57 protein-coding genes, 1 riboswitch and 1 other annotated feature (2 of these 59 cut by a window edge) are annotated in these 57,671 nt (G+C 48.4%); of the genes, 51 read left to right on the top strand and 6 right to left on the bottom strand.

Annotated elements, in window-relative coordinates; genetic code table 11:
- From K6T22_RS11120 to K6T22_RS11010, 23 genes are all read left to right on the top strand, one after another.
- On the top strand, positions 1–416 hold the 3' portion of the coding sequence (locus K6T22_RS11120; RefSeq protein ID WP_238237204.1) for a cell division protein FtsQ/DivIB. Its footprint begins 364 nt before the window's first position; only the last 416 of its 780 coding nucleotides appear in the window; its start codon lies off the left edge, out of view; its stop codon occupies positions 414–416.
- Between the two features lie 229 nt (positions 417–645).
- A complete protein-coding gene (ftsA, locus tag K6T22_RS11115; RefSeq protein WP_238237202.1) occupies positions 646–1,950 on the top strand; it encodes a cell division protein FtsA in 1,305 nt (434 codons plus the stop codon).
- Positions 1,951–1,998: 48 nt separating this feature from the next.
- Positions 1,999–3,153 carry a cell division protein FtsZ gene (gene ftsZ, locus K6T22_RS11110; RefSeq protein ID WP_238237197.1) on the top strand — a complete coding sequence of 385 codons (1,155 nt, stop codon included), beginning with the start codon at positions 1,999–2,001 and terminating at the stop codon, positions 3,151–3,153.
- Between the two features lie 84 nt (positions 3,154–3,237).
- Positions 3,238–4,014 carry a peptidoglycan editing factor PgeF gene (gene pgeF, locus K6T22_RS11105; RefSeq protein WP_238237192.1) on the top strand — a complete coding sequence of 259 codons (777 nt, stop codon included), beginning with the start codon at positions 3,238–3,240 and terminating at the stop codon, positions 4,012–4,014.
- A complete protein-coding gene (locus tag K6T22_RS11100) occupies positions 4,001–4,672 on the top strand; it encodes a YggS family pyridoxal phosphate-dependent enzyme (RefSeq protein WP_238237191.1) in 672 nt (223 codons plus the stop codon). Before pgeF ends, K6T22_RS11100 begins: the two co-directional genes overlap by 14 nt.
- Before the next feature lie 193 nt (positions 4,673–4,865).
- Positions 4,866–5,192: a cell division protein SepF gene (locus tag K6T22_RS11095; RefSeq protein WP_231496839.1), complete on the top strand. Its 327-nt coding sequence runs from the start codon at positions 4,866–4,868 to the stop codon at positions 5,190–5,192.
- A 2-nt stretch (positions 5,193–5,194) separates the two neighbouring features.
- Entirely contained in the window at positions 5,195–5,470 is a 276-nt protein-coding gene (locus K6T22_RS11090) for a YggT family protein (RefSeq protein ID WP_023468796.1), read from the top strand.
- Positions 5,467–6,237, top strand: coding sequence for a YlmH family RNA-binding protein (locus K6T22_RS11085; RefSeq protein ID WP_238237186.1), 771 nt, complete (start codon positions 5,467–5,469; stop codon positions 6,235–6,237). The genes K6T22_RS11090 and K6T22_RS11085 overlap by 4 nt, the downstream gene beginning before the upstream one ends.
- Before the next feature lie 25 nt (positions 6,238–6,262).
- Positions 6,263–6,784, top strand: coding sequence for a DivIVA domain-containing protein (locus tag K6T22_RS11080; RefSeq protein ID WP_023468794.1), 522 nt, complete (start codon positions 6,263–6,265; stop codon positions 6,782–6,784).
- Positions 6,785–7,025: a binding site (T-box leader), on the top strand.
- 57 nt (positions 7,026–7,082) lie between these two features.
- Complete coding sequence (gene ileS, locus K6T22_RS11075; protein WP_238237184.1) at positions 7,083–9,818, top strand: isoleucine--tRNA ligase; 2,736 nt, start codon at positions 7,083–7,085, stop codon at positions 9,816–9,818.
- Positions 9,819–9,890: 72 nt separating this feature from the next.
- On the top strand, positions 9,891–10,367 hold the full coding sequence (lspA, locus tag K6T22_RS11070) for a signal peptidase II (protein ID WP_053453842.1): 477 nt from the start codon (positions 9,891–9,893) through the stop codon (positions 10,365–10,367).
- Positions 10,364–11,287: an RluA family pseudouridine synthase gene (locus tag K6T22_RS11065; protein ID WP_238237180.1), complete on the top strand. Its 924-nt coding sequence runs from the start codon at positions 10,364–10,366 to the stop codon at positions 11,285–11,287. The genes lspA and K6T22_RS11065 overlap by 4 nt, the downstream gene beginning before the upstream one ends.
- 248 nt (positions 11,288–11,535) lie before the next feature.
- Positions 11,536–12,066 (top strand): bifunctional pyr operon transcriptional regulator/uracil phosphoribosyltransferase PyrR, encoded by a 531-nt coding sequence (gene pyrR / locus K6T22_RS11060; RefSeq protein ID WP_238240103.1) that lies wholly within the window; start codon positions 11,536–11,538, stop codon positions 12,064–12,066.
- Between the two features lie 51 nt (positions 12,067–12,117).
- Positions 12,118–13,440 (top strand): uracil-xanthine permease family protein, encoded by a 1,323-nt coding sequence (locus tag K6T22_RS11055; protein ID WP_238237179.1) that lies wholly within the window; start codon positions 12,118–12,120, stop codon positions 13,438–13,440.
- 120 nt (positions 13,441–13,560) lie between these two features.
- Positions 13,561–14,496 (top strand): aspartate carbamoyltransferase catalytic subunit, encoded by a 936-nt coding sequence (locus K6T22_RS11050; protein ID WP_238237178.1) that lies wholly within the window; start codon positions 13,561–13,563, stop codon positions 14,494–14,496.
- Positions 14,480–15,751, top strand: a complete 1,272-nt coding sequence (locus tag K6T22_RS11045) for a dihydroorotase (RefSeq protein ID WP_238237177.1) — start codon at positions 14,480–14,482, stop codon at positions 15,749–15,751. Before K6T22_RS11050 ends, K6T22_RS11045 begins: the two co-directional genes overlap by 17 nt.
- Positions 15,744–16,832 (top strand): carbamoyl phosphate synthase small subunit, encoded by a 1,089-nt coding sequence (locus K6T22_RS11040; RefSeq protein ID WP_238237176.1) that lies wholly within the window; start codon positions 15,744–15,746, stop codon positions 16,830–16,832. Before K6T22_RS11045 ends, K6T22_RS11040 begins: the two co-directional genes overlap by 8 nt.
- On the top strand, positions 16,825–20,034 hold the full coding sequence (gene carB / locus K6T22_RS11035; protein ID WP_238237175.1) for a carbamoyl-phosphate synthase large subunit: 3,210 nt from the start codon (positions 16,825–16,827) through the stop codon (positions 20,032–20,034). The genes K6T22_RS11040 and carB overlap by 8 nt, the downstream gene beginning before the upstream one ends.
- Positions 20,031–20,762, top strand: coding sequence for an iron-sulfur cluster-binding protein (locus K6T22_RS11030; RefSeq protein WP_238237173.1), 732 nt, complete (start codon positions 20,031–20,033; stop codon positions 20,760–20,762). Before carB ends, K6T22_RS11030 begins: the two co-directional genes overlap by 4 nt.
- Positions 20,759–21,691, top strand: coding sequence for a dihydroorotate dehydrogenase (locus K6T22_RS11025; protein WP_238237168.1), 933 nt, complete (start codon positions 20,759–20,761; stop codon positions 21,689–21,691). The genes K6T22_RS11030 and K6T22_RS11025 overlap by 4 nt, the downstream gene beginning before the upstream one ends.
- Entirely contained in the window at positions 21,666–22,367 is a 702-nt protein-coding gene (gene pyrF, locus K6T22_RS11020) for an orotidine-5'-phosphate decarboxylase (protein ID WP_238237163.1), read from the top strand. The genes K6T22_RS11025 and pyrF overlap by 26 nt, the downstream gene beginning before the upstream one ends.
- Positions 22,355–22,996 (top strand): orotate phosphoribosyltransferase, encoded by a 642-nt coding sequence (gene pyrE, locus K6T22_RS11015; RefSeq protein ID WP_425293157.1) that lies wholly within the window; start codon positions 22,355–22,357, stop codon positions 22,994–22,996. The genes pyrF and pyrE overlap by 13 nt, the downstream gene beginning before the upstream one ends.
- An 80-nt stretch (positions 22,997–23,076) precedes the next feature.
- Positions 23,077–23,886, top strand: a complete 810-nt coding sequence (locus K6T22_RS11010; protein WP_238237159.1) for a GNAT family N-acetyltransferase — start codon at positions 23,077–23,079, stop codon at positions 23,884–23,886.
- A gap of 112 nt (positions 23,887–23,998) precedes the next feature.
- Here K6T22_RS11010 and K6T22_RS11005 read toward each other — a convergent pair whose 3' ends face one another.
- Together K6T22_RS11005 and K6T22_RS11000 are read right to left on the bottom strand one after the other, a co-directional pair.
- Positions 23,999–24,970 (bottom strand): zinc-binding dehydrogenase, encoded by a 972-nt coding sequence (locus K6T22_RS11005; protein WP_238237157.1) that lies wholly within the window; start codon positions 24,968–24,970, stop codon positions 23,999–24,001.
- Positions 24,971–24,972: 2 nt separating this feature from the next.
- Complete coding sequence (locus tag K6T22_RS11000; protein ID WP_023468778.1) at positions 24,973–25,464, bottom strand: lactoylglutathione lyase family protein; 492 nt, start codon at positions 25,462–25,464, stop codon at positions 24,973–24,975.
- A 104-nt stretch (positions 25,465–25,568) separates the two neighbouring features.
- Between K6T22_RS11000 and K6T22_RS10995 the strand changes: the two genes are divergently transcribed.
- The 4 genes from K6T22_RS10995 to K6T22_RS10980 all read left to right on the top strand — a co-directional run bounded on the left by K6T22_RS10995 (position 25,569) and on the right by K6T22_RS10980 (position 28,586).
- Positions 25,569–25,883 (top strand): winged helix-turn-helix transcriptional regulator, encoded by a 315-nt coding sequence (locus tag K6T22_RS10995; protein ID WP_238237155.1) that lies wholly within the window; start codon positions 25,569–25,571, stop codon positions 25,881–25,883.
- Positions 25,884–25,902: 19 nt separating this feature from the next.
- Complete coding sequence (locus K6T22_RS10990; RefSeq protein ID WP_238237154.1) at positions 25,903–26,592, top strand: metal-dependent hydrolase; 690 nt, start codon at positions 25,903–25,905, stop codon at positions 26,590–26,592.
- Between the two features lie 183 nt (positions 26,593–26,775).
- Positions 26,776–27,678 carry a hypothetical protein gene (locus K6T22_RS10985; RefSeq protein WP_238237152.1) on the top strand — a complete coding sequence of 301 codons (903 nt, stop codon included), beginning with the start codon at positions 26,776–26,778 and terminating at the stop codon, positions 27,676–27,678.
- Positions 27,675–28,586 carry an FUSC family protein gene (locus tag K6T22_RS10980; RefSeq protein ID WP_238237146.1) on the top strand — a complete coding sequence of 304 codons (912 nt, stop codon included), beginning with the start codon at positions 27,675–27,677 and terminating at the stop codon, positions 28,584–28,586. The genes K6T22_RS10985 and K6T22_RS10980 overlap by 4 nt, the downstream gene beginning before the upstream one ends.
- Before the next feature lie 60 nt (positions 28,587–28,646).
- Here K6T22_RS10980 and K6T22_RS10975 read toward each other — a convergent pair whose 3' ends face one another.
- The gene (locus tag K6T22_RS10975; protein ID WP_238237144.1) at positions 28,647–30,338 is read right to left on the bottom strand and encodes an Rqc2 family fibronectin-binding protein; all 1,692 of its coding nucleotides are present in this window, start codon (positions 30,336–30,338) and stop codon (positions 28,647–28,649) included.
- Between the two features lie 169 nt (positions 30,339–30,507).
- On the opposite strand from K6T22_RS10975, the gene gmk reads away from it, so the two are divergent.
- The 12 genes from gmk (at position 30,508) to K6T22_RS10915 (ending at position 43,257) form a co-directional block, all read left to right on the top strand.
- Positions 30,508–31,125 carry a guanylate kinase gene (gene gmk, locus K6T22_RS10970; RefSeq protein ID WP_174316772.1) on the top strand — a complete coding sequence of 206 codons (618 nt, stop codon included), beginning with the start codon at positions 30,508–30,510 and terminating at the stop codon, positions 31,123–31,125.
- Position 31,126: 1 nt separating this feature from the next.
- Complete coding sequence (rpoZ, locus tag K6T22_RS10965) at positions 31,127–31,330, top strand: DNA-directed RNA polymerase subunit omega (protein WP_149427612.1); 204 nt, start codon at positions 31,127–31,129, stop codon at positions 31,328–31,330.
- 56 nt (positions 31,331–31,386) lie between these two features.
- Positions 31,387–32,577 (top strand): bifunctional phosphopantothenoylcysteine decarboxylase/phosphopantothenate--cysteine ligase CoaBC, encoded by a 1,191-nt coding sequence (coaBC, locus tag K6T22_RS10960; protein ID WP_238237142.1) that lies wholly within the window; start codon positions 31,387–31,389, stop codon positions 32,575–32,577.
- Entirely contained in the window at positions 32,574–34,898 is a 2,325-nt protein-coding gene (gene priA, locus K6T22_RS10955) for a primosomal protein N' (RefSeq protein ID WP_238237136.1), read from the top strand. Before coaBC ends, priA begins: the two co-directional genes overlap by 4 nt.
- Before the next feature lie 9 nt (positions 34,899–34,907).
- Complete coding sequence (gene fmt, locus K6T22_RS10950) at positions 34,908–36,290, top strand: methionyl-tRNA formyltransferase (RefSeq protein ID WP_238237135.1); 1,383 nt, start codon at positions 34,908–34,910, stop codon at positions 36,288–36,290.
- Positions 36,287–37,618: a 16S rRNA (cytosine(967)-C(5))-methyltransferase RsmB gene (gene rsmB / locus K6T22_RS10945; RefSeq protein ID WP_238237134.1), complete on the top strand. Its 1,332-nt coding sequence runs from the start codon at positions 36,287–36,289 to the stop codon at positions 37,616–37,618. The genes fmt and rsmB overlap by 4 nt, the downstream gene beginning before the upstream one ends.
- Before the next feature lie 18 nt (positions 37,619–37,636).
- The gene (locus K6T22_RS10940) at positions 37,637–38,371 is read left to right on the top strand and encodes a Stp1/IreP family PP2C-type Ser/Thr phosphatase (RefSeq protein ID WP_238237132.1); all 735 of its coding nucleotides are present in this window, start codon (positions 37,637–37,639) and stop codon (positions 38,369–38,371) included.
- Positions 38,372–38,373: 2 nt separating this feature from the next.
- Positions 38,374–40,308: a Stk1 family PASTA domain-containing Ser/Thr kinase gene (pknB, locus tag K6T22_RS10935; protein ID WP_238237130.1), complete on the top strand. Its 1,935-nt coding sequence runs from the start codon at positions 38,374–38,376 to the stop codon at positions 40,306–40,308.
- 25 nt (positions 40,309–40,333) lie between these two features.
- Positions 40,334–41,239 carry a ribosome small subunit-dependent GTPase A gene (rsgA, locus tag K6T22_RS10930; protein WP_238237129.1) on the top strand — a complete coding sequence of 302 codons (906 nt, stop codon included), beginning with the start codon at positions 40,334–40,336 and terminating at the stop codon, positions 41,237–41,239.
- A 2-nt stretch (positions 41,240–41,241) separates the two neighbouring features.
- Complete coding sequence (gene rpe / locus K6T22_RS10925) at positions 41,242–41,898, top strand: ribulose-phosphate 3-epimerase (protein ID WP_238237123.1); 657 nt, start codon at positions 41,242–41,244, stop codon at positions 41,896–41,898.
- A 22-nt stretch (positions 41,899–41,920) separates the two neighbouring features.
- A riboswitch (TPP riboswitch) is annotated at positions 41,921–42,030 on the top strand.
- A 62-nt stretch (positions 42,031–42,092) separates the two neighbouring features.
- Entirely contained in the window at positions 42,093–42,653 is a 561-nt protein-coding gene (gene thiT / locus K6T22_RS10920) for an energy-coupled thiamine transporter ThiT (RefSeq protein ID WP_238237120.1), read from the top strand.
- Between the two features lies 1 nt (position 42,654).
- Entirely contained in the window at positions 42,655–43,257 is a 603-nt protein-coding gene (locus tag K6T22_RS10915) for a thiamine diphosphokinase (RefSeq protein WP_238237112.1), read from the top strand.
- Between the two features lie 54 nt (positions 43,258–43,311).
- On the opposite strand, the gene K6T22_RS10910 is transcribed toward K6T22_RS10915, so the two are convergent.
- Both K6T22_RS10910 and rpmB read right to left on the bottom strand, forming a co-directional pair.
- Entirely contained in the window at positions 43,312–44,715 is a 1,404-nt protein-coding gene (locus K6T22_RS10910) for an amino acid permease (protein WP_238237110.1), read from the bottom strand.
- A 140-nt stretch (positions 44,716–44,855) separates the two neighbouring features.
- Positions 44,856–45,044, bottom strand: coding sequence for a 50S ribosomal protein L28 (rpmB, locus tag K6T22_RS10905; protein WP_023468758.1), 189 nt, complete (start codon positions 45,042–45,044; stop codon positions 44,856–44,858).
- A 283-nt stretch (positions 45,045–45,327) separates the two neighbouring features.
- Between rpmB and K6T22_RS10900 the strand changes: the two genes are divergently transcribed.
- The 11 genes from K6T22_RS10900 to rnc all read left to right on the top strand — a co-directional run bounded on the left by K6T22_RS10900 (position 45,328) and on the right by rnc (position 55,516).
- A complete protein-coding gene (locus K6T22_RS10900) occupies positions 45,328–45,690 on the top strand; it encodes an Asp23/Gls24 family envelope stress response protein (protein ID WP_023468757.1) in 363 nt (120 codons plus the stop codon).
- A gap of 25 nt (positions 45,691–45,715) precedes the next feature.
- Positions 45,716–47,389, top strand: coding sequence for a DAK2 domain-containing protein (locus K6T22_RS10895; protein ID WP_238237109.1), 1,674 nt, complete (start codon positions 45,716–45,718; stop codon positions 47,387–47,389).
- Between the two features lie 100 nt (positions 47,390–47,489).
- A complete protein-coding gene (gene sdaAB, locus K6T22_RS10890) occupies positions 47,490–48,152 on the top strand; it encodes an L-serine ammonia-lyase, iron-sulfur-dependent subunit beta (RefSeq protein WP_023468755.1) in 663 nt (220 codons plus the stop codon).
- 4 nt (positions 48,153–48,156) lie between these two features.
- Positions 48,157–49,053, top strand: coding sequence for an L-serine ammonia-lyase, iron-sulfur-dependent, subunit alpha (sdaAA, locus tag K6T22_RS10885; protein WP_053453810.1), 897 nt, complete (start codon positions 48,157–48,159; stop codon positions 49,051–49,053).
- The gene (gene recG, locus K6T22_RS10880; protein WP_238237108.1) at positions 49,037–51,067 is read left to right on the top strand and encodes an ATP-dependent DNA helicase RecG; all 2,031 of its coding nucleotides are present in this window, start codon (positions 49,037–49,039) and stop codon (positions 51,065–51,067) included. The genes sdaAA and recG overlap by 17 nt, the downstream gene beginning before the upstream one ends.
- Before the next feature lie 85 nt (positions 51,068–51,152).
- Positions 51,153–51,722, top strand: a complete 570-nt coding sequence (gene fapR, locus K6T22_RS10875) for a transcription factor FapR (RefSeq protein WP_023468752.1) — start codon at positions 51,153–51,155, stop codon at positions 51,720–51,722.
- On the top strand, positions 51,719–52,714 hold the full coding sequence (plsX, locus tag K6T22_RS10870; RefSeq protein ID WP_238237107.1) for a phosphate acyltransferase PlsX: 996 nt from the start codon (positions 51,719–51,721) through the stop codon (positions 52,712–52,714). Before fapR ends, plsX begins: the two co-directional genes overlap by 4 nt.
- 16 nt (positions 52,715–52,730) lie before the next feature.
- The gene (gene fabD, locus K6T22_RS10865; RefSeq protein ID WP_238237103.1) at positions 52,731–53,651 is read left to right on the top strand and encodes an ACP S-malonyltransferase; all 921 of its coding nucleotides are present in this window, start codon (positions 52,731–52,733) and stop codon (positions 53,649–53,651) included.
- Positions 53,648–54,379: a 3-oxoacyl-[acyl-carrier-protein] reductase gene (gene fabG, locus K6T22_RS10860; protein ID WP_238237102.1), complete on the top strand. Its 732-nt coding sequence runs from the start codon at positions 53,648–53,650 to the stop codon at positions 54,377–54,379. Before fabD ends, fabG begins: the two co-directional genes overlap by 4 nt.
- A 70-nt stretch (positions 54,380–54,449) precedes the next feature.
- Complete coding sequence (acpP, locus tag K6T22_RS10855) at positions 54,450–54,689, top strand: acyl carrier protein (RefSeq protein WP_053453806.1); 240 nt, start codon at positions 54,450–54,452, stop codon at positions 54,687–54,689.
- 56 nt (positions 54,690–54,745) lie between these two features.
- The gene (gene rnc, locus K6T22_RS10850; RefSeq protein ID WP_023468747.1) at positions 54,746–55,516 is read left to right on the top strand and encodes a ribonuclease III; all 771 of its coding nucleotides are present in this window, start codon (positions 54,746–54,748) and stop codon (positions 55,514–55,516) included.
- Between the two features lie 70 nt (positions 55,517–55,586).
- Here the strand turns inward: rnc and K6T22_RS10845 are convergent, their stop codons facing one another.
- On the bottom strand, positions 55,587–55,787 hold the full coding sequence (locus K6T22_RS10845; RefSeq protein ID WP_029342093.1) for a DUF1128 family protein: 201 nt from the start codon (positions 55,785–55,787) through the stop codon (positions 55,587–55,589).
- 126 nt (positions 55,788–55,913) lie between these two features.
- On the opposite strand from K6T22_RS10845, the gene smc reads away from it, so the two are divergent.
- Positions 55,914–57,671: the 5' end (the start) of a chromosome segregation protein SMC gene (smc, locus tag K6T22_RS10840; protein WP_238237100.1), read on the top strand. It continues 1,806 nt past the right edge of the window; 1,758 of the gene's 3,564 nt are visible here — the first part of the coding sequence; the start codon lies at positions 55,914–55,916; its stop codon lies beyond the right edge, outside the window.

Genomic DNA, 57,671 nt, shown 5'->3' with positions numbered 1-57,671 from the left:
ATCGCGTGACGGTGACGGAAGAAAAAGAGATTGCCTACGCGAAGGATAAGCCAGGAGACCGAATCGTGCTTGCGGATGGAACGATCATTCCGGGAAAGTCAAAGGAAGAATTGTTCGATGCTCCGATCCTGACGGGGTTCACGGATCAGTCTTTGAATCGATTGACGAAGGAACTCGTTAAGATCGAGCCGAAAGTACGTAGCCGGATCTCAGAAATCGTCGCAAATGATAAGACGGACAAGGGTGGTCTGAAATTATTCATGACGGACGGGAATACGGTATTACTTAGTACGTCTGCTTTTTCAAATTCCTTGAATGAATACGTGAAGGTCATTTCTGCCTTACCGAAAGGAAAGACAGGGACGATTACAATTGATGGTGGCATCTATTTCAAACCATATAAAGGGAAAAAATAGAAGATTCGTAAAAGGCTGATGAACAAAAAAACAAACATGTGTTTTCATTCGTCGACCTTTGTTCGAATCGTCATCAAATCGTAATCTATTCGAACGCTAAGACGGGCAATAACTTCTTTTCGTAAGTATTTATATAGTGTAGACTTAAACGAGAAGAAGCCTGTCCCTTTCCTAGAATATAATTAGGAATAAAAAGGATTAGTATTATGAAAGTGGAGGTGTCACTCCCATGGAAACGAAAGGTACGATTGCCGCGCTCGACATTGGGACATCGGAGGTGAAACTCATCGTCGGTGAACTACTTGGTGGAACGCTGAACGTTCTTGCTGAAGGTTCTGCACCATCCGCGGGTGTTAAACGAGGTGTCATCGTTGACATCGATCAAACGGTACATGCCATTAAACAAGCGGTCACAGAAGTGGAACGCACACTTGGTGAACCAATTGGTGAAGTATATGTCGCTATTTCTGGCGAACACATTCAAGTGAAGGATTGCCAGGGCATGACGTCCATCAAAGGTGAGGATAATGAAATCACAGATGATGATGTGAAGGATGTGCTACATTCTGCGATGGTCATGCGAATTCCAAACGAACTCAGTGTCGTGGATGTTCTGCCGAAGACGTTTACGGTCGATCAGCAGACAGAAATCACTGATCCGAGAGGAATGATCGGTTATCGTCTCGAAGTAACAGGAAAGCTCATCATCGGAGCAAAGACGATCCTACATAGCATTAAACGTTCCATTGAACGGGCTGGTTTAGAGCTTGCTGGATATGTGCTGGAGAGTTTAGCGGTATCTAGAATCGCAGCATCGATTGATGAACTCGAACTCGGTGTCGGGATCATCGACATCGGACACGAGACGACGACACTTTCAATCTATGAAAAGAACGATCTCGTCTACTCGACGACATTGCCATACGGTGGTGATCATCTGACACGTGATTTGACGTACAAGATGAATTGTAAATACCAAGATGCGAAACTGGCAAAAGAAGAATATGGTGTTGCGCTTGAAGCACTCGGGGATCCGGAAGAGAAAGTCTCTTACGTCACGATCAACGGCGAACATCGCTTCGAACCACAATCAGAAATCGGGTTCGTCCTCGAAGCACGACTTGAAGAAATCTTCGAAATGATTCAAAAACGAATGACTCAAGCCGGGTACGCCCACATGAACAGCGGTTTGATCTTATGTGGCGGAAGTTCTTCTCTGCCTGGCATCGACCAGCTTGGAAAACGAATCTTCAAGCAAAGCGTCAACGTCTATCAACCTGCTAGTCTTGGTATTCGTCATCCGAAATATGCGGTTGCAGCGGGTATGTTACGCTACGTCCTCTCGAGAAGCGCCGTATCGAAATCAGGTTTTGATCGGGCGGAAGAGAAGGAAGTCGTAGCACAAGGACATGAACAGGATGCACTGCTCGTGAACGAACAGCCGTCTCCTGCACGAAACGAACGGTCAACACGTGAACAGCCTCCAAAAGAGAAAAAGTCATTCAGCAGTTTCTTTGAGAAATTCTTTGGTTAATGCCTACAAAAAAATCCAATGAGTAAAAAATATTAGGGGGCCCTTTTTATGTTGCATTTTGATGAAATGATGGACCAAGTAGCAAAAATCAAGGTCATCGGTGTAGGTGGTGGCGGTTCGAACGCCGTCAACCGAATGATTGAACACGGTGTCCAAGGTGTAGAATTCATCGCAGTAAACACGGACGCGCAGGCATTGAACATGTCACAAGCTGATGTGAAGTTACAACTTGGCGCAAAATTAACACGCGGTCTCGGTGCAGGTGCCAATCCGGAAATCGGTAAAAAAGCAGCAGAAGAAAGCCGCGAGCAATTAACAGAAATTCTTTCAGGCGCTGATATGGTCTTCGTCACAGCAGGAATGGGTGGCGGAACAGGAACAGGAGCTGCTCCTGTCATCGCTGAGATTTCTAAAGAAATCGGTGCCTTAACAGTCGGTGTCGTGACAAAACCATTCATGTTCGAAGGGCGCAAACGGATGCAACATGCCGTCTCAGGTGTCCAGAACTTCAAAGAAAAAGTCGATACGTTGATCGTCATCCCGAACGATAAGTTGCTTGAAATCGTCGATCGGAACACACCGATGCTTGAAGCGTTCAAAGAAGCGGATAACGTTTTGCGTCAAGGTGTACAAGGGATTACAGACTTGATCGCCGTACCTGGTCTCATCAACCTCGACTTCGCTGACGTGAAGACGATCATGACCGAAAAAGGTTCTGCATTGATGGGTGTAGGTGTCGCAACAGGTGAACACCGTGCGACAGAAGCAGCGAAAAAAGCAATTTCAAGTCCATTGCTTGAAACATCGATCGAAGGAGCTAAAGGTGTTCTGATGAACATCACTGGTAGTGCGAACCTCAGCTTGTACGAAGTGACGGAAGCAGCACAAATCGTCCAGAGTGCAGCAGATGAGGAAGTCAACTTGATCTTCGGTTCTGTCATCAACGATAACCTGGAAGATGAAATCATCGTTACAGTCATCGCGACAGAGTTCGAAAACGAACCACTTGATTTCGAAATTCCGTCGGCACAAGAAATGATGAAGAATCTCTTGAAGAAAAAACAAGCGACTCCACCACCAATAGAGGAGTCAAAACCACAAGTCGAAGAGACACCTGTCAGCTCGAATCCTGAACCGGCTAAAGCGCCAGATGTCGAAGAAACGATGGACATCCCATCTTTCCTTCGCCGGAATAATCGTTAATCGATTTTCCAGTGACACGACTGCTAAACCAAGAGGTGTCGCGAAAGCGGCGCCTCTTTTTTTAAAATCGAAGGAGGCATGAACATGTTTGGACAATGGATCAAATGGGATACACCAACTGGTACCGTACGTGCCGCCTTTACGACGAAATTCGCTGCACCACATGAGAATGGCAATCTAGGACTGCATGTCAACGATGACCGGGATGGTGTCATTCAGAACCGACAAGTCATTGCACGTCAGCTGGATTTATCACTTGAGAACTCGATTTGGGCACAGCAAATCCACGGGAATCATGTCGAACAGGTGACGACACTTGATTCTGGACGTGGTGCTTTGGATTACGAAACGGCGATTCCGGGTACAGATGGATTGGTGACGACTGATTCGAATGTCTTACTGATGATGCTCTTCGCTGACTGTGTTCCATTAATTTTCTGTGATCCGACAACAGGTATCATTGCGAACACGCACGCCGGATGGCGAGGAACCGTTAGTAATATCGTCGAGGAAACCGTAAAACAGATGGAACGTGCGGGTGCTAGTCGATCTTCCATTCAAATGGTCATCGGTCCATCGATTCGGGACTGTTGTTACGAAGTCGATCAACCGGTCATCGATGCCATTGATGCGCTCGAACTAGACGAGTCTCCTTACATACGCAAGGAAGATGGAAAAGCGATGTTATCGCTACAAAAAACGAATGCTGCGCTAGCTGAACGATGTGGAGTAGGCGACGTCCTTGACTCAGGTCTATGTACACACTGTCAGGCGGAAGATTACTTCTCTTATCGCCATGGCGACCACGGTGGTCGGTTTGCAAGTTTGATCGTAAAGGAGTCATTGGATGTCAATTCTTGAAAACGTACAAAATGTTACACAACGGATGGAACAAGCAACTGAAAAGAGTTCTTCTAAAAAGCAGGTACAGCTGATTGGTGTGACGAAATCAGTCTCAAGTCAAGTTGCTTCTGAATTATTAGCCGCAGGCGTGACACATCTCGGAGAAAATCGACCGGAAGGGTTGCTCGAAAAGCAGGCAGAACTCGGACGAACCGCTTGTACGTGGCACTTCATCGGCACGTTACAGACACGCAAAGTTCGTCAAATCATCGATGCCATTGACGTGTTGCATTCCCTCGACCGTCTTCATTTGGCGGAAGAGATCAATAAACGAACGGACCGGACGATTGATTGTTTCATTCAAGTCAATGTTTCTGGAGAAGAATCGAAGCAAGGCATCGCACCGGAGGATGTGCCATCGTTTTTACATGAAATCGGGCAGTATCCAGCGATTCGTGTCATTGGACTGATGACGATGGCACCATTGACGGAAGATGAGACGCGTATACGTGAAGTATTCCGGTCGTTAAAAACATTGCAAGAAGAGGTCAAGGCGAAAAAATTGTCGTATGCTCCATGTACGGAGTTATCCATGGGGATGTCATCTGATTTTGAGATTGCCATCGAAGAAGGGGCGACGTTCGTTCGAATCGGGACGACGCTTGTTCACACCTAAACGAGAAGAAGGGAGAATGGATATGGGCTTCAAATCAAAAATGCAAAATCTATTTCTCGGAAACAGCGACGATTTAGATGAACTTGAATATGAAAATGATGCTACAATAAATAAAGGTAGAGGTACGTCGCAACAAGAGTACGAAGAGTATTACGAGGAATCTACCCCAAGTGTTACTCAAAAGGAGGACAGCGTGAGACAATCGAATATCGTGCCGCTTCATGCAACGAAAAAAACGAAATCGCAAGTCATCTTGAGTGAACCACGTGTCTTTAACGAAGCCCAAGAAATTGGGGAACATCTTCGTCAAAACCGTGCGGTTATCGTCAATATGCAGCGTATGTCAAAAGATCAATCACGACAGATGATCAATTTCTTGTCTGGTGTCGTGTTCGCTCTTGATGGAACAATCACGACGATCAGTCAGAATACCCTCCTCTGTGTCCCGAACAATGTCGAGTTGGCAGGTAGCATCTCGAATCTTCTTGGAGAAGATGATATTAATCATAAGGGGTGGTAAGCATGGATTCTCAAGTGATGTACGCAATTGGTCGTACATTAAGCACATTGCTGCAATATTACAGCTATGTCATGATCGTTTATATTTTACTTTCGTGGTTCCCGAATGCCCGTGATTCGAAATTCGGACAAGTGCTCGCGATGTTGGTCGAGCCGTTCTTAGCGCCCTTCCGTCGTATCATCCCGCCTATCGGAGGCATGCTAGATATTTCGCCGATTGTAGCCTTCCTCGTATTGAACTTGGCTCAATCTGGAATCCGAGCTATCTTTTTAGTATGAGCGTATATGATCATTATCGCGGAAGCGAGCGGGAATTCGTCGATTCAGTCTTGAACTGGATTGATCACGTGGAAGCGACCTATACGTTCAAATTAACGGATTTTCTAGATCCTCGTGAACAACAAATCACACAAGAACTCGTCGGTTCGAAATGCGCCCTCTTTTTTGAGGGCGGTTTCGAAGGCGCTGAACGAAAGCGGGCAATCCTCGCACCAGATTATTATGAATACAACGCGGATGACTTTGACATTTCCATTTATCGCATTCATTATCCCACTAAATTCGTTGAACTTTCTCATCGTCAAGTCACCGGTACATTATTGAACGTCGGATTGAAACGAGCCAAATTCGGCGACGTCATCATCCAGGATCAAGTACAGTTTGCCGTCGCAGACGAAGTCGCGACATACATTGAAGCAAACGTCGAACGAGCAGGGAAGACAAAGATTCGTCTTTCACGTGTTGACGCAGAAGATCGTTTGAAAGTGAAGGAACAAGAGTGGGAAGAAACGCTCGGCTTCGTTAGTTCACTTCGGTTCGATACGGTCGTGAGTGAAATTCTCGGCTTCTCGCGTCAAAAAGCACAGACGCTCATTAAACAAGGTGAAAGTAAGGTCAATTATAAGGTAGTTGATGATTCGAGTTTCATGCTGCAAGAAGGCGATTTACTTTCTTTGCGTGGAACAGGACGCGTTAAGTTGATTGCGATTCTTGGATCAACGAAACGGGACCGGATTAAGCTGCAATACGGTATTTTAAAAGGATAAGATAAATGCGGAGGAGGAATTCATCATGCCATTAACGCCACTCGATATTCATAATAAGGAGTTCACACGAAAGTTTCGCGGCTATGACGAAGATGAAGTGAACGAATTCCTAGATCAAGTCATCAAGGACTTTGAATTGTTGTTACGTGAGAATCGTCAACAACAGGAAGTCATTCAAAATATGCAAGCACGTGTCGACTACTTCAGTTCAATGGAAGAAACATTAAATAAATCGATCATCGTTGCACAAGAAGCAGCTGAGGAAGTGAAAGCGAATGCTTCAAAAGAAGCTAGCTTGATCCTAAAGCAAGCAGAACGCGAAGCAGAGCAGTTGCAAGACGCAGCACAGCGTCGGGCGCAACGGACGGACTTCGAAGTCGAGCAGATGCGCAAGAAAATCGAGCTTTACCGCAACCGGTTCAAAGTGTTGATCGATGCACAGATGGAATTATTAACGAGCCACGACTGGGATGCGTTTGATTTCTCTTCTCGTGGAGCGCTTGACGATGTTCCAGCAGTTGCGTATAATGACGACGATGTCGTATAAATAAAATCAATGACAAGGACACGTCGCATCTTGGACGGTTGACAGCGAATCGGGGAATGGTGGAAGCCCGAGCAACGAAAGAGATGAGGTATCCCCTTGGAGTGCATGACTGAACGTTCGACGAACAGTAAGCCATGCCGGTTCACTCCCGTTATCGAGTACTTAAGCGGTCCTGTGTCGTCGAACTGACGAGCAGGATTAGTAGGGTGGTACCGCGAGTTTAGCCAAGCTCGTCCCTATCTCAGGGATGAGCTTGGTTTTTTTTGTACTTTTAAAGCGAAAGGTGAGAGATGGTCAGATGGATTACAAAGAAACCTTATTGATGATGAAGACCGAGTTTTTAATGCGAGGCAACTTGCCAAAACGCGAACCAGATATGCAAGCACGTTGGGAAGAGATGAACCTCTATGCTGCTGTACAGGAAAAAAATGCTGGGAAACCAACATTCATCCTCCACGACGGACCTCCTTATGCGAACGGTGATATCCATATGGGACACGGATTAAACAAAGTCTTAAAAGACATCATCGTCCGTTATAAATCGATGAATGGCTTCCAGTCGCCTTACGTACCAGGCTGGGATACACACGGATTACCAATCGAAACAGCACTTCAAAAAGCCGGTGTTGATCGTAAATCGATGACAGTCGCAGAATTCCGTGAGTTGTGTGCGAAATATGCACTAGAGCAAGTCGACCACCAACGTGACCAATTCAAACGCCTTGGTGTTCTTGGGGATTATGACAATCCATATATCACGCTTCAGCCTGAATTTGAAGCTGCTCAAATTCGTTTATTCGGAGATATGGCAAACAAAGGCTATATCTACAAAGGTAAGAAACCGGTCTACTGGTCACCTTCTTCTGAATCGGCACTAGCTGAAGCAGAAATCGAATATCAGGACAAACGTTCAGCTGCAATCTATGTCGCATTCCAAGTCATGGATGGGAAAAACATCCTTGAGCCGACGGATCATTTCGTCATCTGGACGACGACACCATGGACGATTCCAGCGAACCTCGGAATCTCTGTCAGTGCAGAATTGACGTATGCACGAATCGAGTACCAAGGAAAAGGTTATATCGTGGCAGAAACGCTCGTTCCTGAAGTCATCGAAGCGCTTGGGTGGGAAGACGCAACGGTCGGACGCATCTTCAATGGTGCTGACTTCGAGTACATGAAGGCGAAACATCCACTGTACGACCGTGAATCACTCGTCATGCTCGGCGATCATGTTACAGCAGAAGCTACAGGTGTCGTGCATACAGCTCCAGGTCACGGGGAAGATGACTTCCGCATCGGTCAAGCGTACGGTCTTGACGTCCTTTGCCCAGTCGATGATAAAGGGGTCATGACAGCGGAAGCTCCTGGATTCGAAGGTATGTTCTACGAGGATGCAAACAAAGAGATCGGTCTTGCGCTTGAAGAAGCAGGCGCTCTCTTAAAACTTTCGTTCATCAAGCACTCGTATCCACACGACTGGCGGACGAAAAAACCGGTCATCTTCCGTGCGACGCCACAATGGTTCGCTTCAATCAAGGACTTCCGTGCGGAAATCCTTGATGAGATCAAAGGTGTCCAGTGGGTACCAGAGTGGGGCGAAACACGACTTCACAACATGTTCAAAGACCGTGGCGACTGGGTCATCTCGCGTCAACGTGCGTGGGGTGTACCACTTCCGATCTTCTACGCTGAGGATGGTACGGAAATCGTCACACCGGAAACGATTGATTATATTGCGAATCTGTTCGCAGCTCACGGGTCAAACGTCTGGTATGAACGCGACGCAGTCGACTTGCTGCCTGAAGGATTCACACATCCAGCAAGCCCGAACGGGATCTTCAAAAAAGAAACGGACATCATGGATGTCTGGTTCGATTCTGGTTCATCACATGCCGGTGTTCTCGCGACACGCCCTGAATTGACACGTCCAGCGGATCTCTATCTAGAAGGATCTGACCAATACCGTGGTTGGTTCAACTCGTCGCTATCGACAGCCGTCGCAACGACAGGGAAAGCACCATACAAAGCAGTCGTCAGTCACGGATTCGTCCTCGATGGTCAAGGTCGCAAGATGTCTAAATCGATCGGTAACACGATCGCACCGATTCAAGTCATGCAACAATTCGGAGCAGAGATTCTTCGCTTGTGGGTCGCATCCGTTGATTATCAAGCGGATGTTCGCGCATCGATGGATAACTTCAAACAAGTCTCAGAGTCATACCGTAAAATCCGCAACACAGTTCGTTTCCTCCTTGGAAACTTGGATCAATTTGATCCTGCAACGCACCGAGTCGCATTTGAAGACTTACCAGAGTCAGACCGTTTCATGCGGACAAAGCTTGACCAACTTGTTGGTAAAGTAAAAGCTGCCTATGATGCGTACGACTTCATGTCGGTCTATCAATTGCTTCACAACTTCTGTGTCCTTGATTTGTCGTCGTTCTATCTCGATTACACGAAAGATATCTTGTACATCGAAAAAGCGGATGCGACATCACGTCGTGCGGTTCAGACGGTCATGTATGATACAGTCGTCGCGTTGTTACAATTGATGGCGCCCGTCTTACCACACACGGCAGACGAAGCATGGGAGTTCGTACCAGCTGTAGAGACGAAGAGCATCTTCTTGACGGATCTTCCGGAAACGGTTGAAGTCTCAAAAGAAGGACTTGCTCTCATCGAGAAGTGGAATGCGTTCTTGACGTTCCGCGATGATGTCTTAAAAGCACTCGAGGAAGCACGCGTTGAGAAACTCGTCGGTAAGACACTCGAAGCGAAGCTTCTGCTCGCGCCGAAAGAAGAAACGAAAGCCTTGCTTGGAACGATTGATCATCTCGAACAGTTACTCCAAGTCTCACAACTCGAATTCGTGGAAACAGCGGATAAGATGTACGAGACGACAGGCATCACGGTTCAAAAAGCTGACGGTGAAAAATGTGAACGTTGTTGGACATATTCGACGGAACTCGGACAAGATCCGGCTCATCCGACGCTTTGCCCACGTTGTACTGAAGTCGTCAATTCTTTATAATGATACAAAGGGAGGGGCGGCTGCGACTTCGCAGGACGCCCCTCATTATTTTTGGATGCGGAGGACAATAGGATGTGGCTTTACTTAGGGATTGCTGCTTTACTCGTTGGAGTCGACCAGTTGACGAAATGGATCGTCGTTCAAAATATGACGATTGGTCAAGCGATCACGGTCATTCCGGATTTCTTTTATCTCAACTCGTATCGAAATCGAGGCGCGGCATGGGGGATGCTTGAAGGGAAGTTCGGTTTCTTCTTCATCGTCACGGTCGTCGTCGTCATTGGATTGATTTACTTCCTCTACAAGGAAGGCACGAAAAATAAGGTATTTGCTTGGAGCATCGCGTTACTGCTCAGTGGTGCGATCGGGAACTTCATCGATCGAATGGCACGAGGAGAAGTCGTTGATTTCTTCCACTTCTTCCCGTTCGGCTATAATTTCCCGATCTTTAATGTCGCAGACGTCTGTTTGACGTTTGGTGTCATCACGATGCTGATCAGCGTCATGTTTGAAGAACGGTTGACTAAGAAAGGAACGATGGATAAATGAATGAAGTAGAAACATGGTCCGTACAAGCGGATGGAGCGACAGGGCGCATTGATAAGTGGCTCGCAGAACAAAACGAATGGTCGCGTTCGCAAGTACAGGAATGGTTAAAAGCGGGACGCGTCGAAGTCGATGGTCGTGTGGTCAAACCGAACTATAAATTATCGGGAACGGAATCAATTGACGTTCATATCCCGGAAGCGGTAGAACTCGAGATTTTACCAGAAGATATCCCGCTTGATGTCGTCTATGAAGATTCGGACGTCATCGTCGTCAACAAACCAAAAGGGATGGTCGTCCACCCGGCGGCAGGTCATGTCTCAGGAACGCTTGTCAACGCCTTATTACACCACTGTCAAGATCTCTCAGGCATCAATGGCGTCAAACGTCCAGGAATCGTTCACCGGATCGATAAGGATACGTCAGGTCTGTTGATGGTCGCTAAGAACGACTTAGCGCATGAATCACTTGCACATCAGTTGAAAGAGAAGACGACAGAACGTCTCTACATCGCGCTCGTTCACGGTGAAATTCCTCACGAACTCGGAACGATCGAAGCACCAATCGGACGTGACAAGAACGATCGTCAACGGATGACGGTGACGGATAAGAATTCAAAATCTGCCGTAACCCATTTCCGTGTTCTTGATCGGTACGAAGGCTTCACGGTCGTTGAATGTAAACTCGAAACAGGGCGGACACACCAGATTCGTGTGCATATGCGTTATATCGGTTTCCCGCTCGCTGGTGACCCGAAATATGGTCCACGTAAGACGATGAAAATGAATGGTCAAGCCTTGCACGCTGCGGTTCTTGGCTTCGAACATCCACGAACAGGCGAATGGATGCGTTTTGAAGCACCACTCCCGGAAGAGATGACATTCGAGATCGGTCAGTTGAAAAAACTTGAATTAGAGTCTTGACGTTTTTCTAATAAAACGGTAGAGTATCACCTAGAGAGCGATGCGAGACATCCTCTACTGACACTTCGGTCGTCCGAGTGACGATCCTACCAAACTAGTATCACCTTTAATCGAGTCCGGAGAGGCTGCGAAAGGGAGAACCTACCACAAACGTGAGTAGGCATGCATACATGACGTATGCCATGATTCTGTCTTCGATGACCTTCTGCGGATTTACGCAGAAGGTCTTTTGTATGAAAGGAGAAACTATGAAACCAGCCGTCATCTTAGATGAAGCCGCGATCGGACGTGCACTGACACGGATCGCCCATGAAATCATCGAACGTAACAAAGGCATTGCTGATTTGATGATCGTCGGAATCAAGACGCGTGGCGAGACACTCGCTCGCCGCCTTGCGAAGCGGATCGAACAGATCGAAGGTAAATCGGTCTTACTCGGTGTCGTCGACATCTCAATGTACCGAGATGACTTGTCAAAGCGAAGTTTAGAGCCAGAAATCAAAGGTTCAGATTTGCCGGAAGACATCACCGGGAAAATCGTCGTCCTCGTTGACGATGTGCTTTACACAGGTCGTACCGTCCGAGCTGCGATGGACGCGCTCGTCGACCACGGAAGACCGAGTATGATCCAACTCGCTGTCCTCGTCGACCGTGGGCATCGAGAGTTACCGATTCGACCGGATTTCATCGGCAAGAACGTTCCGACGTCACGCGACGAGCAAGTCGTCGTCGCGCTCGCTGAAGTCGACGAAGCCGATCAAGTCTTTATTAAACGCTAAAAATCAAAACCTTTAAGGTGGTCCAGAGAGACCAGAAAGGGAGTCATCCATATGGCAAAACATGCCGCAGTACTTGATGTACAAGAAGTACCTACTCATCCTCTAAACTGGCTGATGCTCAGCCTACAACACGTCTTCGCGATGTTTGGTGCGACCGTGCTCGTTCCGCTCTTAACGGGACTCAACACATCGGTCGCGCTCGTCGCAAGCGGAGTCGGCACACTGATTTTCCTCGCCGTCACCCGCTTCAAAGTACCCACATATCTTGGTTCTAGTTTTGCCTACATCGCCCCGATCATCGCCGTTAGTGAACGGTGGGGTGTCGAGGATGCCTTAATCGGCGGAATGGTCGCTGGACTTGTCTACGGACTTGTCTCACTTCTCATCCGTTACACGGGAGCTGCTTGGTTGCTCCGATTACTCCCGCCCGTCGTCATCGGTCCGGTCATCATGGTCATCGGGTTATCGCTCGCACCAACGGCTGTCAACATGGCGATGAACGGAGCAGATGGTAAGTATAACGGTCTCTACTTCCTCGTCGCGATGGTCACACTCGGTGTCACACTCCTTGCGATGACATACTTAAAAGGAATGTGGAGTACGATTCCGATCCTGTTCGGGATCACGGTCGGTTATCTCGTCGCAGCATCCGTCGGAATCATTGATTTCACACCACTACAACAAGCAACGTTCTTCCACGTGCCGGACTTCACGATTCCGTTCCTGAACTACACGCCATCGTGGAATACAGCAGCATTACTACTCATAGTGCCAGTAACGCTCGTCACACTGACAGAACACATCGGAGAACAAAAAGTGACATCCCGCATCATCGGGCGCGAGACGCTCCTTGACCCTGGGATGCACCGGACAGTACTTGGCGACGGAATCGCAAAAACAGTCGCATCGATGCTCGGTGGACCACCGGTGACGACGTACGGTGAGAACAACGGCGTCATGTCGATCACTCGTGTGTATAGTGTCTTCGTCCTAGGTGGGGCTGCGGTTCTTGCCATCAGCTTCGGATTCCTCGGATATGTCGAAGGATTTATTAAGACGATTCCGACACCAGTCATGGGTGGCATCAGTATCCTCTTATTCGGAGTCATCGCTTCAAACGGTCTCCGGACACTGACGGAAAGTAAGATCGACCTTGCCGATAAGCGGAACTTGACGATCACAGCCGTCATTCTTGTCACAGGAATCGGAGGGGCAGCCTTAAAAATCGGAAACTTCTCTCTCGAAGGCATGGCACTGGCGACGATCCTTGGGATCATCCTGAATCTGGTCCTTCCGAAAACGACGGAACAGGTCGAAGAAACAGCTGAAACAACGGAAAACTCTACAACTCAATCTATAGCGAACAACTTTTAAGACGTTCCGAGAGAACGATAAAGTGAAGGCCATGAAAAGATGCAGGGACTCCTCTGCCTTCTTTCGGCGCACCTTCACTTAGAAGGTGCGCCTTTTTCATGACCTGAAGGAGTGAAATACATGAAAACGATCCTACAAACCCGACATTTCGTAAATGTAGAAAGCTTATCTACGACGGAGATCAATTCGTTGATTGAACGAAGCCTCGCTTTTAAACAAGGCGAACCGGTACCAGACTTTTCTGACAAGACACTCGTTAATCTGTTCTTTGAAAACTCGACGCGGACACGCTCTTCCTTTGAAATGGCAGAGCATCGCTTGAACATGCACCTACTGCCGTTCGAAACAGCGACGTCATCCGTGCAAAAAGGGGAGACGTTACGAGATACGTGCAAAACACTCGAAGTGATTGGCGCCGATGGGTTGGTCATTCGCCACGGTGAAACCGGCTATTACGAAGAATTGATGCAGACACTCGATATTCCGATTATCAATGCAGGAGACGGGAGCGGACAGCATCCATCACAGTCCTTACTCGATCTAATGACGATGGTCGAGACGTTTGGAACGATTGCAGGAAAAGTAGTCGTCATCTGTGGAGATTTACAACATAGTCGTGTAGCTCGGTCGAATGCCGATATCTTAAAACGACTTGGTGCCACCGTCTACGGATCAGGACCTGTTGAGTGGTATGACGAAGCGATGGGTATACCGTATCTTTCAATGGACGAAGCAGTCGAGCAGTGTGACATCTTGATGTTGCTTCGAGTTCAGCACGAACGGCATGACGGGACGACTCGATTTGATCCAGATGTCTATCACGTCACACACGGATTAACACATGAGCGGATGAATCGACTGAAACCTTCAGCGATCGTCTTGCATCCGGCACCGGTCAACCGCGGAGTTGAGATTGCCGACGAACTCGTCGAACATCCACAATCGAGAATTTTTGAACAGATGAAAAATGGTGTCTTTGCGCGAATGGCGATTCTTGAGTGGTGCTTTTCGACGAAAACAATCAAAGGAGACGATGCAGATGACAACACGAATTGAGAATGCGACATGGTACGAGGCAGGACAAGTTCGAACAGGGGATATTCGGATCGAAGCCGGGAAAATCACTGATTTAGCAGCAACACCGCAAGCTGGGGAAACGGTCATCGATGCATCCGGATTATTCGTCTCACCAGGATTCGTCGACATCCATGTCCATCTCCGAGAACCGGGCGGCGAACATAAGGAGACGATTGCGACAGGTACGGCAGCAGCGGCAGCTGGTGGGTTTACGACGATTTGTCCGATGCCGAATACGCGCCCGGTTCCTGACGATCGACAAACACTTGATGCATTGTTCCAAAAGATTGAAGAGACGGCGTCCGTCCGGGTTTTGCCTTACGCGGCGATTTCAAAAAATCAACTCGGACAAGAACTCGTCGCGTTCGATCAATTAACGGATGCTGTAGCGTTCACGGATGACGGTGTCGGGGTCCAGACGGCAGCCGTCATGCGAACAGCGATGCAACAAGCAGCCCGCCTTGGGAAAACAATCGTTGCTCACTGCGAGGATGATTCGTTGAAAGCAGGGTGTGTCCATGAAGGAAGTTATAGTCGGCGTGAAGGTCTGCAAGGCATTCCATCGCTTGCAGAGAGCATCCATATCGCCCGCGACGTCCTGATTGCTGAAGAAACCGGTTGTCATTACCACGTCTGTCATGTCTCGACGAAAGAGTCGGTCCGCGTCATTCGAGACGCCAAACGAGCAGGCATCCGTGTGACAGCAGAAGTCACACCGCACCATCTCGTGTTGATCGATGAGGACATTAAAGACCGGAATCCGAACTTTAAAATGAACCCTCCCTTGCGAAGTGAAGCGGATCGTCAAGCATTGCTCGAAGGGCTAGCGGACGGGACGATTGATTGCATCGCAACCGATCACGCGCCCCATGCAGCAGAAGAGAAGGCATTCGGTATCGAACGCGCACCGTTTGGCATTACAGGATTCGAGACAGCGTTCCCACTCCTGTATACAAAGCTTGTCGCTGAAGGCAAGATGACACTTGAGACACTGATTCGGAATTTAACGGACAAGGCAGCAACAATCTTTGAACTACCCTACGGCAAACTTGAAGTGGGGGCGGAAGCAGACTTGGTCCTGCTTGATCTAGAGACAGAGCGGACCGTTTCACCGGAACGGTTCCGTTCAAAAGGTAAGAACACACCGTTCGCAGGAGAACGGTTAAAAGGATTCCCGGTCATGACGCTCGTCAAGGGAGAAATCGTATTCAAGGAGGACACAGCACATGCGTAAACGGACACTGGTATTAGAGGACGGGATGACGTTCGAAGGAACGGCATTTGGCTCGGACACGACAACAACAGGAGAGGTCGTCTTCCAAACCGGAATGACCGGTTATCAAGAAATGCTATCGGATCCATCTTACTGTGATCAGATGATCGTGCTGACGAATCCGTTGATCGGCAATTACGGAATCAACCGAGAAGACTACGAAACGACGCGTCCACTCGCTAAAGCGTTGATCGTACGCGAACATTGCCAAACACCATCGAACTTCCGCAGTGAGATGTCGCTCGATGCAGCTCTTCGAGATCTTGATATCCCAGGATTAAGTGGAATCGATACGCGTCAATTAACACGACATATTCGCTCGAAAGGCGTCATGCGCGGTCGACTCGTTGATGGAGAGTTCAACCTAGCAGCGGAATTAAGCCACCTGCAAGATGCACCAGTCGAGACGGATCAAGTCAAGCGTGCTTCAACGGAACGGGCGTATATCATCCCAGGAGCTGGACCACGCATCGTCCTCGTCGACTTCGGTGCGAAGCTCGGAATCGTCCGCGAACTTGTCAAACGTGGCTGTGAAGTCGTCGTCGTGCCCTACGACGTGAGCGCAACGGAAGTCTTGCGCTATCGTCCAGACGGTGTGATGCTGTCAAATGGACCAGGGAATCCAAAGGATGTCCCGACAGCGATTCCACTGATTCAAGAATTGACAGGGAAAGTCGTCATCTTCGGAATTTGCCTTGGGCACCAGTTGATCGCACTAGCACATGGCGCGGACACGTTCAAGCTGCCATTCGGTCACCGAGGGGCGAATCACCCTGTACAGGATATCCGGACAGGTCGCGTCGATATCACGTCGCAGAACCACGGATATGCCGTCGACGAACACTCATTGTGCGATACCGTGCTTGAAGTAACGCACCTCGCAATCAACGATGGAACGGTCGAAGGCATCCGTCATACGTCAGCACCCGTCTTCTCGGTTCAGTATCACCCGGAAGCATCACCCGGTCCAATGGATGCGAACGGTCTATTCCAACAGTTTTTAGAAGAAATCACGAAACAACAGGAGGTCTCTCATGCCTAAACGTCAAGATATCCAGAAGATTCTCGTTATCGGGTCCGGTCCAATCGTGATCGGACAAGCAGCTGAATTCGACTACGCCGGAACACAAGCGTGTCAAGCCTTGAAGGAAGAAGGATATGAAGTCATCCTCGTCAACTCGAATCCGGCGACGATCATGACGGATCCGACGGTTGCTGATCGTGTCTACATCGAGCCTCTCCAAGCAGAGTTCGTCTCGCGGATCATTCGGAAGGAACGACCAGACGCCTTGCTTGCGACCCTCGGTGGTCAGACGGGTCTGAACTTGGCTGTCGAACTGGATCGTCTCGGTGTCCTTGCTGAATACAATGTCGAGTTACTCGGGACGAAATTATCAGCTATCGAAGAGGCAGAAGATCGTGATTTGTTCCGTCAACTGATGTTCAGACGCGGACATGGTGTACCGGATAGTGAAATCGTGCATACGCTCGAAGAGGCACAGCAATTCCGACAACAGATTGGTCTACCGATTATCATCCGTCCGGCATATACACTCGGAGGAACGGGTGGGGGGATCGCCAACACACCGGAAGAGTTCACGCGAATCGTCGAAGGGGGACTCAAGGCAAGTCCAGCAACACAAGTGTTACTTGAAAAATCGATTGCTGGGATGAAAGAGGTCGAGTTCGAAGTCATGCGTGATGCAACGAACCAAGCCATCATCGTCTGTGCGATGGAAAACTTCGACCCGGTCGGTGTTCATACAGGAGACTCGATCGTCTTTGCTCCGACGCAAACGTTATCGGACCGCGACTATCAATTGCTACGTAACGTCTCGCTCGATATCATTCGCGCACTCGGAATCGAAGGTGGATGTAACATCCAGTTCGCACTGGATCCAACGAGCTTCGACTACTACGTCATCGAAGTCAATCCACGCGTTTCTCGCTCGTCAGCCCTTGCTTCAAAAGCGACCGGATATCCGATCGCAAAACTTGCCGCGAAGATTGCTGTCGGATATGCCTTATCCGAATTAAAGAACCCGATCACCGAGACGAGCTTTGCTTCGTTCGAACCAGCACTCGATTATGTCGTCGCCAAAATTCCGCGCTGGCCATTCGATAAATTCGAAACGGCAGACCGGACACTCGGAACACAGATGAAGGCGACTGGTGAAGTCATGGCGATGGGGCGGACGATGGAGGAAGCATTGATGAAAGCCGTTCGATCACTTGAAATCGGTACAGCGGATCTGTACATGCCACGCTTCATCGAGATGGATGATGATGCACTGCAACAAGCGATTCGCCAAGCGACCGATGATCGACTCTTTGCTTTATACGCTGGTTTTGTTCGCGGCTATAGCGTCAAACAGATTCATGCTTGGACGGCAATTGATTGCTTATTCCTCGAAAAGCTCCAGCACATTTGTCAACTCGAGCAATCGGTCGCTGCCGGTTTGACGCCTGAACTGCTCCTTCATGTGAAGCGATACGGATTCAGTGACCCAATGCTTGCCCGGATCACAGGACAAACGGAAACGGAAATTCGCCGGATGCGTGAAGCGCAAGCGATTCATCCGGTCTACAAGATGGTCGATACGTGTGCGGCAGAGTTCGCATCCGACACACCGTACTACTACGGCACATACGAACGCGAAAATGAAGCCATCGCGACGAACCGTTCATCGATTCTCGTCTTAGGATCGGGTCCAATCCGAATTGGTCAAGGAGTCGAGTTCGACTATGCGACAGTCCATTCGATTCAAGCGATTCGTCAAGCGGGCTACGAAGCAATCATCGTCAACAACAATCCGGAAACCGTGTCGACCGACTTCTCAATCTCCGATCGGCTCTATTTTGAACCATTGACGACAGAGGATGTCCTCGAAGTCATCCGAAATGAACGTCCACTTGGTGTCATCGTCCAGTTCGGCGGACAGACGGCGATCAACTTAGCCGAATCACTGGCAGCAGAAGGTGTAAAAATCCTCGGCACATCGCTTGAAGATCTCGACCGGGCAGAGGACCGGAAACAGTTCGAAGCAGCGTTGACGGCACTCGAGATTCCACAACCACCTGGGAAAACGGCGGTGACGGTTGAAGAAGCGGTTACGGCAGCAGCGTCACTCGGTTACCCGGTCCTCGTTCGTCCATCGTATGTCCTCGGCGGTCGGGCAATGGAAATCGTCTATGCTCAAGAAGAACTCGAACATTACATGAAACATGCCGTCATCGCCTCACCAGAGCGACCAGTCCTTGTCGACCGCTACCTGACAGGAATCGAACTCGAAGTCGACGCGATTTGCGACGGAACGGATGTCGTCATCCCAGGCATCATGGAGCATATCGAACGTGCCGGTGTTCACTCAGGTGACTCGATTGGTGTTTATCCACCGCAACGGGTATCGCAAGACATCAAGGATCGAATCGTCGATTATACGACACGGATCGCCAAAGCATTCGGCATCAAAGGGTTGCTCAACATCCAGTTCGTCTATGCGGACGGCGCCCTCTATGTCCTTGAAGTCAATCCACGCGCTAGCCGGACGGTGCCGTTCATCTCGAAAGTGACGGGTCTTCCGGTCGCGCGTCTCGCAACGGACATCATTCTTGGTGAAACGCTCGCTGCTTACGGATTAACAAGTGGTGTCTTACCAGAAGAACCACTCGTCTCAGTCAAAGTACCAGTCTTCTCATTTGCGAAGCTCAAAGAAGTCGATCCAACGCTTGGACCAGAGATGAAATCGACTGGAGAAGTCATCGGAACGGACCGAACGCTTGAAAAAGCACTCTACAAAGGATTGCTCGCTTCCGGGATGGCGATTCCAGAACATGGTCGTGTCCTCTTGACAGTCGCAGACCCAGATAAAGCAGAAATGACGGATCTCGCACGACGCTTTGCCTCACTTGGATTTACGCTCCTTGCGACAGAAGGAACGGCAGCGTACTTGACGGAACAAGGATTACCGGTCCAGACGGTCGGCAAAATCGACTCGTCTTCCGAATCGATGCTCGACGTGATTGAAAAAGGTGAGATCGAATACGTCATCAATACGATGAGTCGCGATTCACAAGTCACAAAAGATGGCTTCATCATTCGACGGGCAGCAGCAGAAAATCAAGTCGTTTGTCTGACATCACTCGATACGGCGGAAGCGATTCTACGCGTCATCGAGAGTCGCTCGTTCGAAGCGAGCGCGATCCAAGCCTTCGCACACGAAAAGAAAGTGGTGATCCAATGAAGCAACTCTTGACGGTCGTCTCTCGACGAACGGTAGCTCAAGGCGCGACAGAACTCGTCTGTCGCCTCGAGCAACCTCAGGACATTGCGCCGGGGCGATTCATGCATCTCCGCGTCGGTCCACTCTTACGCCGACCGATCTCGATTGCCCGGGTCGATCGTGACCTAATTACGTTTCTCTTTAAAGAAATCGGGCAAGGGACAGCAGAGCTGGCTTCCTTGCGTCCCGACGACAAAATCGATGCCCTCGGACCGCTTGGAAACGGTTTTCCGATCAACGCCATCAACCGAGACCAACGGGTCGTTCTCGTTGGTGGAGGGATTGGGGTACCGCCGCTATATGAGACGATGCGTCAACTCGTCGCACGTGGTGTGACGTGTGAAGCGATTCTAGGATTCGATACGGCAACGAGTGTTTTTTACGAAGCGGAATTCAATGCGCTCGGCAAGACGACGGTCACGACGGTCGATGGCACACATGGAATAAAAGGATTCGTTACGGTTGCCTTACATCCGGAAAGCTATGATGTCCTACTCGCCTGCGGACCAGAGCCGATGTTGCGGTCACTACAGCAACAACCGATCGAGCATAAGTATCTCTCCATCGAAAATCGGATGGGATGCGGCATCGGAGCTTGTTTTGCCTGTGTCTGTCAAACACCAACAGGCGGGTACGTCAAGACTTGTTCTGATGGTCCAGTCTTTCGGGCAGAGGAGGTTGTATTATGACGGAACGATTGCGTGTCGAATTACCGGGTCTTTCCTTGAAAAATCCAATCATGCCGGCATCTGGATGTTTTGGATTCGGTGAGGAATACGCGAAGTTATATGATTTATCAGAGCTTGGGGCAATCATGATCAAAGCAGCGACGGGAGAAGAACGGTACGGAAATCCGACGCCGCGTGTCGCGGAGAGTGGAATGGGGATGTTGAATGCAATCGGTCTCCAAAACCCGGGTGTCGATGGCATCTTAACGAAAAAACTACCGTTCCTTGAGACGTTTGATACAGCAATCATCGCGAATGTCGCTGGTTCGACACCGGAAGAATATGAGCATGTCGCAGAAAAAATGAGTCGTCATCCAGGCATTCATGTACTGGAATTAAATATTTCCTGTCCAAATGTCAAATCAGGTGGAATTCAATTTGGAACGGATCCATTGCTTGCCGCTGAATTAACGCGTCGTGTCAAACAGGTCTCTACCAAACCGGTTTACGTTAAGCTATCACCGAACGTCACCTCAATCGTCGAGATGGCACGTGCCGTCGAAGCGGCTGGCGCGGACGGGCTGACGATGATCAATACACTCGTTGGGATGCGAATCGATGTCCGAACGGGACAGCCAATCCTTGCTAACCGGATCGGTGGATTATCCGGTCCATCGATCAAACCAGTCGCGATTCGGATGATTCATGATGTCGCGCAAGCCGTCTCGATTCCAATCATCGGCATGGGTGGCGTGATGGAGGTCGACGATGTCTTAGAAATGATTTACGCCGGGGCTTCGGCTGTTGCTGTCGGTACCGCGAACTTCGTCAATCCATACATCTGTCAAGAATTGATTCAGCAGTTACCGGGTCGGATGGATGAACTCGGCATCGATCACATTTTAGACATCAGGGGGAAAGCATATGAGTCAACTTTACATCGCGCTTGATTTTCCGACCGAAGAAGAAGTTTTTTTGTTCCTCGAGCGGTTTGAAGAAACGCGTCCTGCCGTTAAAGTCGGAATGGAATTGTTTTATGCAGCAGGGGGGACATTCGTCCGAAAACTCGTCGAGCGTGGTCATGCGGTGTTCCTCGATGTCAAAGTCCACGACATTCCAGAGACGGCACGCCGGACGATGCGTATCATCGGACAATTAGGCGTCGAACTGACGAACGTCCATGTTGCCGGTGGGAAAGAGATGATGATTGCAGCCCGAGAAGGACTTCGTGAAACGAGCGCTACGACACAGCTGATTGGCGTGACTCAGTTGACATCAACGGATGAATCGATGTTACGCGATTTAAAGATTGAAGGAGCGATGCCGACTGTCGTTCGTGAGTATGCGCAACTGGCAGAAGCAGCGGGACTAGACGGTGTCGTCTGTTCAGCGCTCGATCTTCCTGAACTGGTCGGAGTTTGCCGAACGGAGTTCCGTTTCGTCACACCGGGTATTCGTCCTTCAAGCAGTGAATCAGATGATCAAAAGCGGGTCTCGACCGTTCTAGACGCTCGTCGAAATGGAGCGACGGATTTAGTAATTGGTCGCCCGATTACACGTGCCAAACATCCCGAACAGGTCTATCAGACGTTACTCGAAGAATGGAAGGGGCAATTATCATGGTAAATCCAATTGCAAATGCATTACTCCGTATCAAAGCTGTCACGTTATCTCCAAACGATCCGTATACGTGGGCGAGTGGGCTCCGTTCGCCGATCTATTGCGATAATCGGTTGACCCTTTCGTATCCAGAAGTCCGCTCCTTGATCGCAGATGCACTCGCTGAGAAAGTGAAGGATTTAGGAATCGAAGTCGTTGCTGGAACAGCGACGGCAGGTATTCCGCATGCGGCATTCGTCGCGGAACGATTAGGGTTACCGATGGTCTACGTGCGAAGTGGCAATAAGAAACACGGAAAAGGGAATCAAATCGAAGGTGTCATTCAACCAGGGCAACGCGTCGTCGTCATCGAGGATTTATTATCGACTGGAATGTCGGCAATCGAGGCAGCAGAAGCACTCCAAGCAAAGGGCGCGAACGTCATTCGCATTCAAGCGATCTTCTCTTACGGGATGGAACGCTTGTCGAATAATCTCCGAGACGCGAAGATTGACGCGGATGCACTACTGTCGTTCGAAGCGTTACTCGAAACGGCACAACAACAAGGTGATATTACAATAGAAGAACAGAATCAACTCGCGAACTGGTCGAAAGACCCGGTTGCTTGGAGCGAGCGTTTTACTGCAAACGTTTAAAAATCATCGATTCCGTCGGACGACCTACGATTTCTAGTGTATGATTTGGTACACTATAAAAATAAAGGAGGTCGTCGACTATGGTGACGCATTATCGTGATTATGAACAATTCAAAATGGTCGTCCTCCCGTTTCTGCTTAAACGTCCAGATACGCATCAGTTGATTCTAGGTATATTGGAACGGGGAGATGAGCCGCTCCTGATGGCAACGGCACAAGAAGGCGATCGACGCCTTGTCATTTTACAAACGATACCGGAGCAAGCGATTGTCGCAGGCGATGTGTTTTCAAAGGAAGGGATTCGAAAGCTAGCGCGTATTTTGGATAGTCCAGGGTTCGTTGGAGAACAGTCGATCTTAGATCCACTTTTATTGCCGCATTCGATCTATGACGTGCATATGGAGCAGGGCATGTATGCCTTGACGAAGGTAGTGATGCCGCGCATACCTGAAGGTGTCATTTTCCAAGAGATCCCGAAACAAGAAGCACGACATGCGATCCAGTTTGCGACGGGTTTTTTGAACGAAGTTGAATCGCGACCGTCTGATCGACAACTCACGCAACTCCATCAGTCGATGACGCGACACATCGAACAAGGAAGTTTGTTCGGAGTGTTTAGTGGATCAATGCTCGTCGCAATGGCAGCAGCAACGCGTCCGACACAAACAGGTATTACGATCTCTTATGTCTATACTCCAAAAGAACTACGTGGAAATGGATATGCTTCTTACCTTGTAGCTAAACTCTCTGAACACTTGCTACAATCTTACCCAGTCGTGACGCTCTATACAGATTGGTCGAATCAGACGGCGAATAAGATTTATCAACATGTGGGATTCGAGTTAGTCGGACGATCCTTACATATCAAGAAACAAGCTCGCTATCGATGAAGATGGACTGATGCTTTTTCAGCCAACGTTCAGGAAGCAAAAAATAGAGTACGACAATAGCCGACCGTCCTATTATTTAAGGACGATCGGCTATTTTGTGTCGCAGAACATTTTAATTAAATTTAGCGATGATTTTACCGCGGACGTGACGCTCAGATAAACGTTGTAAACCTTTGACGATATCTGCTGCTGGAATCTCTTCCGTGACGAGTGGATCAAGTTCTTTTGCTGCGACAAGTTTTAGTAATTCGCTTGCCATATGTCCAAGGTTACGGATCGCTCGGTCATCTTCGCTCGCGTAAGCAGCAGCAAGTGCCACTTCGTGAATCGATGGTGAGAGCGTGAACGGTTTGACGACGGATTGATCAGGACCGCCGGCGATGAAAGCAAGTTGACCCGAGAAAGCAAGGCGTCCAAGATCCGCTGTTGCTTCGTCGCGACCAATCGTATTGAAAATCAAGTCAGCACCGCGACCGTTCGTCCAGTCTCGAATGACCTCTGTTACATTTTCTTTTTTATAATCGATGGCAAGGTCGGCACCAAGTTGCTTAACCCATTTATGATTTTCCGTTGAAGCAGTCGTCGCGACGGAAAGACCAAGCCGTTTTGCAAGTTGGATACCGATACCGCCGACACCACCTGCACCAGCATGGATAAGAATCGTTTCTTTCCCCGTCGTGTTCATTTTTTGAACGATCGCTTCATACGCTGTCATCCCTGCGCATAAAATCGCGGCTGCTTCTGCAAAAGAAACCTCTTCCGGAATCAGGGCAAGAGCACGTGTATCGACAAGCGCGAACTCGGCAAATGCACCATTGCGTTGTAAGTTCGTATGAATCGCTACACGATCGCCAATTTTCACTTCTGCGCCAGGTCCGATTTGTTCGACGACGCCAGCTAAATCAACACCTGGAATATGGGGGAACGACCAAGCTGGATTGTTTGTTGCTTTATAGTCGACGGGATTCAAGGCGACCGTCTTGACACGAATCAAGGCTTGCCCTTCTGCTGGCGTTGGTGTCTCGACTTCTTCGAACGTCCATTGATCAATGGCTGTGCCTGAGTGGTTTAACCATGCTTTCATGTTTAATACGCTCCTTCCGAATACGTCAGTTCATATGAGTGAGAGTAAATTTCGACGAGGTTACCGAACGGATCCTCACAGTAGACCATCCGGTAAGGCTTGTCTCCCGGGTAGTACTCACGGATCGGCATCCGTTGTTTACCCCCATGGGCGACGATTTTTTCAACGAGTCCTTCGACGTCTGGATCTTGGATCGCATAATGGAAGATACCTGTTTTCCAGAATTCGAAGTTGTTCTCTGGTTGCTCATTGTTTGGGAACTCAAACAGTTCAATCCCGATGCGATCACCTGTCGCCATGTGGGCAATCCGGAACTTGTTCCATCCTGCACCAAAGACATCCGTACACATGACACCGATGGCAGAATCATCTTCGAGGACATCAGATGGTTCCATGATGATATACCAGCCCATCACCTCTTGATAAAAACGAACGGCTTCGTCGAGATTCGGTACAGAAAGACCGATGTGAGAAAAATTACGTGGATACGTCATAGTTAACACTCCTTTTGCAAAATGATTTACGCATACTCTAACTTACGCTACACTCGATTGCATAGTACGCACTTTGAAGTAACTACTGTGGAGGAGAGAACAACATGTCGACAGAACAATTTCCGGTCAATCGGGCGCTCGCCATCATCGGCGGAAAATGGCGTCCACAATTATATTGCACGTTAGAGAACGGTCCGAAACGTTTTTTAGAGTTACAACGTGCGATTCCTGGAATTTCTCGAAAGGTCTTGACCGATCAGCTAAAAGAACTCGAACGACTCGGAATGATTGAACGGATTGAATATGATGAAGCCGTTCTGCACGTCGAATATAAATTGACGGACGCGGCATTCACACTGCAACCTGCCATGAAAGGTTTATGTGCGTGGGGGGAAGGGAATCAACTATCCGAATCCTAATCGAGAGGCAGTGAAGTAGATGAAGCTAACTTATCACGGACAGTCAACTGTAACGATTGAGACGAACGGGCATCACCTCGTCATCGATCCATTCTTTAGTGGCAATGAAAAAGCGACGACGAATCCCGATGACGTCAAGGCAGACTTTATTTTGTTAACACATGCCCATGCCGATCATATGCTTGATGCGGAACGTATTGCAAAAGCAACCGGTGCGACAATCATCGCAACGCATGAACTAGCGACGTATTTGAGCTTTAAAGGACTCAATGTCCATCCAATGAACCTCGGCGGACAGTTTGAATTCCCATTTGGTAAAGTCAAGATGACGCAGGCATTCCATTCATCAAGTATCATCGATGAGGAAAAGCAAACAATTACGTATATGGGGATGCCGGCTGGTTTCTTGCTGACGATTGAAGGCAAAGAAATCTATCATGCTGGTGATACGGCACTATTCGGGGATTTAGCCCTTTACGGTGCACATCACGAAATCGATTTAGCCTTTTTACCGATTGGTGATAACTTCACGATGGGACCGGATGACGCGTTGATTGCAGCAGATATGTTGCAAGCCAAAGCCGTCGTACCCATCCATTACGATACATTTGATTTAATTAAACAAGATGCAAAAGCGTTCTCTGAAAAAATTGAAGCGCAAGGTCAAACAGGTCATCCACTTGCAATCGGAGAATCACTCGAACTGTAAGTCGGATCTTACGAAAGGAGAGGAAACGTCATCGTTCCTCTCCTTTTTGTCGCCATTTTTTAATCATGCTTCCTTCTTCCGCCCGATGGCGAAACGATGAACTTCTTCTATGATAAAAAGGGAGCTGTTGACAGCTGATTCGGATATTCGGAATAATGGTAGACATGAGATGGAGGGGCTGACATGGAAGAACATAATAGTAGGAGTGTGCGTAAACGTAAACAATCGTCGTTTACGCGCTTAAAAAATAAACAAAAACAAAAGATGGATGCGCGATTGAATCGAATTGGTGAAAAGGGACCAGTCAAGCGACCACTTTATTTATATGGTGGGGTTGTTCTCGGACTCGTAGTCGTCTATACGATTACGTTGCTCGTCTCAACAGATCTGTTATCGCGCGGTGAGTCCTTCAAGACGACGAATCGTTATAAGTCACTTGCCATTGAGGCACCACATGCAACGGTACAATTCGTTCGTAGTTCAGACGGAAACGTCCAAATCAAGCTCGTCGATAGTGCATCAAGCGGAAAACGATTGAAAATCAGTACGTCGACGAATACGGTAACGGTGACAGGACGAGATGGTTGGCTATCTCGACTCGGAAATCGTCCAAGTGAAAAAACGGCAGATTATACAATTCAAGTTGGTCTACCGAGCTATATGAACCGCGTCGATGTCGATGCCGGAACACTTAAAGGAATGGGCGTCTATGCGAAAACGATCGAGATGCATGGCGAAACGATGAATCTCGACAAAGTAAAAGGTGATGAGATTGCATTGACTACTACTCGTGCAGTTACCGTTAAGGAGATGGATGCCGTCCATGCAAAAGTGGCTGGCGAAACGGTCTCATTACAAGACTATATGGCGAAGTTGAGCCTCGACGTCACTACGATTGACGGTGCGACGAAATTAAAACCGGATAAAGCAGCTGGTACGATTACGATTGATACAGGAGGGGACATTAAAGTCTCTGATCGATACACGAAACAAAAAAATAAAGATGAAACGATTTATGAACTGTCGAAACAAGAGAAGCCAGAAGTGACGGTCAATAGTGAAGTCGGGCAGGTGACGCTCGAGTGAAGGTGAAATTTCGGATTGGACTACGAACGGTTAAAACAGGAATCGCAGTTGCTATCGCTCTCAGTATCTCCTGGTACGTCTTTGATATTTACTCCGGCATGGGCGCCGTAGCGGCCATCGTTGCGATGCAGCCAACGATCCATCGCTCGTTCAAAATCGTCTTCAACCGAATTTTTGGAACGGTGCTCGGTTTGATATGTGGTCTTGCAATCGTCGCGACACTTGGGGCAAATCCATTAACGATTGGACTTGCTGTCGTCGTCTCACTCGTGCTCAATTCGATGATTGGAAGAACCGATATGTCGACGTTCGCTGCTTTTGCGATCGTATTGATGTTCGAAAGCCCGACTGCCGATTATGTACACTATGCTTTATCACGGTCATTATTGACCGTCGTCGGTGTATTATCTGCTGTCGTCGTCAATTACATTGTCTTCCCACCACATTATGAGGATCGCTTATTGTTACTCGTCAAAAAAACGACGCAACAGTTGATGGAAGATTGGCGAAGTTTAGTGCAAGACGATGGGCGCTTGCTTGCTGTGCGTAAACAAATCCTCAAACATGAAGAGATGATGTTGATGCTACAAGAAGATCAAAAATATCCGTTAGTGGCAAGTGGTCAAAGTGAAGCATTCATTCGGTTGAAGGAACTCGTCGATCTCGAGGACAAATTGCTCGTCTTACTTGAAAGCATTGCGAGTCATCGAGACATCCCGATGACAGAAGAACAGGAAAAGACGCTCGGTCAGGAAATCGATTTTTTACTCAGTCATCATTATGATGTCATCTTCTCGCATGAACGAAAACAAGCGATGTTTTCATTTGATCAAGAATTAAGTGAAGCCAAAGACATCATTCATGGGCATCTGCTCGATTACCGGGAACAATTAGAAAAAATGAAATGACGACGAAAAACCGCTGTATTCCTTATTTTTCATTAGGAATACAGCGGTTTTTGTGTAAATTCATTGACGTAAGGATTGAACGATATCTGGATCAGGTGTGACATAAAGCGTCGTTTGGTCCGTATAGATGACGAATCCAGGTTTTGCACCACTCGGTTTTTTGACATAACGTAACTCCGTAAAATCAACGGGAACTTGGCTTGATTCACGTGCTTTCGAGTAGTAAGCGGCAACGATTGCTGCTTCTTTTAGCGTCGTCTCATCCGGAGCATCACTTTGAATGATGACGTGTGAACCTGGGATATCCTTCGTGTGTAGCCATGTATCGGACCGGCGTCCAAACTTGAATGTTGCGTAATCATTTTGTTTATTGTTTTTTCCGACGAAGAACGAGAGACCGGTCGAAGAACGATATTCTTCGAGTTGTGGGAGTTGCGGTTTCTTTTTCTTCTTTTGCCGTTCGCGTAGATAACCTTCTTCGACGAGTTCCTCACGCATTTCCCGAATATCTTCTGGAGATGCGACATCGAGTTGGGCAAGCAAGCTTTCGAAATACGTAATTTCAGCCTGATTCTTCTCAAGCTGGCGCGCGACTTCGACTTTGGCAGTTTTTAATTTGTTATATCGTTTGTAATAACGTTGTGCGTTCTCGTTCGGTGAAAAACGAGGATCAAGCGTGATCGTAATTTCAGCACCGTCTGGATCATAGTAATCGACGACGGTCGCTTCCTTCATCCCACGTTCGAGCTGATAGAGATAGGTCGTCAACAGTTCCCCTTTATGTTTCCACTCGTCCATCCGTAACGTCGCTTCTAAATCTTTTTCGAGTTTTGAGCGTTTTAAGATATTCTTATCGTATTCACTCTTAATGAACCGTTCGAGGTCGGCTGCCTGTTGTTTCACACGATCGCGGTTTGCTTTTTGATGGAAGAAGGCGTCGAGAACTTGACCACTTGTCTCGAACGTCTTCTCGTCGATGATCGATCCTTCCGTTAAGCGGACCGGTGCAAAGCGTTCCTTGCCGCCTTCCATCCGTTGCAATACATAAGGACCGTTTAGTTCATTTAAGACATCTTGGAAAGCAGTAGCAAGGTTCGTCCGGTTCGCAAGACCTGCCCGCGTAACGACTTCCTTTGCAATTTGTGGAGACAGACCACTGAATAGACCAAGTAACTGTCGATCTAGTTTACCGGCATTCCAGTCAATCCGGTGGAGTGTCTTTTCGATATCTCCCGTGAGCGGATCCACTTTATCCTGTGCCGGTGGGAGTTGATAGGTCATGCCCGGCATAATCGTCCGGAATGTATTTTGACTGAGGGGCAAGTGTTTGATTGCATCGAGAATCTTATCCTGTCCGTCCGTCAAAATAATATTCGAGTGACGTCCCATCAACTCGACATAGATTTTTTTCGCTTCCTCATCACCGAGCTCGTTCCGGGACCGGACACGTAAGACGATGATCCGGTCACGTTCCAGTTGTTCGATCGATTCAATGAACCCACCTTCGACATGCTTGCGGAGCATCATACAAAAGAGTGGAGGTTCACTCGGGTTGCTGACCGATTCCGATGTAATGTGCATCCGTGCATACATGGCATTCGCAGAGGCGAGCAATAATACGTTTTTTCGCTCAGCCCGGACCTGGAATACTAAATCCAATGTATAAGGCTGGTATACCTTATTGATCCGTCCTCCGACGAGCGGTTGGAGTTCTTCGACGACACGTGTCGTCATCAATCCGTCAAAAGCCATACGATTACCTTCTTTCTTGATTTCGTTCTCACTTTCTAAAGGTAACAGAAATGGCATCGTTATGGTATGATAAAGCAGTCGAGCTAAAAAAAGATGACTTGCGAACTTCCCGTCTCTACTGCTAATATGAAACAATGTGAAGTTTGTGAGATGGAGGGGTTTTGAAGTGATTTTCAAAGAGCGTGGCTTATTACTCGTATTATCTGGTCCAAGTGGTGTCGGAAAGGGAACGGTCTGTCGTGCCTTGCGCGAAGATCAGGATAATGATCTGCATTACTCGGTATCCTGTACGACGCGCCAACCGCGCGAAGGAGAAGTAGATGGTGTTCATTACTTCTTTAAATCGCGTGAAGAATTCGAAGAGATGATTGCGAACAATCAACTCTTGGAATATGCTGAATTCGTAGGGAACTATTATGGAACACCAGTTGAATGGGTGAACCAGATCCTAGATGAAGGAAAAGACGTCATTCTCGAAATCGAAGTTCAAGGGGCCATGCAGGTCAAAGAACATTTTCCTGAAGCTGTCTTCTTATTCCTTGCACCTCCAAGCCTCCAAGAATTACGGAACCGCCTCGTAGGGCGTGGGACGGAATCGGAGGAAGTCATTAAGCAACGTCTTCTCGTCGCTAAAGAAGAGATCGAGATGATGGATGCGTATGACTATGTCGTGACGAACGACGAAATTCATAAAGCCTGTGATCGTATTCAAGCAATCGTCACAGCGGAACATTGCAGTCGGGAACGTGTCGCGTCCCTATATAAAAAAGCCATGGAGGTTAAGTGATATGTTATATCCATCAGTTGATAAGCTTCAAAAGAAAGTACCATCGAAATATACAATCGTTACAGTTGCCGCTAAGCGTGCGCGTCAAATCCAAGACGGGAAACGCGTGAAAGTCATGAACCCAAAATCGCATAAACCGGTCGGGAAAGCTTTAGAAGAGCTTTATTTCGAAGAAGTAACCGTCACGAACCAACCGCAAGACTAATTTTGAAGCAGCCACTTGTCATCGTGGCTGTTTTTTTCAATAAGGAGGATACCTACATGTTAACCAACCGAAACATCCTACTGTGTGTCGGCGGTGGAATCGCTTCCTATAAATCAGCTGCACTCGCTTCAAAACTCGTTCAAGCAGGCGCACATGTCCAAGTCGCGATGACACGCAATGCCCAACAGTTCGTCGGGAAGACGACGTTTGAGGCACTGACACGAAAAGCGGTCTATGACAATGTTTTCATCGAGCATGATCCTTCGAAAATCGCCCACATCGATTTAGCGGACGAAGCGGATTTAATCGTCGTCGCACCAGCGACAGCAAACTTGATCGCAAAACTCGCACACGGAATCGCGGATGATTTCATTACGACGACGATCCTTGCAGCGACGTGTCCCGTCATCGTCGCACCAGCGATGAATGTCAATATGCTCGAACACCCGGCGACAGTTCGAAACATCGAACAATTGAAGCAGGACGGTGTCCAGGTGATTGCACCGGGAGTCGGAAATCTCGCATGTGGTTGGGTCGGAAAAGGACGTCTGCCTGAGCCTGAAGATTTAGTCGCCACATTATCGACCTTCTTTGAAGAAAAGTATCTAGCTGGACGAAAAGTCTTAATTAGTGCAGGACCGACAGTAGAACGGATTGATCCGGTCCGTTACTTGACGAATGATTCTTCAGGGAAAACAGGGATCGCGTTAGCGGAAGCTGCACGAGATGCAGGAGCAGATGTCACGCTCGTTCATGGTCCACTTCGGATTGGGTTACCAACAGGCGTCGCAACGATTGCCGTTGAGTCGGGAGAAGAGATGCTCGAGGCCATGTTACGTGACTATGAGTTGCAAGACATCGTCATCATGTCCGCTGCTGTTGCTGATTATCGACCATCTGTCCAGTACGATCAGAAGCAGAAGAAAATCCACGGACCACTTCGAATTGAACTCGAGGAGACGACCGATATTCTGAAGACGCTCGGTGAGCAGAAACAACATCAGCTATTAGTCGGATTTGCGGCTGAGACGACCGATGTCGAGACGTTCGCGAAACAAAAGCTCGTCCGAAAGAAAGCCGATTTCATCGTCGCAAATGATGTGTCACGATCCGATATCGGGTTCGTCAGTGATGAAAATGAAGTCGTCGTCTTTGGAAAGAACGATTCCGTCATACGGTATAATCAGCAGTTAAAATCGACGCTTGCAAAAGCACTCATGCGTCAATTCGCGGAGGCGTTGGCATGATTGCCGAAGTCATTGTTGACGTCGCGGCAGCAACGGTCGATCGTCCGTTTGATTACGCTGTTCCGGAACTCTGGCAAGAGTTGATCGTTCCCGGGATGCGGGTCGAAGTGCCATTCGGTCCACGCGCGCTGCTTGGAATCGTCGTCGGAACGAAAGCAACGTCTGATTTGACGAACGTTAAAGAAATCGTCCGTGTTCTCGATGAAACGCCAACCTATACGGAGGAATTGCTCGAATTATCGGCTTATCTATCGGAAACGACATTGTGTTTTCAAGCGACGGCGCTACTTGCGATGCTGCCTGCTGCCTTAAAGGTGAGTTATGATAAACTGGTCATAGTAGAATCAGGTCCCCTGCGGATCTATCACGGTAAGAAAATGAGTCAATTGCCAACGGAAGTGCAGCAAATCGTCTTGACGGCAGCGAAGCAAGCTGAAGTGACACTTCAGCCAGTCATTCGCGAAAAAAAGACATCTAAAACGGATAAACGAATCCGTCTTCTTGAGGAACAGGCAACCTTTACGAAACAAGCGAGCCAACAAGCGGCGCTCTATACCTATATCCAAGAATTCCCGAACGCTCTATGGAGTGAAGTGAAGCAGGCAACGGGAGCAACGAGTGCAACATTGAATGCACTCGAGAAAAAACACATCATTCAAGTCGAGACGATCGATGTGCGACGGAATCCGTATGAACATCTCGTCCAAGATATTTTTGTTCCGTCTTCTTTAACAGAAAAACAACAGGAAGCTGTCTCGGCGATTACGGCTGAAGCAGAGACCGGGACATTCTTGTTACATGGTGTGACAGGAAGCGGGAAAACAGAAGTGTATCTTGAGTCGATTCATGCACAACTCGAGCGCGGTAGACAAGCAATCCTGCTCGTCCCTGAGATCAGTCTGACGCCGATGATGGTCAAACGGTTCAAACGCCGTTTTGGCGAACGTGTTGCCGTCCTGCATAGTGGATTATCTCTCGGAGAAAAGTATGATGAATGGCGTAAGATTGCCCAAGGCGAAGTCGATGTCGTCGTTGGAGCACGCTCCGCTGTCTTTGCACCGCTAACGAACATCGGAATCATCATTCTCGATGAAGAACATGAAACGACCTATAAACAAGAAGAAAATCCACGCTATCATACTCGGGATGTTGCGAAGTGGCGAGCAGCCTATCATCGTTGTCCGGTTGTACTGGGTAGTGCGACGCCATTACTTGAGACGTATGCACGGGCACAAAAAGGGGTCTATCGCTATTTACCGCTTCGTGAACGCTTCGGTGGGGAATTACCGCCTGTTGACATCGTTGATATGCGCAAGGAACTCGAACGGGGCAATCGTACCCCGTTCAGTCTCGCATTAGTGGAAGGCATCAAAGAACGAATCGAACGCGGCGAACAGACGGTTTTACTTCTGAACCGTCGCGGGTATACGACGTTCGTCTTATGTCGGGATTGTGGAGAGACGTTGCAATGTCCGCATTGTGCGGTCAATTTAACGTACCATCAGCATGAAGATCGACTGAAGTGCCACTATTGTGGGTTTGAAGCCGCAATGCCGAAAACGTGTCCGTCCTGTGAATCGACGAAAATTCGTCAGTTCGGAACCGGTACGCAAAAGATCGAGGAAGAGTTGGCACATTTGATTCCGGAAGCACGGATCATCCGGATGGACCAGGATACGACGTCGCGTAAAGGGGCGCATGAGAAGTTACTCGATGCCTTTGAACGCAAAGAAGGAAACATTCTGCTTGGAACCCAGATGATCGCAAAAGGTCTCGACTTTCCGAATGTCACGCTCGTTGGAGTGATTGCTGCTGATGCGACGCTTGGTATTCCGGATTTTCGGGCAAGTGAACGCACGTTCCAGTTGATCACTCAAGTGTCCGGTCGTGCCGGACGGGGGCAACTCGCCGGTCAATCAATCATCCAGACGTACAATCCGGAACATTACGTTATTCAGACTGCTAAACAGCATGATTTTGAAACGTTCTATAAACGAGAGATGCAGTTACGAAAGCTCGGTGGGCATCCACCATTTTGGTTCCTTGGTCTGATTACAGTATCAGCGGCGCATCCACTCGAAGCACAAGCAGAGGCACAGCAAATCGCTACCGAGCTTCGTGCCTTTGAATCTGAGGATTTAGTCGTCAATGGACCGTTTGATGCACCGCTCGCTCGACTGAAAAATATGTACCGGCAACAGGTCTTAATTAAACATAAAGGACAGGAGGATGTCCGGACACATCTCCGTGATATCTTATCCCGTCGTCAAAAATCAAAAACACAAGTCGCGATTGACTTGAATCCATTTGTATTCATGTGAGGTGTCTGTATGTATAAAGTAGTAGAAGTACCAAATGATGTATTACGACAGGTGTGTGAACCTGTCACGAAATTCGATAAGAAGCTTGGTAAGATGATTGACCGGATGTTCGATACGATGTACGAGTATGATGGGGTTGGTTTAGCAGCACCGCAAATCAACCAGCCGATTCGTGTAGCCGTCGTTCATACCGATGATGAGACGGGACCAATCGAGCTGATCAATCCGGAAATCATCGAAGCGGACGGTTCGCAAATCGATGATGAAGGATGTCTCAGTATGCCAGGAATCTTCGGACCGGTCGAACGGTTTGACCGCATCGTCGTCAAGTCACAGGATCGTCTCGGACGGACTATCAAAATTAAAGCCAATGGTTTTTTTGCGCGTGCCATTCAACACGAGATGGATCATTTAGATGGGGTTCTGTTCACGGATAAACTCGTCGAACAAGAAAAACCGCGTGTCGTCTTCATGGGTACACCTGAGTTTGCAGCAGGAACACTGCGTGAAGTCATCGATGCCGGATATGACGTCGTTGGCGTCGTCTCACAACCGGATAAACCAGTCGGACGAAAACGGGAAGTCAAACCGACACCTGTAAAACTCGTCGCGATGGAACACGACATTCCTGTGTTGCAACCGAAGCGTATCCGTGAGGATTACCAAGATGTCCTCGATCTAAAACCAGATCTCATCATCACGGCAGCTTACGGTCAGATCGTACCGACAGCTATTCTCGAAGCACCACGTTTCGGGGCAATCAATGTCCACGCGTCACTCTTGCCGAAATATCGTGGAGGTGCACCGATTCATCAAGCAATCATCGATGGAGAAAAAGAGACAGGTGTGACGATCATGTATATGGTCGATCGACTAGACGCGGGTGATATGTTGTCAAAAATCATCGTTCCAATAGAAGAGAACGATACAGCCGGGACGATGTTTGAGAAGTTAGCAGACGCAGGAGCGCGTCTGTTACTTGAAACGTTGCCACGTCTGTTAGCTGGTGAATTGACACCAGAAGCGCAAGTCGAGGAAGAAGCAACGTTTGCACCGAACATTTCACGTGAGCGGGAGCGACTTGATTTTACGCTACCGGGTGAGACACTCTATGATCAAATTCGTGGGATGAATCCATTCCCGAGTACGTATACGATGCTTGGAAATGACCGCTTAAAAGTCTTTTTCGCAACGAAAGTCACAGGAACGGGACGACCGGGTGAAATCATCGCTTTAGAAGCTGATGGTCCAGTCATCGCAACGGGTTCCGAGACAGCGTTGAAGTTGATCGACTTACAGCCGTCCGGAAAAAAACGAATGGACGGTGCCACGTTCATGCGCGGAATTGGTCAATCGCTTGAACTCGGACAACAAGTAGGTGAGAACGCATGAACGTACGCGACGCAGCAGTAACGACACTCATGAAAATCGGTCAAGGTGGTGCTTTCTCAACGATCACGGTCCACCAAATGCTTGAAAAACGCGCCATTTCAACGTCAGATGTCGGCTTGTTCACGGAACTCGTCTACGGGACGCTCAGTCGTGAATTAACGCTTGATTATATTTTAGAACCGTATTTAGCGAAACAGAAAAAACTCGATCCATTCATGCGTCCGTTGTTACGGATGAGTGTCTATCAGTTGTTTTATCTCGATCGTGTCCCGGATCATGCCGTCATTCATGAAGCCGTTGAAATTGCCAAAAAACGTGGGAAAGTCCACGTCTCAAAAGTCGTCAATGGGGTCCTTCGGAATGTACTGCGCGCAGGTATGCCTAATTTTAACGAGATTGAGCCAGTTGCAAAACGGATCAGCATTGAAACAAGTCATCCGCAATGGCTCGTCGAGCGTTGGATCGAATTGTTCGGTCCAGATGAGACGCTACGCATCTGTCAGTTGAATAATACGCCTGCACCGGTCACAGTTCGTATCAATCGGACGAAGACGACGCCGGAAGAAGCGATTGCGCTTCTGCTTGACCAAGGTGTGACGGCAAAACCATCTGCTGTCGCGCCAGACGGTCTCGAAATCGAACGGGGAAGTGTTCAAAAAACCGATTTGATTGATCGGGGATATCTTTCCTTGCAGGATGAAAGTTCGATGCTCGTTGCGCGTGCGCTCGGGGCAGAAGCATCCGATCGCATACTCGACAGTTGTGCCGCACCTGGTGGGAAAGCGATGCATATTGCAGAAGGTTTGACGACAGGAACATTACAAGCACTTGATCTTCATCCACATAAAATTAAATTGATTGACCAGCAGGCGATGCGCTTAGGTCTGACGACCGTTCAAGCAGAAGCGTTAGATGCACGCAAAGCAGGTGAGCGCTTCGAAGCAGAATCGTTTGATCGGATTCTTGTCGATGCTCCTTGTTCAGGACTTGGTGTCATTCGGAGAAAGCCAGATATCAAATGGACGAAGCGTCCAGAACAACTTGAACAATTACCGAAGATTCAACGAGATATTTTGACATCTGTCTTACCACTCGTCAAAAAGGGTGGAACATTCGTCTATTCGACGTGTACGATAGATCCGCTGGAAAATGAAGAGCAGACGGCATTCATCCTTAGTCAGGGATTTGACTTCGATGCATCCTTTGCTACACGGATGCCGGAATCCGTCCGCCATTTAATTGGGGACCGGGCAGAGCTCAAGCTGTTACCGACGTCAGTCGGAACAGACGGTTTTTACATTGCGGCCTTTAAAAAACGAGAAGATTGACACGAACGGAGGACTGTCATGGAGTTAGCTCATCTGTCGACTACTGGGAAAGTCAGGACTAAAAACGAAGATACAGTGTTACTCGTCGGAGACACAGAACGTGGACTTGCCGTCGTGGCAGATGGTATGGGTGGACACGCCGCTGGCGATATTGCGAGTGCAATCGTTCGCGAGGTGTTCGAAGCATCTTTTTCACTTATGCCCAATCGTCCGATGGAACTATCAGAATGGATTGAACAACGCGTAGCTGAGGCGAATGCTCGGATTCTCCAGTTTTCAAAAGACGAGCAACTCGCGATCGTCGGAACGACCATTGCCTGCGTATGCTGGGTTGAGGAGTTGCTCGTCATTGGTCATGTCGGTGATAGTAGAGTGTATGCCCTTGAAGGTACGACGTTGAAGCAATTGACGGATGATCATTCATACGTCAATATGTTACGACAAATGGGAGAACTTTCAGATGAGGAAGTCGAAAATCATCCACGAAAGAATGTCATTACACGTTCGGTCGGTTCGAATGAAACGGTTGAAGTCGACATCCAAGTCAGAGATGCTCCAGATTATGATCTCGTTCTCGTCTGTAGTGACGGGTTAACCGATGAAGTACCAGACGATGTCATCGAACAAATCATCTTACAGGATGAACCGCTCGAAGAAATCGTCGGACGATTGGTGAAAGAAGCGAATGCTCGAGGAGGCGCAGATAATATTACGATTGCCGCCATCCGGTTCAAAGAAAGAAAGAGGGTCTGAATATGCGATACGGAGATCGATTAAATGACCGCTACCGCATAGAACGGCTAGTTGGAAGTGGCGGGATGGCGAATGTCTATCAAGCCTATGATGAGATTTTAAAGCGTCATGTTGCCATTAAGATTTTACGGACTGAATTCTCGCATGACGAACAGTTCATCCGTCGATTCGAACGTGAAGCACATGCTGCTACCAGCTTGAATCATCCAAACATCGTTGCCGTCTATGATGTAGGCGAAGAAGATGCCATCTATTACATCGTCATGGAGTATATCGATGGTATGACATTAAAGACATTTTGTGAAAATCAAGCGTTACCTGTGCCTCAGGCAGTCGATATCATCGCTCAAATTTGTGATGCCATCGATCACGCTCATGCACACCGGATCATCCATCGCGACATTAAACCGCAAAACATGTTGATCCGAGAAGATGGTACCGTCAAAGTAACGGATTTTGGAATCGCCGTGGCGATGTCGAATGCGACGCTGACGCATACGATGTCAGTCCTTGGGTCCGTTCATTACTTTTCACCGGAACAAGCAAAAGGTAAATTTGCGGATGAGAAATCGGATATCTATTCGCTTGGTGCTGTCTTATACGAACTCGTCACGGGACAAGTACCGTTTGAAGGTGATTCACCGGTAGCGATTGCCCTGAAGCACCTACAAGATACACCGCGTCGTCCATCCATCTTGAATCCGAGAGTACCGCAAGCACTTGAGAATTGTATCATGCAGGCGCTCTCGAAAGCGCCGCATGATCGACAACAGTCGGTCGCAGCCTTTAAAGCGGACATGGTGACGGCGTTATCGGATGAACGAGCAAATGAAGGCATCCGTGGTGCCGAAGAAGATGAGATGGAAAAGACGATGGTCTTATCACCTGTGCAAGTACCAGAGGAGTCAAAGGTGGAACCGGAATCACCGACCGTCACGACGGTTCAACCAAAACCACCGGAGAAGAAAAAGAAAAAACGCTGGTGGATCGTCCTCTTATTGCTCGTTTTACTTGGTGGAGCGGCTACAACATTTGCGATGTGGCCAGATCCAACGGTTACCGTACCATCTGTCGTCAAAACGGATGGAGATGAAGCGGAAACGAAGCTCGAGAAACTCGGATTTGTTGTTGAGACGACAGAACGGAATAGTGATACGGTCGATGAAGGAAATGTCATTAGCCAGACACCTCGTGAAAACGCACAAGTTAAAAAGGGTTCGACAGTCAATTTAGTCGTCTCTACAGGTAGTGCTCCGGTCGAAGTACCGGATGTGACGGATGACACTGAAAAAGAAGCGATTGCGACATTAAAAGAAGCTGGATTCGCAAAAGTCGAGGTCGAACGTGAGAAGTCAGATGAAATCGCGCGAGGTAACGTTATTCGACAATCGATTTCAGCTGGAACAGAAGTCATCGCCAAAGAACAGACGATTACAATTACCGTCTCGGAAGGAACATCTTCTTTCGAATTGAAAGATTTGACGAACTTATCGAGTGATGAAGCAAAAGCCTATCTCGATGAAATGGGTCTCGACGGCACGTTTGAACAAGAGTTTTCAAGCGACGTGAAGCTCGATCAAGTCATTCGTCAGTTCCCACAAGCAGGTGCGCAAGTCGAACCAAACGACTCCGTGACCGTCTTCATCTCTAAAGGTGAGGAAGAAAAAACAGTGACAGCGACGTTCCCTGAAAAGGTCGTGTACGACGCAGTATCTGAAGATGAAGAAGAGGAACCACCGAAGCAAGTCATCCGGATTGAGACAGAAGATGCCAAAGGAAAGCGGACCGTCATCGAGGAATCGATTGATCAAGATGAGACGTTCGACGTGCCGGTGACGATTGATCCGGGAGAAGAAGGAAAAATTACGATCTATAAAGACGATACGGTGTATCGTTCAAAAACCATCACGTACAATCAAGCAAAAGACGCACAGTGAATGTGACGAAAAAGGAGTGCATAGGATGACGGAACAGCGCATCGAAGAGAATCGAGAAGGAACGATCATACGGTTGCAAGGCGGCTTTTATGATGTCATGACACCAGAAGGAGAAGTCCGTTCACGAGCAAGAGGAAATTTCCGAAAACGTGGTATCAGTCCTGTCGTCGGAGACGAAGTCGTCCTTCATATCGAGAGTGAGACCGGCTATATTCTCGAAGTGAAGGAGCGTGACAATTTTCTAGTACGTCCTCCTGTCGCGAACATCGACCAGGCATTGCTTGTCGTCTCAGCAGCAGAACCTGATTTTTCAGCCCATCTGCTCGATCGGTTTCTCGTATTGATCGAAGCGAAGGAAATACAACCCGTCATCCTGTTAACGAAGATGGATTTACTCGACGATGTCAAAGGACCTGCTGTCCGTGAAGCGATTGCTGCTTATCGAAAGATTGGCTATACGGTCATCGAAACATCGAGTGAGACGTTGACAGGTGTCGAGCAAGTCCGACCATTACTTGCAGGAAAAACAAGTGTTCTCGCTGGACAATCAGGTGTCGGCAAAAGCTCGCTGTTGAATGCACTTGAACCATCGCTTGATTTAGAAACGAGTGCGATCTCGAAATCACTCGGACGTGGGCGTCATACGACCCGTCACGTTACGTTGATGCCGCTTGCGGAAGGGTTGATTGCCGATACGCCAGGGTTCTCGAATCTAGACTTTCCGTATGAAATGGAAATTGAGGATGTGCGATGGAGTTTTCCTGAATTCGTGGCTGTGCAAGACGATTGTAAATATCGGGGTTGCTTGCATTTGAATGAACCTGGTTGTGCCGTTAAGGAAGCGGTCGAAGCACAAGAAATCATGTCCTCCCGCTATGAGAATTATGGTATGTTTATAGACGAAATCAAGAATCGAGCCCGGAGGTATTGAAGATGATTAAAATTGCACCATCGATCTTATCAGCAGATTTTGCGAATCTCGAGCGTGATGTCAAGGCGGTTGAGGCGGCAGGAGCAGACTACATTCATTTCGACGTCATGGATGGTCAGTTCGTTCCGAACATCTCGTTCGGTTTACCTGTGTTAAGTAGCTTACGTCAAAAGACGGACATGGTCCTTGATGTCCATTTGATGATTGATCAACCCGAACGTTTCGTCGAAGATTTCGTCAAGGCAGGAGCCGACATCGTGACGTTCCACGTCGAAGCGACGAATCATGTCCATCGTGTCTTGCAACAAATTAAAGCAGCAGGTGCGAAGGCGGGGGTCGTCTTAAATCCACATACACCATTATCGACGATTGAACACGTTCTTCAGGACGTCGACATGGTCTTGTTGATGACAGTTAATCCGGGCTTTGGTGGTCAGGCGTTCATTGAGAGTGTCATGCCGAAACTTGCGACACTTGCACAAATGAAGGCAGATCGTGGTCTGACATTTGAAATCGAGATTGATGGTGGGGTCAATCCGGAAACGGCAAAACTTTGTATCGAAAACGGTGCAAATGTTCTAGTCGCAGGATCAGCAATCTACAATGCACCAGATTATGCGGAAGCAATCACTAGCATTCGTCAAGGGGCTACCGTATAATAAGTACGAGAAAACGAAATATGATGACCGCAAGGGGTGTCGCTTAAAAAGCGGCTGAGAGGAGTCTTTTCGACTTTAACCCTTCGAACCTGTTCCGTTCAAACGGACGTAGGGATGTGGCGCACGCAGGCAGTACGGCGTTCGTCGTACTGCCTTTTTGCGTCCCGTTTTATTCCATGAAGGAGGAAATTAGCATGAAACGGTTACAAATGATGATGGAAATTGCCATCTTCGCAAGTCTCGGAGTCGTCTTTGATTTATTGATTCCATTCAAAATGCCACAAGGAGGCTCAATCAGCTTAGCGATGCTTCCCATATTCGTTATGGCGTTTCGCCATGGTGTCGTCGGAGGTGTCGTCACTGGAGCACTAGTCGGTACGATCCAATTGATGTTTGCCCCGCAAGTCTTGACGGTCGTTCAACCACTACTTGATTATACGATTGCCTATGGTGTTGTCGGATTAAGTGGTCTGTTTGCGCGTCAAGTTAGACAAGCCGCGCGTAACGGACAAAAGAAAAGCTTGATGGCGTTCGTTCTTCTTGCGACACTGTTAGGAGCGGGACTTCGATATATCTGTCATGTCATTAGTGGGATCGTCTTTTTTGCCGAGTATGCTGAGGGTCCAGTCGTACCGTATTCATTGATTTATAATGCGACATACATGGTTCCGTCTTACGTTCTTTGCGGTGTCGTCACAGGTCTTCTATTCACGACTGCACCACGCTTACTTCGCTATTCAGCACGAGGTGTTTAATATGCGGGCGATTCTTGTCTGTGCGGGTCCGCAAGAAGAGGTACCGGACTTACGGACGTTTTGTCAGATCAATGATTTCATCGTTGGTGTCGATGGTGGTGTTCAAACGATTGAATCGTTTGGGCTGACATGTGATATGACGATTGGTGATTTTGATTCACTTGGCTATGTACCTGAAGGCGCAATCGTCCATCCGGCAGAGAAAGATGAGACGGATCTCGAACTTGCACTTCGGACAGTGTCAGAGATGGAACGGGGTGAGGAGATCATCATCGTCGGAGCGACAGGCGGACGACTCGATATGACCGTTCAAAATGTCTATCTGTTGAAGCAATATCCAGAAGCACGACTCGTAACGAAACGAGAAGAGGTGCGGTACTTGGCTGCGGGAACGTATCCAGTCGAAGCAGGGGGCTATCATTATCTTTCATTTATCCCGCTTGTGCCGTCGATTCTAAGTTTATCTGGAGTTAAATACCCACTCGATAAACATCCGGTTCCTGTTGGAGGATCATTGACTGTCAGCAATGAATGGAGCGCGTCTGAAGCGAAAGTAGTACTCCATCAAGGAGAACTATTGATGATGCGAACACTTAAGGAATAGAACAAGCATAAGAAAAGAGGCCGTGGATAATCCGCAGCCTCTTTTCTTATGAAATTATTCTTCGAGTTGAGAAGGAGCGACACGGATGTCGCTTTGTGCTGCTAGATGTTTTCCTTTGACGAAGAGATGATAGCTTCCCCACATGACGAGGAAGAATGGAACACCGATGTATAGGGCAATCCGCTGGTCCACTTGAAACGCAAGACTAACGAGGACGACGACGTTTAACGTCAACGAAATCAGCGGTAACACCGGATAGAGCGGTGTCTTGAATTTCAATTCGGATAGATCATGTCCGTTTCGCAAGAACTGCCGACGAAATGCGAGTTGAGAAGCAGAGATGGAAATCCAACCGACTTGAGCACCGAGCCCAGCTAAGGATAAGAGCCAAATAAAGACGGTATCCTCTGCGAAAAAGGCTGTTAGAAGCGATAACATCGCAAACATCATCGTAAAGAGTAAAGCACGCATCGGTACACCTCGTGCATTGACGTAAGATAATTTCTTTGAAATCATGCCTTCTTGCGACATCGCCCATAACATTCGGGTTGCCGCATACAGTCCCGAGTTACCGACAGATAATAGTGCTGTCAAGACAACGATATTCATTAAATCAGCAGCATAAGGGATGCCGATTGCATCAAAGACCATGATGAACGGGCTGCTGACTCCGCCAGCTGTCTCATATGGAATCAAGGCACCAACGATCGTAATTGATAAGACAAAGAAGATGAACGTACGCCAGACTGTATTCCGGATCGCTTTTGGAATCGATTTTTCAGGCGTGTCGGACTCCCCAGCCGCGACACCAATCAATTCGGTTCCTTGGAAAGCGAAGTTGACGGCAATCATCGTCGTCAAGACACCGAGAATCCCGTTTGGAAACCAACCGCTTGCCGTAAAGTTCGCAAATAACGTTGTCGGACGATCTGCTTCCATCGGTAACCAGCCGAACCAAGCAGCACCACCGAGGACGATGAAGAAGAGAATCGCGAGTACCTTTAAACTCGAGAACCAAAATTCTGCTTCACCGAACGCTTTGGCTGAGACGGCATTCAGACCAAACAGTAAGACCGTAAAGACGGTACACCAGACGACGACTGGTACATTCGGGAACCAACGATCCATCAAACTGCCAGCAGCCGTGATTTCGAGTGCGACTGTCACAGCCCAGCCGAGCCAATAAATCCAACCGACGGCAAAGCCGATTCCTGGTCCGATGAACCGGGTCGTATAGGTCTGAAATGACCCCGAGACCGGCATATAGACCGCTAATTCCCCTAGACATAACATCGTCAGATACATGATGGTCCCACCCACGATGTAACTGAGGACCGCCCCGAGAGGTCCTGCTTGTGAAATCGTTAACCCTGACCCTAAAAATAAGCCTGTTCCGATGATCCCGCCGAGTGAGATCATGAACAGGTGTCGACTCGTCATCTCTCGTTTGAGTTGCATGATGACTTCCCCCAATTCTGACAAAATAAAGTACGTTCCTATTGTAAGCGTTTTCAATAAAAGCGACAATTAGTTTATGAGAAAAATAAATGAGGGTATAAAAAAACCGGAAGGGAAGATTCCCATCCGGTGGTTGCGCCTTATACGCGTTCGACTTTACCTGATTTAAGAGCTCGAGCTGAAACCCAAACCTTTTTCGGCTTACCGTCGACGAGGATACGTACTTTTTGTACGTTGACTCCCCAAGTACGTTTTGTTTTGTTCAATGCGTGTGAACGGTTGTTACCCGACTTTGGCGATTTCCCAGTAACGTAGCATTTACGTGCCATGCGTTCCGCCTCCTTTTATGTTGTTTTGCGTTCGTCCTAATAGACACTTTGCTATCTTAGCATGGTGTCAGGGCGGTTGCAACATAAAAAAAGTAGCTGACAAGAAAAAAACTTGACAGACAACCTCGAAATTTAAAATAATGGATGAGGATGATGGTAAAAGTTCATTTGACCGCTACTATTTTTCACTTATTCATTGTATAGTCAGTACGGCGACTTTTCAATAGTAGGTCCTTATAGTAGAATTATGAGAAGAATACAATATTCAAAGGGGGCTACTCAGGTGGCGATCGAGATGAAAACGACCTATGGAAAGATTGATGTAGATAATGATGTCGTCGCGCAACTTGCGGGCGGTGCGGCAATGGAATGTTTTGGTGTCGTTGGTATGGCATCCCAGTCTCAAATCAAGGATGGTCTTGCTGAACTCTTAAAACGTGAGAACTTTGCACGCGGTGTCATCGTTCGACAGGCTTCAGAGCAGGTCCATATCGATATGCATATCATCGTAAGTTATGGAACGAAAATCTCAGAGGTGGCGAATAACGTACAGAGTCGCGTGAAATACACGCTCAGTCAGGCACTAGGTCTTGACGTGACATCTGTGAACATCTTTGTCCAAGGAGTCCGCTTGACGAATGTCTAAGGCGGGAATAGAGGAGGAAACTTTAGTGAGTGTAGATCGTTTAACAGGAGCGCAGTTAGTCAAGATGATTCAAAATGGCGCGGCGAATCTCTATCAAAATGCAGATTTCGTCGATTCATTGAATGTCTTCCCTGTGCCAGATGGTGATACGGGAACGAACATGAATTTGACGATGACTTCAGGTGCAAAAGAAGCAGGTAAATCGACATCGGATTCTGTATCGGAAGTCGCGAACGTCTTCGCACGTGGATTATTAATGGGTGCACGCGGAAACTCAGGCGTCATCTTGAGTCAATTGTTCCGTGGATTCTCAAAATCAATCGAAGGAAAAACGACGATTGATACGAAGGAATTCGCAGATGCGTTGCAAAAAGGTGTCGATACAGCATACAAAGCGGTCATGAAACCAGTCGAAGGAACAATCTTGACGGTTGCTCGTGAAACAGCTGTTGCGGCCATCGCACAATCTGAGACGACGCCGGATTTCTTAGAGTTGATGCGTCAACTCGTCGAAGCTTCGAAAGTGTCGCTCGACGGAACACCGGATCTTCTTCCGGTATTAAAAGAAGTAGGTGTCGTTGACTCAGGTGGTCAAGGTCTCGTCTGCATCTATGAAGGGTTCCTTGCAACGCTTGAAGGAAAAGAACTGGATAAGCCGCATGCGCCTGTCATGGAAGCACTCGTCGAAGCAGAGCATCACAAAACGGCTCAAAGCTTCATGTCGACAGAAGAAATTCATTACGGTTACTGCACGGAGATCATGGTTCGTTTCCAAGATGACAAGCTCGCAAATGCACCGTTCAGCGAAGAAGACTTCCGTAACGAATTAGCGGAATTCGGTGATTCGTTGCTCGTCGTTGCGGATGAAGAGCTCCTTAAAGTTCACGTTCATGTTGAAACGCCAGGAGAAGTCATCACAAAAGGACAACGTTTTGGTGAACTCGTCGCTGTTAAGATCGAAAACATGCGTCAACAACATTCGACGATCCTCGAAGAAGAAGGCGCGAACCAAGTCACGCCAGTCGCTGCACCGAAGGCAAAAGCGAAAGCAGCCCTCGTGACAGTCGCAATGGGTGAAGGAATCAGTGAACTCTTCAAATCACTCGGTGTCAGTGTCGTCATCGAAGGTGGACAAACGATGAACCCGTCGACGGAAGATATCGTCAAGGCGATCGAAGATGCACATGCTGAACATGTCTACGTCTATCCGAACAACTCGAACATCATCATGGCGGCTGAACAAGCGGCATCTGTTGCCTCTTGCGGTGTAACGGTCGTGAAATCAAAAACAGTCCCACAAGGATTGGCGGCAACGATCGTCTATAACCCAGAAGCGACTGTCGAAGAAAACGAAGCGCATATGGCAGATGCGATTGCAGCTGTTAAATCAGGTCAAGTCACATATGCTGTACGTGATACGAACATCGATGGTGTTGAGATCAAGAAGGACGACCATATGGCGATTGCTGAAAAACAAATCGTCGCTACGGACGGTTCAAGTCTTGGTGCTGTTAAGAAACTCGTCGATACACTCGTCACGGAAGACGATGAGATCATCACGGTTCTTTACGGTGAAGGCGTCTCAACAGATGAAGTTGACGCACTCGTCGCATACATCGAATCGGTCAATCCAGATGCTGAAGTGGAAGTACACGACGGTAAACAACCACTTTATTCGTACATTTTAAGCGTCGAATAAAACCATCATACTGAAAAAAGGCGACTAGCCTTTTCACGAATCCCACCATCTGCGATAATAGAGGTGGGATTTCGTTTGTTTCATAGAGAGGGGAAAAGAGATGAAATATCGTAGCGTCTTTGACATCATCGGACCGGTCATGGTCGGTCCATCGAGCTCGCATACAGCAGGTGCTGCACGGATTGGATTGATGGCGGGTAAATTGTTCGGGGAAACACCAACGGTCATCCATATCACGTTTTATGGGTCATTTGCTGATACGTATCGTGGACACGGAACGGACGTCGCGATTATTGGCGGTGTTCTCGGATACGACACGTTTGACGACCGAATTCCGCAATCGATCGACATCGCAAAATCAAAAGGGATTGAGATTCATTTTGAGACGAGTGAAGCGTTGACGGATCATCCGAATACGGCTCGTGTCCACTTGACGAATGGTGTAGAAGAGTTTGAACTTGTCGGGATTTCAATTGGTGGGGGAACGATTGAGATCACGGAACTAAATGGTGTGCCGCTTCGTTTGTCCGGTGGGGGACCGGCACTCGTCGTCTTACACCATGACCGCTTTGGTGCGATTGCTGCCGTGACGAGCATACTGGCTGATTACGAAATCAACATCGGTCACATGGAAGTATCACGGCACGAAAAAGGAAAACAAGCACTTATGGCGATTGAAATTGATGACCGAATTACAGCAGAAGTGTTGGAAGAAATCGATCGGTTACCTCAAGTCGAGCGTGCCGTCATGATGGGAGAGTGAAGACATGTTTAAATCCGTAAAAGAACTCGTCGCCATCGCGACGGAACGAAATATTCCGATTTCGGAAGTCATGATTGAACAAGAGATGACGGTTCGTCATTTAGAGCGCGATGAAGTTTATGCGATGATGGAGCGAAACCTACAAGTCATGGAAGAAGCAGTAGCTCGTTCACTTGACGGAGAAGGTGTCCAGTCAGTGACTGGATTAACAGGCGGGGACGCTGTCTTGCTTCAACGGTACCGTGCCTCAGGTAAAGGTTTGTCAGGAGATCTGCTACTTGATGCCGTCAGTAAAGCGATCGGTACGAACGAAGTCAATGCTGCGATGGGGAAAATTTGTGCGACACCAACGGCAGGAAGTGCCGGAGTTGTACCCGGTACGCTATTTGCGGTCAAAGATCGCTTGAATCCAACGCGTGAGCAGATGTTACGTTTCTTGTTCACATCCGGTGCGTTCGGATTTGTCGTTGCGAACAATGCGTCGATCTCCGGAGCAGCTGGTGGTTGTCAGGCAGAGGTCGGTTCAGCGACAGCGATGGCAGCAGCTGCCATCGTTGAGATGGCGGGCGGAACGCCGGATCAATCGGCACACGCGTTTGCGATTGCCCTGAAAAATATGCTCGGACTCGTCTGTGATCCGGTTGCTGGACTCGTAGAAGTGCCGTGCGTCAAACGAAATGCAATGGGTGGAGCGAATGCGGTCGTCGCTGCCGATATGGCACTCGCTGGAATCACGTCACGGATTCCGTGTGATGAAGTCATCTCAGCCATGCATGAAATTGGTCAGATGATGCCATCTGCACTTCGCGAAACGGCAAAAGGTGGACTAGCGAATACGCCAACTGGTCGCTGGCTCGAAGCAAAAATCTTCGGAGAGTTATCGAATGAATCCATCACGTGACGTCAAGACATTAAAAGGTGTCGGACGGGATTTGGCGAAAAAACTAGAAGAGATGAATATTCTCACCGTTGCGGACGTGCTTGAGCACGTCCCGTTTCGTTATGACGATTTCGTGACGGGAAGTCTAACGGAAGCGATTCATGAGGATAAAGTTAAATTCACGGGGCAAGTCCAGTCCGAACCGCTTGTGCGCTATTACGGAAAAGGGAAGAACCGGTTGACGTTCCGCTTGCTCGTCGAAGAACGGTATAGTGTGACCGTAACGATGTTCAACCGAGCATTTTACAAAGACCAACTGCAACTCGGAGCAGAAGTGACGGTCAGCGGCAAATGGGATTTACACCGGATGACGATCTCTGCGACGGAGTTGCAATTTGGAGCGATCGAAGGTGAATTGACACCGGTCTATTCGTTACGTGGCGATATGCGGATGAAGACGTTCCGTCGTGTCGTTGATTTAGCATTTAAAGAGACGGAGACGTTAGGTGAGCGGATTCCTGACAGCATTCGCAAGACATACCGATTGCAAGACCGGATGACGATGCTGAAGGCACTCCATTTCCCGACGAATCGAAAAGAGTTAACGGCTGCTCGTCGGAGTTATGTCTATGAGGAGTGTCTTTATTTTCAGCTGAAGTTACAGGCGTTGCGTCTTGGACGACGAAAAGGTCAAGGGATTGCCTTACCGCTACATGAAGCGGATATAGCGAATTTCATCCAGAGTCTACCGTTTCCACTGACAGGTGCGCAACAGCGCGTGACAAAAGAAATCTTAGACGATATCGGACGTGGCGAACGGATGAACCGACTGTTGCAAGGGGACGTTGGAAGCGGAAAGACTGTCATCGCAGCGATTGCGCTATTTGCGACGGTTCGTGCCGGAAAACAAGGTGCTTTAATGGTGCCGACAGAAATTTTAGCAGAACAGCATGCGGCGTCGCTTGCTCCATTGCTTGAACCGCTCGGGATTCGCGTCGGTTTACTGACAAGCTCCGTTAAAGGAAAAGCACGGGTGCATTTACTAGAAGCGCTCGTAACGGGAGAGATTGATGTCTTAGTCGGGACACATGCACTGATTCAAGATACCGTCCAGTTCAAGGCATTACATCTCGTCATCACCGATGAACAACATCGATTCGGTGTCGAACAACGAAAACGTCTGCGGGCAAAAGCAGAACAAGCAGATGTATTATATATGACAGCAACACCGATTCCGCGTACGCTTGCGATATCGGTCTTCGGCGATATGGATGTTTCGATCATCGATGAGATGCCGGCGGGACGAAAGGAAATCGAGACCTACTGGGCGAAGCCGCAACAGATGGAGCGCGTCTTCGGGTTCGTCGAGAAAGAATTGTCGCAAGGACGACAAGCCTACGTCATCACGCCATTGATCGAGGAATCCGAATCACTTGAGGTTCAAAATGCGATTGAATTACATGCGATACTGACCGAACGGTTCGAACCGTATCAAGTCGGTTTGATGCATGGACGACTGACGTCTTCCGAAAAAGATGATGTCATGCAGGCATTCAAGGAAAACGCTGTTCAGATCCTTGTTTCGACGACAGTCGTCGAGGTCGGCGTAAACGTTCCGAATGCATCAATCATCGTCATTCATGATGCGGAACGTTTCGGACTCGCCCAACTGCACCAGTTGAGAGGGCGCGTTGGACGAGGAGATGCCCAGTCTTATTGTATTCTGATTGCTGACCCATCTTCTGACACGGGTAAAGAACGCATCAAAACGATGACGGAAACGAACGACGGCTTTAAATTAGCCGAGAAAGATTTAAAGCTACGTGGTGCCGGTAATTTCTTTGGAACCGAACAGAGTGGTTTACCGCGATTCGTCTTGACCGATCCGGCGCTCGATATACAAGTCATGGAGACGGCACGGCAGGACGCGGTCCGATTACTGCGATCGGATGCCTTTTGGCAAGCACAAGAATACAGTGTCTTGCGTGAATTTATCGAACGCCAAGGGTTGCTTGAAGGAGAAAGAATCGAATAATACTTGAAAGTGAACAACAAGGGATATATACTACTGTTAGTACCAGGTAATAATAGTGGTCATCCTTCTTGTGGGAGGAACATACATGCGGGTACCTAAAAAAGAAAGACAGCAAGAGTTATTACAGACGATCGAGCAAAATCCGTTCATCACGGATGAAGCGCTGGCAACACGATTTCGTGTTAGTATCCAGACGATTCGTCTGGACCGGATGGAATTAAAGATTCCAGAATTACGGGAGCGAATTAAACATGTCGCGACCGAACGCCTCGATGATGTGCGTACGTTGACTGAAAATGAAGTCATTGGTGATATGATTGACCTGAAGCTCGATACATCTGCTATCTCAATCCTTGAGATTTTGCCGGAACATGCGTTTAGTCGAAATGCGATCGCCCGCGGACATATTTTGTTCGCGCAGGCAAACTCGCTTGCGATTGCGCTCATCGACGATGAACTCGCGTTGACGACACGTGCGAACGTCCAGTTCACACGCTCCGTTCACGTCGGGGAACGCGTCGTTGCGAAGGCATTCGTCAGTTCGCATCGTCAAGATGGACGTTCTGACATCACGGTAGAGAGTTATGTCGGTGAAGAATGTGTCTTCATTGGCGAATTTACGGTGTATCGAAGTAGTAAGGAGGAATCGAAATGATTTTAGCAGTTGACGCCATGGGGGGCGATCACGCACCCCGTGCCATCGTAGAAGGGGTCGTTGCCTACTTGGCAGAACGTCCAAAGGAAAACATCGATATCCGATTAGTCGGAGATGAGTTGAAGTTACGCTCATACACAATCGAGGATCCGCGCGTGACGATCGTCCACGCGGCATCCGTCATCACCGGAGAAGATGAACCGGTACGTGCGATTCGCCGCAAGAAAGATAGCTCACTCGTTGTGGCTGCAAACCTGGTGAAATCGGGAGAAGCAGATGCCTTGATTTCAGCAGGCAACACGGGAGCGCTCATGACTGCCGGATTGTTCGTCATCGGTCGTATCGAAGGGGTTGACCGTCCTGCACTGGCCCCGACCTTCCCGACACGTAATGGGAAAGGTGTCGTCATCTTAGATGTTGGCGCTAACCCAGATGCGAAGGCAGAGCATTTGCTTGATTATGCCATCATGGGTTCTGTCTACGCAGAACAAGTTCGCGGCATCACGCGTCCGAAAGTCGGACTCCTCAATATCGGATCAGAAGCCGGTAAAGGGAATGCGCTGACGAAGGAAACGTATCCGCTACTTGAGACAGCCCCGATTCATTTCGTTGGGAACGTCGAGGCGAGAGAAGCGATGAGCGGTGACGTCGATGTCATCGTCACGGAAGGTTTTGCCGGTAATACGTTACTTAAAAGTACAGAAGGTGCAGCAAGCATGATCATGGGTGTGATGAAGGAACAATTCATGAGCTCTTGGACATCAAAGCTCGCCGCTCTCGTACTAAAACCGAAGTTGAAAAAAATGAAGCAGTTGCTCGCCTATGAAGAATATGGTGGGGCTGGATTATTTGGGATTGCGGCGCCGGTCATCAAAGCGCATGGTTCAAGTAATGCTTATGCGTTTAGCCGGGCGCTTGCTCAGGCAGAAAAGATGGTCGAACAAGACGTCGTTTCCAAAATCGTTCAAGCGAAAGCAACTGAAGCACGTTAAAAAGGAGTGAGACGAGATGGGGAAAACAGTTTGGATGTTTCCAGGACAAGGGTCGCAAACTCCTGGAATGGGACAGACGCTCATCACGCAAGAAGAGACACGCCAAGCACTCGCTGACCTCGGAACGCGAATTGGTCTGGACCTGACGACGCTGATGACGACAGGAACGAAGGATGAATTGAAAGCGACGGATATCGCTCAACCAGCCATCGTCGCACATAGTGCTCTACTCGCACAGCAGTATGCATCACAAGGACATACACCTGATTTTGTACTCGGACACAGTGTCGGAGAGTACAGCGCGCTAGTCGCAGCTTCTGTCATCACACCGTCTGAAGCCGTCTATCTCGTCCGCGAACGCGGAAAACTCATGAACCAAGTCACAGGCGGAACGATGGCGGCGGTCATCGGCATGAATGATGTTGAGGCAGCGCATCACGCGGTCGAATCAATTGCGGCAACGGGAGAAATCGTTCAAATCGCTAACTACAACTGTCCTGGACAATTCGTCATCTCAGGACAAATCGCAGCGGTTGAATCTGCCACAGCGAAGTTAAAAGAACTTGGAGCAAAACGTGTTTTACCACTCGATGTATCGGGTGCGTTCCACTCGTCGCTCATGACACCATTCGCACCACGATTCGAAGACATTCTCGTCTCGTCACCGTTTGAAACGGCGAAGACGAAGTTCATCTCGAACGTCGACAGTGCGTTCCACGATCAACCGGATGAATTGATTCGTTTGCTCGTCCAACAGCTTTACTCGCCTGTTCGATTCGAATCATGTGTTGAGCGTCTGATCGAAGAAGGTGCCGATACGTTCATCGAGTTTGGTCCGTCGTCTCCGCTTAGCGGTCTCGTGAAACGAATCAAAAAAGATGCGAAGATCATCAGCATCACGACACTTGAGCAATTGGAAGCGGAGGGAATTCGTTGAGTAAAGTAGCACTCGTCACAGGCGCATCGCGTGGAATCGGTGCTGCCATCGCAAAGCGATTGGCAACAGACGGTTTCCGTGTTGTCGTCAACTATGCAGGAAGTACGGACAAGGCGGAAGCTGTCGTCCGTGAGATCAAAGAAGCAGGCGGCGAAGCACTCGCGATTCAAGCGAATGTCGCTGAAGTGGATGCCGTCAAGCAGATGATCAAACAGACGATCGACACGTTCGGTCAACTGGATTGTGTCGTCAATAATGCCGGCATCACGCGTGATGGCTTATTAATGCGCATGAAGGAAGCGGATTTTGATGCTGTCATCGATACGAACCTCAAAGGAGCGTTCCTTGTCACACAAGCGGCGACACGTCCGTTGTTAAAAACAAGCGGTCGTATTATCAATATCGCGTCGGTCGTCGGTATTTCCGGCAATCCGGGGCAAGCCAACTATGTCGCAGCAAAAGCGGGACTGATCGGGCTGACGAAATCCGTCGCACGTGAACTCGCTAGTAAAGGCGTCACAGTCAATGCGATCTGTCCGGGATTCATCGAAACGGACATGACGGATGAATTGACGGAAGAACAGCGGAACCTGTCACTTGGGCAAATTCCGTTGAAACGCTTCGGTCAAACGGAGGATATCGCTTCACTCGTCAGTTTCATCGCTTCAGATGAAGCGCGTTACATCACTGGTCAAACACTTGCCGTTGATGGCGGCATGACGATGTAACATAAGTAACGGTAGTACTTTGCCAAATTGGCAATCATCTTATATACTCAACTCATGGAGGGATTTTAAAATGACAAAAGAACAAATCTTAGTAGACGTACAAGAAGCAATCGCAGAAAAATTAGGAAAAGAACAAAGTGAAATCACACTCGATAAATCGTTCAAAGACGACCTCGGTGCTGACTCTCTAGAAGTTATGGAACTCGTCATGGACTTAGAAGACAAGTTCGAAATCACGATCGAAGATGAGCAAGCAGAAAACTTGAAGACTGTCGGCGATGTCGTTAGCTACATCGAAACACAAGTCTGATCATTGAAGCTGACCCACCGCATTTTGCGGTGGGCTTTAGCTGTTTAGGAGGAACTATGACGAATCAAAAAGGACGTCGTGTCCGAAAAGGACCTTATGTCAAACGACGCAAAGATGCACGAACGCTCGCTCAAATCGAGCAGAAATTCGAAGCGTTACAAGAGCGTCTTAACATCACATTTTCCAATGTCGAACTATTGAAACAAGCCTTCACGCACTCTTCGTTCGTCAATGAACAACGTGAGTCTGAAGGAGATAACGAACGCCTTGAATTTTTAGGGGATGCGGTCCTAGAGTTGACGGTATCACGCTATCTATTCGAACACTACCCGGAACGTTCCGAGGGGGAATTAACGAAATTGCGAGCGGCGATCGTCTGCGAACCGTCACTCGTCCAATTTGCGAATCACTATCAGTTTTCCGATATGATTCTGTTAGGTAAGGGGGAAGAACTGACCGGTGGTCGGAACCGTCCAGCCTTGCTTGCGGATGTCTTCGAATCCTTCATTGGGGCCTTGTATCTCGATCAAGGTATCGAAGCAGCCGAACGATTCCTCGCCGAAGCGGTTTTTCCGAAAGTGGCGACAGGCTTCTTCGAAGAGCAGACGGATTTTAAGAGTCAATTACAAGAAGCCATTCAACGTGTCGGTCTAGGTGTCATTGAGTATGAAATCATCGAAGAACGCGGTCCAGCGCATAGTCGGGAGTTCATCTCCCGTGTCCAAGTCGCCGATGAACTCGAAGGCATCGGGACAGGGCGGTCGAAAAAAGAGGCAGAACAACAGGCGGCAAAACAAGCCTTACTTGAATTAAAGAAACAATTTTAAACAACAAAAAGCCGACCATCTCTTAAACGCGTGAGAGATGATCGGCTTTTATCGTGTGATGCTCGCTCAATTAGACAGTCTTAAGGGATTTCAATTCGTCGACGATTGCGTCAACTTCTGCGAGAGACAACGAGTCTCGCATCATGACGAACTCATAAATCTCTTTTAAGTCTTCGTTTTTTGAGCCGTCGAACTGGTCTGCTTTAATGACCCCTTTATTGATGATGTTCAATTTATCTAAGATCGCTTCAATCATTTGTTCAATTGTCATCGTGTTATTCGCTCCTCTTCTTCTTGTTTCGCGTGATACTACCTTAAAACCTATCATGTTGCTAGCGTTTCGGCTATGGTAAACTGAAAGAAATTCAAAAGAAATTTAAACATACGGGTGATCAAGATGTACTTAAAACGAATTGAAATCAATGGCTTCAAATCTTTTGCTAGTCGAACTGAACTAGAATTCCTTCCAGGTGTCACGGCAGTCGTCGGACCGAACGGAAGTGGGAAATCAAATATATCGGACGCTGTCCGCTGGGTGCTCGGAGAACAATCGGCGAAGTCGCTGCGTGGAGCAAAAATGGAAGATGTCATTTTTGCTGGTAGTCTATCCGAACATCGGAAACAATTTGCTGAGGTGACACTCGTCTTAGACAATGAGTCAGGAACGGTCGCGTTACCTTATCAAGAGATTAGCGTCACGCGACGTGTCAGTCGCAATGGAGATAGTGATTATTTTTTAAATAAAAAACCATGTCGCCTGAAGGACGTTCTCGATCTATTCATGGACACTGGTCTGTCCCGTGACGCGTTTGCGATCATCGGACAAGGACGAGTCGAACAAGTCATTTCGGGGAAACCGGAAGAACGTCGTGCTGTCATTGAGGAAGCAGCAGGCGTCTTGAAATACCGCCACCGGAAGAAACAAGCAGAACGGAAACTAAGTGATACAGAAACGAATCTATCACGTGTCGATGATATTTTATATGAGCTTGGTGGTCGAATCGAGCCATTACGCGAACAAGCGGCGCTCGCAAAAGAGTATCTCGTCGCTCGCGAACGTCATGACGAATTAGAACGTGGCATTCTCGCACAGGAAATCACGACGTATCAGACGGAACTTGAAACATTGGCGCATGACATCGAGCAATGTGAAGAACGACTTGCGCTCCAAAAGACGACCTACGAAGAGACGATCGTTTCGCGGGAGACGCAAGAGACGACGCTCGAAGAAGAGCGACAACGCGAAAATGACTTACAAGAACAACTCCGACATGTCTCGACTCGACTCGTCGAGATCCAGGGAGCGCTCAACTTAGCAAAAGAGCGTGAAAAACATGGTACCGAGACGAAGGAGCGACTTGAGCAAGAAGTCGCTGTCATGGAAGAGCGTGTCAAAGAGTTAGAATTAGAATTAGCAGCACTTCAAGCACGCCAAGCAGAAGTCGATCAGGAAGCAACACGGATCACGGCTGAGCGAGAACGTGCTGATCAAGCGCTGACGCAAACAGATCGTGACTTTGATAAAGAAGCTGAGGAATTACGCTCAGAAGCCTTTGAAGTGGCAAGCCGGTTGGCTGCGACGAATAACGCTTTCAATCGAGCGAAGCAAGATCTCGCACAGGCGCAAGAACAGCAACGCACCTTTACGGCAGATAGTGGTTCGAAGCAGTCGACCCGTCGTCAGCTGGAAGAAGACGTCGCTCGACTAGAAGCGGACGTTGCTTCGATTCGGACGAAACTGGATCAAGCAACAGAGGAAGAGGCAACGGCACTTACGGCGAGAAACGAACAACAACACGTATTACGTCAAGTTGAACAATCCGTTGCTGATTTAGAACGCCGTCGCCATAAGACGGAAGACCGGATTGAGTTCCTCGAATCCGTCAAAGCGGATTATAGCGGCTATTTCGGTGCCGTTAAGACAATCTTAAAACAACGGGACCATCATCCAGGAATCCACGGAGCGGTTGCGGAGTTGATTTCGGTACCAGCGCGCTTTGAAGCGGCGATCGAAACAGCGCTTGGTGGAGCAATGCAAAATATCGTCGTTGATACCGATGCGACCGGTCGTCGTTTGATTCAGGAACTCAGACGATTAAATGCAGGTCGCGCGACGTTCATGCCGCTCGCATCACTTCAAGCGCGGGAAGTTAAC

Source organism: Exiguobacterium acetylicum (assembly GCF_022170825.1).
Classification (GTDB): Bacteria; Bacillota; Bacilli; order Exiguobacteriales; family Exiguobacteriaceae; genus Exiguobacterium_A; species Exiguobacterium_A acetylicum_B.
This window is presented reverse-complemented; position numbering and strand designations above follow the sequence as displayed.

Excerpts from the sequence above, each read along its gene's own strand:
- K6T22_RS11010 (WP_238237159.1), top strand. The coding sequence starts at position 23,077 with ATGGTGACGCATTATCGTGATTATGAACAATTCAAAATGGTCGTCCTC.
- ftsZ (WP_238237197.1), top strand. The coding sequence starts at position 1,999 with ATGTTGCATTTTGATGAAATGATGGACCAAGTAGCAAAAATCAAGGTC.
- pyrR (WP_238240103.1), top strand. The coding sequence starts at position 11,536 with ATGAAACCAGCCGTCATCTTAGATGAAGCCGCGATCGGACGTGCACTG.
- rpe (WP_238237123.1), top strand. The coding sequence starts at position 41,242 with ATGATTAAAATTGCACCATCGATCTTATCAGCAGATTTTGCGAATCTC.
- K6T22_RS10985 (WP_238237152.1), top strand. The coding sequence starts at position 26,776 with ATGGAAGAACATAATAGTAGGAGTGTGCGTAAACGTAAACAATCGTCG.
- plsX (WP_238237107.1), top strand. The coding sequence starts at position 51,719 with ATGATTTTAGCAGTTGACGCCATGGGGGGCGATCACGCACCCCGTGCC.
- K6T22_RS10845 (WP_029342093.1), bottom strand. The coding sequence starts at position 55,787 with ATGACAATTGAACAAATGATTGAAGCGATCTTAGATAAATTGAACATC.
- pknB (WP_238237130.1), top strand. The coding sequence starts at position 38,374 with ATGCGATACGGAGATCGATTAAATGACCGCTACCGCATAGAACGGCTA.
- sdaAB (WP_023468755.1), top strand. The coding sequence starts at position 47,490 with ATGAAATATCGTAGCGTCTTTGACATCATCGGACCGGTCATGGTCGGT.
- K6T22_RS10975 (WP_238237144.1), bottom strand. The coding sequence starts at position 30,338 with ATGGCTTTTGACGGATTGATGACGACACGTGTCGTCGAAGAACTCCAA.
- K6T22_RS11040 (WP_238237176.1), top strand. The coding sequence starts at position 15,744 with ATGCGTAAACGGACACTGGTATTAGAGGACGGGATGACGTTCGAAGGA.
- K6T22_RS11045 (WP_238237177.1), top strand. The coding sequence starts at position 14,480 with ATGACAACACGAATTGAGAATGCGACATGGTACGAGGCAGGACAAGTT.
- K6T22_RS10995 (WP_238237155.1), top strand. The coding sequence starts at position 25,569 with ATGTCGACAGAACAATTTCCGGTCAATCGGGCGCTCGCCATCATCGGC.
- fapR (WP_023468752.1), top strand. The coding sequence starts at position 51,153 with ATGCGGGTACCTAAAAAAGAAAGACAGCAAGAGTTATTACAGACGATC.
- K6T22_RS11065 (WP_238237180.1), top strand. The coding sequence starts at position 10,364 with ATGAATGAAGTAGAAACATGGTCCGTACAAGCGGATGGAGCGACAGGG.
- pyrF (WP_238237163.1), top strand. The coding sequence starts at position 21,666 with ATGAGTCAACTTTACATCGCGCTTGATTTTCCGACCGAAGAAGAAGTT.
- K6T22_RS11090 (WP_023468796.1), top strand. The coding sequence starts at position 5,195 with ATGGATTCTCAAGTGATGTACGCAATTGGTCGTACATTAAGCACATTG.
- ftsA (WP_238237202.1), top strand. The coding sequence starts at position 646 with ATGGAAACGAAAGGTACGATTGCCGCGCTCGACATTGGGACATCGGAG.
- K6T22_RS10910 (WP_238237110.1), bottom strand. The coding sequence starts at position 44,715 with ATGCAACTCAAACGAGAGATGACGAGTCGACACCTGTTCATGATCTCA.
- rpoZ (WP_149427612.1), top strand. The coding sequence starts at position 31,127 with ATGTTATATCCATCAGTTGATAAGCTTCAAAAGAAAGTACCATCGAAA.
- K6T22_RS11000 (WP_023468778.1), bottom strand. The coding sequence starts at position 25,464 with ATGACGTATCCACGTAATTTTTCTCACATCGGTCTTTCTGTACCGAAT.
- thiT (WP_238237120.1), top strand. The coding sequence starts at position 42,093 with ATGAAACGGTTACAAATGATGATGGAAATTGCCATCTTCGCAAGTCTC.
- acpP (WP_053453806.1), top strand. The coding sequence starts at position 54,450 with ATGACAAAAGAACAAATCTTAGTAGACGTACAAGAAGCAATCGCAGAA.
- ileS (WP_238237184.1), top strand. The coding sequence starts at position 7,083 with ATGGATTACAAAGAAACCTTATTGATGATGAAGACCGAGTTTTTAATG.
- K6T22_RS11030 (WP_238237173.1), top strand. The coding sequence starts at position 20,031 with ATGAAGCAACTCTTGACGGTCGTCTCTCGACGAACGGTAGCTCAAGGC.
- K6T22_RS11080 (WP_023468794.1), top strand. The coding sequence starts at position 6,263 with ATGCCATTAACGCCACTCGATATTCATAATAAGGAGTTCACACGAAAG.
- K6T22_RS10915 (WP_238237112.1), top strand. The coding sequence starts at position 42,655 with ATGCGGGCGATTCTTGTCTGTGCGGGTCCGCAAGAAGAGGTACCGGAC.
- K6T22_RS11100 (WP_238237191.1), top strand. The coding sequence starts at position 4,001 with ATGTCAATTCTTGAAAACGTACAAAATGTTACACAACGGATGGAACAA.
- fabD (WP_238237103.1), top strand. The coding sequence starts at position 52,731 with ATGGGGAAAACAGTTTGGATGTTTCCAGGACAAGGGTCGCAAACTCCT.
- K6T22_RS10940 (WP_238237132.1), top strand. The coding sequence starts at position 37,637 with ATGGAGTTAGCTCATCTGTCGACTACTGGGAAAGTCAGGACTAAAAAC.
- carB (WP_238237175.1), top strand. The coding sequence starts at position 16,825 with ATGCCTAAACGTCAAGATATCCAGAAGATTCTCGTTATCGGGTCCGGT.
- rpmB (WP_023468758.1), bottom strand. The coding sequence starts at position 45,044 with ATGGCACGTAAATGCTACGTTACTGGGAAATCGCCAAAGTCGGGTAAC.
- lspA (WP_053453842.1), top strand. The coding sequence starts at position 9,891 with ATGTGGCTTTACTTAGGGATTGCTGCTTTACTCGTTGGAGTCGACCAG.
- priA (WP_238237136.1), top strand. The coding sequence starts at position 32,574 with ATGATTGCCGAAGTCATTGTTGACGTCGCGGCAGCAACGGTCGATCGT.
- rsgA (WP_238237129.1), top strand. The coding sequence starts at position 40,334 with ATGACGGAACAGCGCATCGAAGAGAATCGAGAAGGAACGATCATACGG.
- rsmB (WP_238237134.1), top strand. The coding sequence starts at position 36,287 with ATGAACGTACGCGACGCAGCAGTAACGACACTCATGAAAATCGGTCAA.
- K6T22_RS11055 (WP_238237179.1), top strand. The coding sequence starts at position 12,118 with ATGGCAAAACATGCCGCAGTACTTGATGTACAAGAAGTACCTACTCAT.
- recG (WP_238237108.1), top strand. The coding sequence starts at position 49,037 with ATGAATCCATCACGTGACGTCAAGACATTAAAAGGTGTCGGACGGGAT.
- rnc (WP_023468747.1), top strand. The coding sequence starts at position 54,746 with ATGACGAATCAAAAAGGACGTCGTGTCCGAAAAGGACCTTATGTCAAA.
- coaBC (WP_238237142.1), top strand. The coding sequence starts at position 31,387 with ATGTTAACCAACCGAAACATCCTACTGTGTGTCGGCGGTGGAATCGCT.
- fmt (WP_238237135.1), top strand. The coding sequence starts at position 34,908 with ATGTATAAAGTAGTAGAAGTACCAAATGATGTATTACGACAGGTGTGT.
- sdaAA (WP_053453810.1), top strand. The coding sequence starts at position 48,157 with ATGTTTAAATCCGTAAAAGAACTCGTCGCCATCGCGACGGAACGAAAT.
- pgeF (WP_238237192.1), top strand. The coding sequence starts at position 3,238 with ATGTTTGGACAATGGATCAAATGGGATACACCAACTGGTACCGTACGT.
- K6T22_RS11050 (WP_238237178.1), top strand. The coding sequence starts at position 13,561 with ATGAAAACGATCCTACAAACCCGACATTTCGTAAATGTAGAAAGCTTA.
- K6T22_RS10990 (WP_238237154.1), top strand. The coding sequence starts at position 25,903 with ATGAAGCTAACTTATCACGGACAGTCAACTGTAACGATTGAGACGAAC.
- K6T22_RS11085 (WP_238237186.1), top strand. The coding sequence starts at position 5,467 with ATGAGCGTATATGATCATTATCGCGGAAGCGAGCGGGAATTCGTCGAT.
- K6T22_RS11005 (WP_238237157.1), bottom strand. The coding sequence starts at position 24,970 with ATGAAAGCATGGTTAAACCACTCAGGCACAGCCATTGATCAATGGACG.
- K6T22_RS11025 (WP_238237168.1), top strand. The coding sequence starts at position 20,759 with ATGACGGAACGATTGCGTGTCGAATTACCGGGTCTTTCCTTGAAAAAT.